Annotated in this window: 53 protein-coding genes (2 of these 53 cut by a window edge); 19 read left to right on the plus strand and 34 right to left on the minus strand. The window is 37.8% G+C overall.

Annotation, left to right across the window (positions count from 1 at the left end):
* The 5 genes from QYB95_RS11080 to QYB95_RS11100 form a co-directional block, all read left to right on the plus strand.
* A protein-coding gene (locus QYB95_RS11080; protein WP_301138391.1) for a M14 family metallopeptidase crosses the window boundary here: on the plus strand, positions 1-864 show its 3' portion. The gene continues 327 nt to the left of window position 1, outside the view; 864 of the gene's 1,191 nt are visible here — the last part of the coding sequence; the start codon falls outside the window, past its left edge; it ends in the stop codon at positions 862-864.
* A gap of 168 nt (positions 865-1,032) precedes the next feature.
* Entirely contained in the window at positions 1,033-1,653 is a 621-nt protein-coding gene (locus QYB95_RS11085; protein WP_301138392.1) for a hypothetical protein, read from the plus strand.
* A gap of 117 nt (positions 1,654-1,770) precedes the next feature.
* Positions 1,771-1,932: a hypothetical protein gene (locus QYB95_RS11090; RefSeq protein ID WP_301138393.1), complete on the plus strand. Its 162-nt coding sequence runs from the start codon at positions 1,771-1,773 to the stop codon at positions 1,930-1,932.
* Positions 1,933-1,945: 13 nt separating this feature from the next.
* On the plus strand, positions 1,946-2,137 hold the full coding sequence (locus tag QYB95_RS11095) for an H-type small acid-soluble spore protein (protein WP_301138394.1): 192 nt from the start codon (positions 1,946-1,948) through the stop codon (positions 2,135-2,137).
* 170 nt (positions 2,138-2,307) lie between these two features.
* Entirely contained in the window at positions 2,308-2,628 is a 321-nt protein-coding gene (locus QYB95_RS11100) for a DUF5658 family protein (protein WP_301138395.1), read from the plus strand.
* On the opposite strand, the gene QYB95_RS11105 is transcribed toward QYB95_RS11100, so the two are convergent.
* From QYB95_RS11105 to QYB95_RS11120, 4 genes are all read right to left on the minus strand, one after another.
* The gene (locus tag QYB95_RS11105) at positions 2,614-3,408 is read right to left on the minus strand and encodes a nucleotidyltransferase domain-containing protein (protein ID WP_301138396.1); all 795 of its coding nucleotides are present in this window, start codon (positions 3,406-3,408) and stop codon (positions 2,614-2,616) included. The two genes, QYB95_RS11100 and QYB95_RS11105, sit on opposite strands and share 15 nt — an antisense overlap.
* A 146-nt stretch (positions 3,409-3,554) precedes the next feature.
* The gene (locus QYB95_RS11110; protein ID WP_301138397.1) at positions 3,555-3,917 is read right to left on the minus strand and encodes a VOC family protein; all 363 of its coding nucleotides are present in this window, start codon (positions 3,915-3,917) and stop codon (positions 3,555-3,557) included.
* A 114-nt stretch (positions 3,918-4,031) separates the two neighbouring features.
* Positions 4,032-6,059 carry a putative bifunctional diguanylate cyclase/phosphodiesterase gene (locus QYB95_RS11115; protein WP_301138398.1) on the minus strand — a complete coding sequence of 676 codons (2,028 nt, stop codon included), beginning with the start codon at positions 6,057-6,059 and terminating at the stop codon, positions 4,032-4,034.
* A gap of 250 nt (positions 6,060-6,309) precedes the next feature.
* A complete protein-coding gene (locus tag QYB95_RS11120; protein WP_301138399.1) occupies positions 6,310-6,534 on the minus strand; it encodes a DUF1540 domain-containing protein in 225 nt (74 codons plus the stop codon).
* Between the two features lie 322 nt (positions 6,535-6,856).
* Between QYB95_RS11120 and QYB95_RS11125 the strand changes: the two genes are divergently transcribed.
* Positions 6,857-7,396, plus strand: coding sequence for an ECF transporter S component (locus QYB95_RS11125; RefSeq protein WP_301138400.1), 540 nt, complete (start codon positions 6,857-6,859; stop codon positions 7,394-7,396).
* A 56-nt stretch (positions 7,397-7,452) separates the two neighbouring features.
* On the opposite strand, the gene QYB95_RS11130 is transcribed toward QYB95_RS11125, so the two are convergent.
* Positions 7,453-8,061: a GNAT family N-acetyltransferase gene (locus QYB95_RS11130; RefSeq protein ID WP_301138401.1), complete on the minus strand. Its 609-nt coding sequence runs from the start codon at positions 8,059-8,061 to the stop codon at positions 7,453-7,455.
* A gap of 256 nt (positions 8,062-8,317) precedes the next feature.
* Between QYB95_RS11130 and QYB95_RS11135 the strand changes: the two genes are divergently transcribed.
* The 3 genes from QYB95_RS11135 (at position 8,318) to QYB95_RS11145 (ending at position 13,686) form a co-directional block, all read left to right on the plus strand.
* Positions 8,318-9,538 (plus strand): ATP-grasp domain-containing protein, encoded by a 1,221-nt coding sequence (locus QYB95_RS11135; protein WP_301138402.1) that lies wholly within the window; start codon positions 8,318-8,320, stop codon positions 9,536-9,538.
* A 15-nt stretch (positions 9,539-9,553) separates the two neighbouring features.
* Positions 9,554-11,596, plus strand: a complete 2,043-nt coding sequence (locus QYB95_RS11140; protein WP_301138403.1) for a hypothetical protein — start codon at positions 9,554-9,556, stop codon at positions 11,594-11,596.
* Between the two features lie 260 nt (positions 11,597-11,856).
* Positions 11,857-13,686: a hypothetical protein gene (locus QYB95_RS11145; RefSeq protein WP_301138404.1), complete on the plus strand. Its 1,830-nt coding sequence runs from the start codon at positions 11,857-11,859 to the stop codon at positions 13,684-13,686.
* A 177-nt stretch (positions 13,687-13,863) separates the two neighbouring features.
* Here the strand turns inward: QYB95_RS11145 and QYB95_RS11150 are convergent, their stop codons facing one another.
* From QYB95_RS11150 to QYB95_RS11160, 3 genes are all read right to left on the minus strand, one after another.
* On the minus strand, positions 13,864-15,465 hold the full coding sequence (locus tag QYB95_RS11150; protein WP_301138405.1) for a gamma-glutamyltransferase family protein: 1,602 nt from the start codon (positions 15,463-15,465) through the stop codon (positions 13,864-13,866).
* Between the two features lie 162 nt (positions 15,466-15,627).
* Positions 15,628-15,906, minus strand: coding sequence for a DUF2564 family protein (locus tag QYB95_RS11155; RefSeq protein ID WP_301138406.1), 279 nt, complete (start codon positions 15,904-15,906; stop codon positions 15,628-15,630).
* A gap of 152 nt (positions 15,907-16,058) precedes the next feature.
* Entirely contained in the window at positions 16,059-16,673 is a 615-nt protein-coding gene (locus QYB95_RS11160) for an NUDIX hydrolase (RefSeq protein WP_301138407.1), read from the minus strand.
* A gap of 408 nt (positions 16,674-17,081) precedes the next feature.
* On the opposite strand from QYB95_RS11160, the gene QYB95_RS11165 reads away from it, so the two are divergent.
* A complete protein-coding gene (locus tag QYB95_RS11165; protein ID WP_425609197.1) occupies positions 17,082-18,518 on the plus strand; it encodes an anion permease in 1,437 nt (478 codons plus the stop codon).
* Between the two features lie 177 nt (positions 18,519-18,695).
* On the opposite strand, the gene QYB95_RS11170 is transcribed toward QYB95_RS11165, so the two are convergent.
* The 3 genes from QYB95_RS11170 to QYB95_RS11180 form a co-directional block, all read right to left on the minus strand.
* Entirely contained in the window at positions 18,696-19,178 is a 483-nt protein-coding gene (locus QYB95_RS11170) for an LURP-one-related/scramblase family protein (protein ID WP_301138409.1), read from the minus strand.
* A gap of 186 nt (positions 19,179-19,364) precedes the next feature.
* The gene (locus QYB95_RS11175) at positions 19,365-19,988 is read right to left on the minus strand and encodes a hypothetical protein (RefSeq protein ID WP_301138410.1); all 624 of its coding nucleotides are present in this window, start codon (positions 19,986-19,988) and stop codon (positions 19,365-19,367) included.
* 12 nt (positions 19,989-20,000) lie between these two features.
* Positions 20,001-21,173, minus strand: coding sequence for a ParM/StbA family protein (locus tag QYB95_RS11180; RefSeq protein ID WP_301138411.1), 1,173 nt, complete (start codon positions 21,171-21,173; stop codon positions 20,001-20,003).
* A 468-nt stretch (positions 21,174-21,641) separates the two neighbouring features.
* Between QYB95_RS11180 and QYB95_RS11185 the strand changes: the two genes are divergently transcribed.
* Together QYB95_RS11185 and uvsE are read left to right on the plus strand one after the other, a co-directional pair.
* Positions 21,642-22,085 (plus strand): GNAT family N-acetyltransferase, encoded by a 444-nt coding sequence (locus QYB95_RS11185; RefSeq protein WP_301138412.1) that lies wholly within the window; start codon positions 21,642-21,644, stop codon positions 22,083-22,085.
* 146 nt (positions 22,086-22,231) lie between these two features.
* Complete coding sequence (gene uvsE / locus QYB95_RS11190) at positions 22,232-23,185, plus strand: UV DNA damage repair endonuclease UvsE (protein ID WP_301138413.1); 954 nt, start codon at positions 22,232-22,234, stop codon at positions 23,183-23,185.
* Positions 23,186-23,315: 130 nt separating this feature from the next.
* On the opposite strand, the gene QYB95_RS11195 is transcribed toward uvsE, so the two are convergent.
* Positions 23,316-23,681 (minus strand): carboxymuconolactone decarboxylase family protein, encoded by a 366-nt coding sequence (locus QYB95_RS11195; RefSeq protein ID WP_301138414.1) that lies wholly within the window; start codon positions 23,679-23,681, stop codon positions 23,316-23,318.
* Positions 23,682-23,839: 158 nt separating this feature from the next.
* On the opposite strand from QYB95_RS11195, the gene QYB95_RS11200 reads away from it, so the two are divergent.
* From QYB95_RS11200 to ahpF, 4 genes are all read left to right on the plus strand, one after another.
* Positions 23,840-24,091, plus strand: coding sequence for a transcriptional regulator SplA domain-containing protein (locus QYB95_RS11200; RefSeq protein ID WP_301138415.1), 252 nt, complete (start codon positions 23,840-23,842; stop codon positions 24,089-24,091).
* Positions 24,088-25,116 carry a spore photoproduct lyase gene (gene splB, locus QYB95_RS11205; RefSeq protein WP_301138416.1) on the plus strand — a complete coding sequence of 343 codons (1,029 nt, stop codon included), beginning with the start codon at positions 24,088-24,090 and terminating at the stop codon, positions 25,114-25,116. The genes QYB95_RS11200 and splB overlap by 4 nt, the downstream gene beginning before the upstream one ends.
* A 316-nt stretch (positions 25,117-25,432) precedes the next feature.
* Complete coding sequence (ahpC, locus tag QYB95_RS11210) at positions 25,433-25,996, plus strand: alkyl hydroperoxide reductase subunit C (protein ID WP_301138417.1); 564 nt, start codon at positions 25,433-25,435, stop codon at positions 25,994-25,996.
* Between the two features lie 15 nt (positions 25,997-26,011).
* On the plus strand, positions 26,012-27,541 hold the full coding sequence (ahpF, locus tag QYB95_RS11215) for an alkyl hydroperoxide reductase subunit F (protein WP_301138418.1): 1,530 nt from the start codon (positions 26,012-26,014) through the stop codon (positions 27,539-27,541).
* Between the two features lie 62 nt (positions 27,542-27,603).
* On the opposite strand, the gene QYB95_RS11220 is transcribed toward ahpF, so the two are convergent.
* Positions 27,604-28,998, minus strand: coding sequence for a right-handed parallel beta-helix repeat-containing protein (locus QYB95_RS11220; protein ID WP_301138419.1), 1,395 nt, complete (start codon positions 28,996-28,998; stop codon positions 27,604-27,606).
* A 194-nt stretch (positions 28,999-29,192) separates the two neighbouring features.
* On the opposite strand from QYB95_RS11220, the gene QYB95_RS11225 reads away from it, so the two are divergent.
* Positions 29,193-30,458 (plus strand): S-adenosylmethionine decarboxylase related protein, encoded by a 1,266-nt coding sequence (locus tag QYB95_RS11225; RefSeq protein WP_301138420.1) that lies wholly within the window; start codon positions 29,193-29,195, stop codon positions 30,456-30,458.
* A gap of 659 nt (positions 30,459-31,117) precedes the next feature.
* Positions 31,118-32,299: a NupC/NupG family nucleoside CNT transporter gene (locus QYB95_RS11230; RefSeq protein ID WP_301138421.1), complete on the plus strand. Its 1,182-nt coding sequence runs from the start codon at positions 31,118-31,120 to the stop codon at positions 32,297-32,299.
* A 106-nt stretch (positions 32,300-32,405) separates the two neighbouring features.
* Here QYB95_RS11230 and QYB95_RS11235 read toward each other — a convergent pair whose 3' ends face one another.
* The 17 genes from QYB95_RS11235 to QYB95_RS11315 form a co-directional block, all read right to left on the minus strand.
* A complete protein-coding gene (locus QYB95_RS11235; protein WP_301138422.1) occupies positions 32,406-33,254 on the minus strand; it encodes an MBL fold metallo-hydrolase in 849 nt (282 codons plus the stop codon).
* 303 nt (positions 33,255-33,557) lie between these two features.
* A complete protein-coding gene (locus QYB95_RS11240; RefSeq protein ID WP_301138423.1) occupies positions 33,558-34,502 on the minus strand; it encodes an ATP-grasp domain-containing protein in 945 nt (314 codons plus the stop codon).
* A 395-nt stretch (positions 34,503-34,897) separates the two neighbouring features.
* Positions 34,898-35,626 carry an amino acid ABC transporter ATP-binding protein gene (locus QYB95_RS11245; RefSeq protein WP_425609201.1) on the minus strand — a complete coding sequence of 243 codons (729 nt, stop codon included), beginning with the start codon at positions 35,624-35,626 and terminating at the stop codon, positions 34,898-34,900.
* Between the two features lie 27 nt (positions 35,627-35,653).
* Positions 35,654-36,319: an amino acid ABC transporter permease gene (locus tag QYB95_RS11250; protein WP_301138425.1), complete on the minus strand. Its 666-nt coding sequence runs from the start codon at positions 36,317-36,319 to the stop codon at positions 35,654-35,656.
* A 32-nt stretch (positions 36,320-36,351) separates the two neighbouring features.
* Entirely contained in the window at positions 36,352-37,134 is a 783-nt protein-coding gene (locus QYB95_RS11255; RefSeq protein ID WP_301138426.1) for a transporter substrate-binding domain-containing protein, read from the minus strand.
* 158 nt (positions 37,135-37,292) lie between these two features.
* Positions 37,293-38,036: a class I SAM-dependent methyltransferase gene (locus QYB95_RS11260; RefSeq protein WP_301138427.1), complete on the minus strand. Its 744-nt coding sequence runs from the start codon at positions 38,034-38,036 to the stop codon at positions 37,293-37,295.
* A 409-nt stretch (positions 38,037-38,445) separates the two neighbouring features.
* Positions 38,446-39,021: a CBO0543 family protein gene (locus QYB95_RS11265; protein ID WP_301138428.1), complete on the minus strand. Its 576-nt coding sequence runs from the start codon at positions 39,019-39,021 to the stop codon at positions 38,446-38,448.
* A gap of 362 nt (positions 39,022-39,383) precedes the next feature.
* Positions 39,384-40,841 (minus strand): D-alanyl-D-alanine carboxypeptidase/D-alanyl-D-alanine endopeptidase, encoded by a 1,458-nt coding sequence (gene dacB, locus QYB95_RS11270; protein WP_301138429.1) that lies wholly within the window; start codon positions 40,839-40,841, stop codon positions 39,384-39,386.
* Between the two features lie 495 nt (positions 40,842-41,336).
* Positions 41,337-41,816, minus strand: a complete 480-nt coding sequence (gene rlmH, locus QYB95_RS11275) for a 23S rRNA (pseudouridine(1915)-N(3))-methyltransferase RlmH (protein ID WP_301138470.1) — start codon at positions 41,814-41,816, stop codon at positions 41,337-41,339.
* Between the two features lie 230 nt (positions 41,817-42,046).
* Positions 42,047-42,211: a CxxH/CxxC protein gene (locus QYB95_RS11280; RefSeq protein ID WP_301138430.1), complete on the minus strand. Its 165-nt coding sequence runs from the start codon at positions 42,209-42,211 to the stop codon at positions 42,047-42,049.
* A 178-nt stretch (positions 42,212-42,389) separates the two neighbouring features.
* A complete protein-coding gene (locus QYB95_RS11285; protein ID WP_301138431.1) occupies positions 42,390-43,676 on the minus strand; it encodes a S1C family serine protease in 1,287 nt (428 codons plus the stop codon).
* Between the two features lie 127 nt (positions 43,677-43,803).
* Positions 43,804-44,592, minus strand: coding sequence for an MBL fold metallo-hydrolase (locus QYB95_RS11290; RefSeq protein WP_301138432.1), 789 nt, complete (start codon positions 44,590-44,592; stop codon positions 43,804-43,806).
* 4 nt (positions 44,593-44,596) lie between these two features.
* The gene (locus QYB95_RS11295) at positions 44,597-45,472 is read right to left on the minus strand and encodes a two-component system regulatory protein YycI (protein ID WP_301138433.1); all 876 of its coding nucleotides are present in this window, start codon (positions 45,470-45,472) and stop codon (positions 44,597-44,599) included.
* On the minus strand, positions 45,459-46,760 hold the full coding sequence (locus QYB95_RS11300) for a YycH family regulatory protein (protein ID WP_301138434.1): 1,302 nt from the start codon (positions 46,758-46,760) through the stop codon (positions 45,459-45,461). The genes QYB95_RS11295 and QYB95_RS11300 overlap by 14 nt, the downstream gene beginning before the upstream one ends.
* Entirely contained in the window at positions 46,757-48,589 is a 1,833-nt protein-coding gene (gene walK, locus QYB95_RS11305; RefSeq protein WP_301138435.1) for a cell wall metabolism sensor histidine kinase WalK, read from the minus strand. The genes QYB95_RS11300 and walK overlap by 4 nt, the downstream gene beginning before the upstream one ends.
* Positions 48,590-48,594: 5 nt before the next feature.
* Positions 48,595-49,308 carry a response regulator YycF gene (gene yycF, locus QYB95_RS11310; RefSeq protein ID WP_301138436.1) on the minus strand — a complete coding sequence of 238 codons (714 nt, stop codon included), beginning with the start codon at positions 49,306-49,308 and terminating at the stop codon, positions 48,595-48,597.
* Positions 49,309-49,748: 440 nt separating this feature from the next.
* Positions 49,749-51,227: a M23 family metallopeptidase gene (locus tag QYB95_RS11315; protein ID WP_301138437.1), complete on the minus strand. Its 1,479-nt coding sequence runs from the start codon at positions 51,225-51,227 to the stop codon at positions 49,749-49,751.
* 531 nt (positions 51,228-51,758) lie between these two features.
* On the opposite strand from QYB95_RS11315, the gene QYB95_RS11320 reads away from it, so the two are divergent.
* Positions 51,759-52,571, plus strand: coding sequence for a YitT family protein (locus tag QYB95_RS11320; protein ID WP_301138471.1), 813 nt, complete (start codon positions 51,759-51,761; stop codon positions 52,569-52,571).
* Positions 52,572-52,627: 56 nt separating this feature from the next.
* On the opposite strand, the gene QYB95_RS11325 is transcribed toward QYB95_RS11320, so the two are convergent.
* From QYB95_RS11325 to QYB95_RS11340, 4 genes are all read right to left on the minus strand, one after another.
* On the minus strand, positions 52,628-53,914 hold the full coding sequence (locus QYB95_RS11325; protein ID WP_301138438.1) for an adenylosuccinate synthase: 1,287 nt from the start codon (positions 53,912-53,914) through the stop codon (positions 52,628-52,630).
* Positions 53,915-54,169: 255 nt separating this feature from the next.
* Complete coding sequence (dnaB, locus tag QYB95_RS11330; protein ID WP_036200941.1) at positions 54,170-55,531, minus strand: replicative DNA helicase; 1,362 nt, start codon at positions 55,529-55,531, stop codon at positions 54,170-54,172.
* A 12-nt stretch (positions 55,532-55,543) separates the two neighbouring features.
* Positions 55,544-55,990, minus strand: coding sequence for a 50S ribosomal protein L9 (gene rplI / locus QYB95_RS11335; RefSeq protein WP_301138439.1), 447 nt, complete (start codon positions 55,988-55,990; stop codon positions 55,544-55,546).
* Positions 55,987-57,671, minus strand: the 3' portion of a protein-coding gene (locus QYB95_RS11340) for a DHH family phosphoesterase (protein ID WP_301138440.1). 289 nt of this gene lie beyond the right edge of the window; the window shows 1,685 of its 1,974 coding nt (coding positions 290-1,974); its start codon lies off the right edge, out of view — the gene reads right to left on this strand; it ends in the stop codon at positions 55,987-55,989. Before QYB95_RS11340 ends, rplI begins: the two co-directional genes overlap by 4 nt.

A 57,671-nucleotide genomic window follows, 5' to 3' on the forward strand; every position in this document is an offset into this window, starting at 1 on the left:
TATGATTATAGTGCAATGATGAATGATTTATGGACATTGATTGCTGTGTATCCCTTTATGCGCATGATGAATATCGGAAACACGGTATTAGGCAAGACCATACCTGAGCTGTTAATTGGGAACGGCTCAAAAAGAGTCCACTATAATGCTGCCTTTCATGCAAATGAATGGATAACTGCACCTATTCTTATGACTTTTCTAAACGATTATCTCCTATCACTTACAAATCAAAGTTCTATACGAGGATTATCTACTTTCCCATACTATCTTCAAACCGTGTTGTCAGTTGTTCCTATGGTCAATCCAGATGGGGTTGATTTAGTGATTAACGGAGCTCCTCAAAATGCACCTTGGCGAGATCAAGTTATAGAATGGAATAATGGGAATACGGATTTTTCTAATTGGAAAGCGAATATAAATGGTGTTGATTTAAATGATCAATTCCCTGCAAACTGGGAAGCTGAAAGAGCACGCAATCCAAAAACACCTGGCCCAAGGGATTATGGTGGAGAAGCTCCATTGACTCAACCCGAAGCAATTGCTTTAGCCGAATTAACAAGAAGAAGAGATTATGCCCGTGTCCTTGCCTTCCACACCCAAGGAGAGGTCATCTATTGGGGCTATGAAAACTTGGAGCCGCCCGAATCGGAAACAATTGTGAATGAATTTGCCAGAGTGAGTGGATACCAACCGGTCAAAACCCTTGAAAGCTACGCTGGCTATAAGGATTGGTTTATCCAGGATTGGCGTAGACCTGGATTTACTGTAGAGCTTGGTTCAGGACAAAATCCACTTCCTTTAAGCCAATTTGATGAAATCTATGAGGAAGCCTTAGGTATTTTCCTAGCTGGTTTGTATATGTAACAGTTATGCCGGAGATGTTTTAAGTCTCTGGCATTTTTACGTCTTCTAAACAGGGTCTTTTAAACAAGAATCACACTTTTTTTGTTTTTGAATATCCTATAAAGAATGCGATTTTTAAAAACAAAATCCAACGTATTTTTCAAATATCTGTTGGAGGATAGGAGAACCATGAAAAAACTGTCGCTTTTTCTTTCACTTGCCGCTTTTGTCTTTTTAGTCGGTTGCAGTGACAATGATTCTAAAAAAGAAGAGACAACACCAGAGGAATCGGTTGTTAAGGAGGAATCTCCTTCAACTGATAAAAAAACAGAAACAAAATCAGAAACTGAAACTATTACTAAAACTGAAACTGATACAACGACTACTGATTCAGGAACAAACTTAGCAGAAGACTTTACACTCTATATAGATGAGATTATCTTATTGGCACCGGAAGAAGACCGAATTATTGGCCTGTACGATGGTGTTACCGGCACTAATTATACAAACGATGAAGTTCTATACAATACACTATTCGATGAAATTGTTCCTAGTTATCGTGAATTTGTTGTAGAGTTGGAGTCCATCATGCCCCAAAATGAACGAATTAGAGAGCTTCATGAATTATATATTGATGCTGCCAATATTCAATACAATAGCTTTACATTAATGCTTTCTGCATTAGAGGAGCAAGATATGGATAAGGTGACAGAGGCAAATCAAGGCCTCGATAAAGCAAGGGCATTACTTCGTGATTGGTTATATGAGGTGGAGGCAATTTCGGTTGAAACAGGCGTAAGCTTGCAATAATAAATGAACAAAAAACTCTGCGATTGCGCTAATTTGGCGAAAATCGCATTTTTTTTGATAAAAAAATCAACCAGAAGCCATATTAAATAAGAATTCTAATGGAAAGGAATGAGCCTTGTGGGAAGAGACGATAGCAAAAGCAAAGGCACTAACAAGCAATCCCTGCCACAAACACCCAAAAATGCAAAAATTGCTCCCGGTGAAATGCGGGAGGAAATTGCTCAAGAATTAAATCATCTTCATCAATTAGCCCAAAAAGCAAAGAATAACCAAAAATAAGGAGGTGCTCTCTTTGGAATACAATCGTGCACAAGAAATCTTTGCCTCACCAAAAGAGTATGAAGTAAGCTATAACGGTGTTTCTATTTGGATCGATAAAGTACATGAGGATGGCAAAACTGCTACAGTACACTTAAGACACGCTCATGAAGAACGTTCCGAAGTGGCTATTTCAGAACTAAAAGAAGAATATCTTACTCAATAATCTAAACCTTCAATCCCACTGGAAATCTTCCATTGGGATTTTTACATACATTGAGTTTTTTATACATACGATTTGTTAAGCACTTACCCAAATAGGTTTCGTCAGAATAAAAATGGGAAAATCCGTTAACAATGTGGAAGAATTTCCTACCAACATCAAAGGGTGATATCATGAATAAAAAGAATATTATATTATTTGGAATTTCCATTGCCTTTTTAAATTTGTTTGATGGAATCGCAACAAATTATGGGTTAATGAAAGAATTTATCGAAGAAATGAATCCAGTAATGGATTTCATCATTTCGTTTAACCCAGCTTTATTTTTAGTTTTAAAAACTGGTCTGTCACTTCTTATTCTTTTTGTATCGTATAGCGTTTACAAGAACAGCAAGGTGCATTTCCAAAAGCTCTATTTAATTTCATTGGTTGGCGTTTTTTGCCTTTATGCCGGCATTTGCAGTATGCATCTCTACTGGCTATCCTTGCTTTAGACACCAGACAACAGATAATGTATCCCTGAATAATTGATCGAGTTGGCTTGTACTATTGTGTAATTCTGCTTTCTGTATGAACAGCGATTGTCGAATAGATAAAAACTTGGCATTTATAAAATCATGAGCATTCTGATAATCGTGAATGCAAACCATATTCTCACCGGAACGTTTCTGTTTTATTAATTGCTCCATTTCCCGCTTAATTTGTTCATCATCCAAAACCAGAAGCAAATCTTGAATGTGTACTGGTGGGAAGCTGCCGTTCCTTTCAACCCATACACATGCCAAAATCGACTTTAGGACATATAAGAAAATTTTTATTTTCACTTCTTTTCCTTGGAAATAATTTTTGTAGTTACCCATGGCTAGATTAAAATAATGATGGATGGTGGGTACAGGATTAAAATTGTCTATTTCAAGTGCATGCAGTCTTTTTGCAAATAGAGGATTTTGGAAATAAATCGGCTTGCTCCTTAGCCATTCCAAGATGGTTGGATTGCTCTTTCTAAAAAGGCGTAAAGCTTTTGTTATTTCCCAGCCATTGATATCTAAGTTTCCCCCAAAGGGATACTCCATCACATCTTTTTTTGAACCTAGACCTTGAGGGTCAATGGAAAGATACCACTCCGGTGAATGAATATAAATAAACCGAACATCATAATCACTGCCGGCTGATTCAAACCCCCATGCTCGACTCCCTGATTCAACCGCAAACAGTATTTTGACATGATTTTGTTTTTCAATTTCCTTAAGTTTTTCTACAATGATTTCTTCCATTCTTTTATCCCACTTACTTAGTTTATTTTTATTATAGGGAATATTTTTTATTTTATCCCGACTACTAAGAAGCCTTCTTGCTAAACCTAAAAAAAGTGTAGGCAAAGTCGATATTCGACTGTGTCTACACCGGATGCTTGTTTGAATTAGCTTTTTAGCAAAAATTCATTTCCATCTTCATCGCTAAACTGAACAAATGTCCCCCACTGCATTTGTTGGGGTTCACCTTTAAAGTTTACTCCATTAGCCTTCAGTTTTTTGTAAGTTTCCAATACATTATCACAATCAAATACGATAGAGGCTTTATGATTTTCCGATCCTTGCATCATCGTCTTGGGATAAAGTACAAGCCGACTTTTTTCGTTTGCAGGGGCAACTTCAAGCCAAGAGGCGTTTGGTCCCATTACGTGCTCCGCTATCACTTCAAATCCAACTTTTTCAGTCCAAAATGCTTTCGCTTTTTGCTGATCTACTACATAAACTGCTACTGTGCCGATATTAGTAATCATAAAATAGTGTCTCCTTTAATTCATTCTTATTATCATTTTAGGATAAATTTAATTTTCAATCAAAAAAGAATATCCACTTTAAGAAGCTGTTTTAAGATTTCATAACTTACTTTCTTATCGTTCGTTTGTCCAACTTACAAATTCCTGTGATGTTAATGGACGTGAGAAATAATAGCCTTGTATAAGAGGTGCTTCCTCCATTGAATAGATAAAGTTATATTGTTCCTCCGTTTCGACACCCTCAATAACAATTTTCAAATTTAATGAGTTCGATAAAGTAATAATTGACTTTAAAACCGCAGAATCTTTTTCCGAATTGGAAATCCCATCTACGAAGGATTTGTCAATTTTAATCGTTGAGATTGGCATTCTCTTTAAATACGACAGTGACGATAATCCTGTGCCAAAGTCGTCCAAGGCAACGGACAAACCAATTTCTCTAAACTTGTTAATGGCGGTAATTGCATGCCTAATATCATGAACGACACTTGTTTCTGTGATTTCCAATTCTATATATTTACTATCGACTTTATAGTTTTCAAGGTTTTTGGTAACCACTTCGTACAACCTGGATGAAGTAATATAGGAACCAGGAATATTTATGGAAACCTGTTCAAATTCAATTTCCTCTTGAAGCCACTGGGAAATTTGTTGACACACATGTTCAATAATCCAGTCGGTTAGGTCGAATATTTTATTACCCGCCGCTTCCACGATCGGAATAAACACACCAGGCGAAATCATTCCGTTTTCCGGGTGCTTCCAACGTATTAATGCCTCTAATCCGGACACTTTTCTTGTATGGGATTGCACTTTTGGTTGGTATACCAAAAATAGCTCGTTGCTGACCATGGCTTTTTCAATATCCTCAACAATCTGCCTATCCATGTTATATGTATGAATTTTAGGATCGTATTCAATTACATTTTGTTCATTATTACTTGCAGGATCATGAAGAACAGCCAGATTATTTGATAATAGCTCCAAGACATTCTCTTTATTCTTTGAAGAAGAGATTGCACAAACTATATCTACTACAACTTCATAATCATCAATTTGGATCGGCTGTTTCAAATCGGAAGAGATGGTTTCCATTAAATCCATTAATTTCTCGGTACGCTGGTCATTAAAAGCATAAATAGCAAATCGATTTCCTTCTATTCGGTAAATTTTATATGAATGCATTTTGTTCTTTTCAATGACTTCCCCCACGGCTTTAATCACCTTATCACCGAATACATATCCATATTGGTTGATCCATTTTTCAAGATCTTGTATTTGAAGAATCGAAAGACTTCCAGTTGTTTTTAAATTATTTGTATCCTTTTCAAATTGCCGCTGGTTCGGTAATAACGTTAGGGCGTCGTAATATTTCAAACGGTAATCTACAAAACGCTCCAGTAGACCCGTCAATCCTACAATAATAAATAAAATACCCACAGCAACCAATACAACAAACGATAGATCCATATGGTAAATATGATTATGGCCAAGAGCCTTTAAAGGTCCTTCTACATAGAAAACCATTGCTGCCATTCCTGTATAATGCATGCTGGAGATTGCAAGACCTAATAGTATCGATGTAATAATTCTGATTAACTGATTGCCCATGTATTTTTGCAATGTTGCAAACACATACATCGCAACCATGGACACAACAATCGCAATGACAACAGATAAGATAAATAGACCCGGTTTATAAAAATATTTCGCTTCGGATTTCATGGCTGCCATTCCTAAATAGTGCATTGAAGCAATCCCTATGCCCATAACAATTCCTATAAAAGAATACGGAAGAGCAGATTGTTGCGACTTATTAGCAAAATCGAATGCTATATAAGAGGCAATAATGGCAGGCAGGATGGAGACGATCGTCAACAAAGGATCATTTTCCATTGGTAAAGGAAGCATAAAAGCACTCATGCCTATGAAGTGCATCGACCATATACCAAGCCCCATAGCTACTGAAGAGAGTAATAGCCAAAACGCTTTTGGAAAAAAGCCATTTTCTTGTATTCTTTGGTTCATAAATAATGCGGTGTAAGATGCACAACATGCAATAAAAACGGATAAGACTACCAATAGAACGGAGTACTCACCATGCAAGATGGAAATGCTCTGGGAATCAGGTATAGAAAACATGATTGAACCTCTGATTTTCTTTAATTTGTTCTTAAATTATAGCTGAATCCAAGGAATTTTTATACATTAAGTTACTTGCCAATAAAAGTAATAATTTTCTGTAAATGAAGTATTTCCCACAAAAAAGAGCAAAAAGATAGGGACTAAAGAGTTCTCTTTAGTCCCTATGGGGTAACAATCGTATGGTTCAAACAGCCCTGCCCTCATGTCTTAGCATTGAATAAATAACTTAATTGAATAGTTAAGTTATTTATTCATCACGTTCGTCTTTAGGTTCGAACGTTTTACAGCATGTATCTCGAGAATTGTTTGCTTCTTCCGAAACTTTCTCGAAATCAAAATCCGAAGCAAACTCTGTATTTTTGTTTTTAGAGTGGTAATCCATATCTATCTGGATTTTATCCGCTCCACAAAGATTTCCTTTTTTATGGAAGACACAGTTCGATACAGCACAGTTTACTTCTACATTTGGCATAGCTATCCTCCTCATGGATTGTCATGAAAAAGTGCTAGTAGGGAAAAAAGGTCCTCAATAGCACTCTTCGGCTTTTATTCTGTCCATATTAGAGATTTTTATTTAAATGGAATTGAAGTTTAATAATTAACCCTAAGAAATTCAGCGTTAAGTTAGCCAAAGCGCACAAATACGACCTGAAGAGATTTATCAGCCGTCTAAACCGCAAAAAATTTCTCCAAAGAACTGACCACTAACATTTTATAAAAAGTGATACTTTCTTAAATACCAGTCCTTTGCTATTGTTATTTTTAAATTCTTATATAGTTAGGAAGGTATTTTCATGCAAAAAACACAAAGTTATTCAAGACCTCGCACTCAAACCTTTGATTTAATAGTATCCGCATTACTTATCGCGCTCGTATTTGTTGCTACGGTCTTTTTAAATATCAAGCTGCCGATTGGCGGAAACGGTGGTTTGGTTCACCTTGGTACCGGTATGCTCTTTATCGCCTCTATTTTGTTTGGACCTAAAAAGGGAGCGATAGCCGGAAGTTTAGGGATGGCATTATTTGATTTAATGTCAGGATGGACAATCTGGGCACCCGGTACATTTATCGCACGTGGTTTACAGGGGTATATCGTAGGGAAAATTGCTTGGTCAAAAGGCAAAAATGGCAATAGCGTAGGGTTAAACATACTGGGAATGGTCGTTTCAATTCCTGTGATGTTAGTGGTCTATTATCTTTATGAATCAATTATTTTCGGAAACTGGATTGTACCCTTGGCTTCAATTCCAGGAAACCTTATCCAGATTGCTGTAGGAATGATCGTAGCCATTCCTGTATGTATTGTCTTGAAGAAAACCCCTTTATTTAAATAAGCAATGAAACGGAGAGAGCTTATAAGACGGCTCTCTCCTTTCTTTCTATCTTTGTTTTAATTTACTTCTTGCAAACTCTTTCTTAACCAAAGTACCTCGGCTGTTGATTGAGGAATCACTCCATATAATTCCAGCGTTTTATATGCATGGACATTAGTGTAGATCTCACTCATTTTCTGCAATACCCACTCTTCTGTTGGCTCCATTTTAGACCAGCAATAAATATCCATTTTATTTAGTTCCTTTGAAACATTGTGAATTCTTTCATAGCCGATGTTCTCCATTTTCGAAAAATCATTCCGCTCATAAAAACGAATCCTTTTTTCCGAGTCAGGGTCCTGGATGGTAACTGGTTCCACTTCAAGGATAATGGCCTTCCCCTTCTCCTTGAACAGGTCCAAAACCTTGCCCCCAATTCCCTTCCCCCGGGCATTGCCTGACACTAAAATATAATCTATAAATATATAATCCAGTTGTTCAAAATAAACAACTACGTAATCATCCGCTTCCATGATTTGATACTTTTCATATTTTTCTTTCAGAAGACATTCAAAATGTTGCTTTGATTTCATTTCTCTTTCTGGAAAATATTCTTTTAATCGTTCGTACCAATCTTTGCCCCCGAATAACTCTCCAACCAGACCTTCTCTTCTCTGAATTAGCAATTTAAATTTCTCCCTTAGCATCGATTTTTTTCTCTACTCCCAGAAGCCTGAAATTTTAGCCATTCACATTTTATCATTAGGGTCATCGACAAATACATAGGATATAATGTAAAAATTGTTAATGTTTTTGAAACATTTAGAATATTTTGTCGAAACGATTTCAATTCCTATTATTTTTAGTAAAATAAAGTTCGCAAAGATTCTTTTGCTTTAGCAAGTTAAAAAATATTTTCAAGAGACGGGAGATTTTTGGAGAATGAATGCAAATCACAACCAAACAACTGCACTACTTGGATGGAGTCTACAAGCAATAGAAGCAATCGATAAAATGGGACGCCCATATGTTGTCGTGGGACCACCTGAATTTCAATCCTTTGCTGACAAAAACGAAATCTTATTTGTACCATGGCAGTTCAATGTCCCAATTGAACAATCATTTGAATTATACGAGAAACTAAAAGAAATGAATGTCAAACTGGCGGTTCCCATTTACGAGGAAACTGTGGAATGGGCAGGCATGATGAATTCTTTACTCTTTGAAAATCCTAAGCTATTTAACAAATCCCTCTTATTGCGGGATAAAGGATTGATGAAGCGACGTGCACACTTGGCAGGCCTTCGAGTAGGGGTATTTGAAGAAGCCTACAATAAAGAAGACATCGCCCGATTTTTCAAAAGGATCAATCAAGCATTAGTAAAACTCGAAGACGACCAGCTTGAGCCAATTCATGTAAAACCTTTTGATAAAGCTGGTACTGTTGGCCATCGAATGATTCGGGAAGAAAAAGATATCGAAGAAATTGATGATGAGGAATTCCCGCTATTAATGGAAAGTCACCTGGAGGGACAAGAATTTTCATGTGAAGCCTTTATCCATAATGGCAAAGTAAAATTCCTAAATATAACAGAATACGTAAAGCTTGGTCATTCCAACTTTGTTCCGGCCTCTCCTGCACTGGAAAAGTGGCGACCTCAAATTCGAGAAGAGATTGAAAAACTTGTTGGTGCTTTTGAGGTAACCCATGGCATTATCCATCCCGAGTTTTTCATAACGTCTAGTGGTGAAATCTATTTCGGGGAAGTAGCGAATCGTATTCCGGGTGGTCATATTTTTGAACACATCGAGAGAGCTTATGGTTTTAGCGCATACCAGGGCCAAATTCTTTGCTGTGATCCGGATACGACAGAAGAAGAGTTAAACGCATTTTTCCCAGAAGAAGTCGTGTCGGCTAAAGGACATTCCGGTAATTTAATGGTCTACCCAAAAGTAAAAGCGATATCAAGGCTTAATATCCCAAAGGAGCTAAAAGACCATCCTTATTTTGTGAAACACAATATGTTTATTCCTGCTTCATCCAAAGTAGCGGAACGCGTAGGTTTTGGTAACCACTATGGTTCCATCAACTTTTTCGGTACTGATGCTCATGAAATGAGAAAGCTTTTAGAAGAATTTGAACAACATAATTTCTACTTATAAGGAGTGTATTAGAGGATGAGTCCTACTGTAACAACGGAAAAAACGACAAATACCAAGGCGAAGCGAAGAACAACAGGTACGTCCAGGACAAGAAAAGCAACGAAGCCAATCGATGTTCTCGAAAGTAAATTTGCAGAGGCACTAAACACTCTGAACCTTGCCAAGCCTTTTGCCAAGAGTCTTTATCAAACCGACGTTTTCCAATTAGCAAATGAATTAGCATGCACTGATGGAGGAATGGTTGTTCTTGATAAATATGCCCATCAATTTGACCAAGCAGGAGTCTTCCTTTCAGGTGATTGGGAAGATCCAACTAAATTACAGCCCCCATTCGTAGGCAATTCTTTAAGATTAAGAGGTATTTATTCGATTCTTGAATTACTAAGCGAGATGCGTATGCTTGCTATAGCAAAGGGAACTTATCCGCATGACAGCATTAGCAAAGAACAAGCTTGCGCTTTTTTAAATGAGGTAGTCGCACTTAATCTTGACCTCTTATCCCCTCAAGAAACAAGCGACGAAGCAGTTCCACCAGAAGAGCATCTGATTCGCGCACACAATTTATTTACTTATCTAGGTCAGGAACTATCATTTAAAGAGGTAGCCGACCAGATGATTATCGAAATTGATCGTCTAGCCGTGCAACGCCCTATTATCACTCGCAGAATTCTGGAAATGATTCATTTATCTCAACAATTAGCAACTAGCGAACTTGATAAGCAGACGTTAGAGGCGCTGGAAAAGTATACACAAGCTGTGGAAGCTCCTACACCATTAAGCAAGGAAACATCTAACCAAAGGGAATATAGGCTAAAACTAGAGCAAGCAACCGATGAAGAACTTATTGCAGAGTCGAAAGTATTCGCTCAATTCATGAATGAGACGGGACTTGTTTCACCTTTCCATGCGGTGCTGCTTCGCTTTTTGAACCGTAGAAATCCCGATGTCCTTCCAACTGCCCTTTCCCTGTCAGACACAGGCGGTGCAAGCTTTGTTGAAAATAAAAAAACGATTCATGATATTATTCAAATTGCGATTTATCCCGAAACAAGACAATCGATTTACGGTCTATCAAGAATGTTGAATCGGGGTGTATTGAAGATTGATGCTCTAGTACCTTCAATTCAACAATTATTTGAACTTCCAATTCATGCTGAAGTAAGAAAAGCGCTTTCTACCTTTGCAAATGAACAAAGTGGGATTAGTATAAATGGAATTCTTATTGCTGGGGCGATAAGTGTTCTTGGGCAGCCCCTTGGAGTAGGTCAAGGGCAGAGCCCTATTTGCCAATCAGCGCGGGCAATTTCGCTTTGGGCGCAATTTGAGCCTGTCCATTTGTTGAATTATATTAAGAATGCCGCACGTGATCATAATATTGAAATGACATTTGAAGGTGAGCCGATTCATTCGAGCCTACTGATTGAAGGGACTGTTAATGAGATTCAACAGGACTTGGATGTCGTTTCCATCCTGCTAGTTCCGCATCTTGATAGAATTTATAACGAGATGATCAAACGAACACTTCTTCGTGGTGAGGATGGCCATAAGTGGGTGAACCGCGAATTTTATGGTGAGTGGATCCCAAGTGGTTTCATTAATATCATCGATCAGCTTACATTGAATGTTACAAATTATTCAGCATTTGTAAAACTGTTTTATGCTACACACCATCCGGAGTATAATGAAGGCTCAAAGCTGATTTACCCGAACCCGGTAGGTATTTTCCTTACTAATATTCACGGAGAACTCCTTGGCCTGCACGCTGTGTCGATTCAAAGAATCGAGAATGACCAAAACGGGGATTTCCGAGTTTACTTCTATAATCCCAATAATGATAGTACCCAAAATTGGGGGCAAAACATCAAAGCAAGTGTATCAGGATTTGGTGAATTAGAGGGTGAATCCTCCCTGCCATTCCATGAATTTGTTTCCAGAATGTACGCCTACCATTATAATCCTTATGAACAAGGTGATACTTATATGGTAGAGGATAGTTTGGTGGATAAAATTGAGGCACTTGCCAAGAATAGTTGGGGCAAAAACTACGTCTGGGAATAAATCTTATAATTAATATACCCCCCTTTAAGTAAAAAAATTGAAATATGGCATATTGAAAAGACCCGAAAATCATTTTTCGTGGTCTTTTCCTTTTGAGCACATCGTCTATTGTAATAATTCTAATTTCATGGTACATTTATCAAAATTTTCAATATTCTAATATTAATACAAATCCACACTTTTTTCACCATAAATGTTTAAAAACCTCCATTTATGTAAACTGTAATTTATAGGAAATACGCTGAAAGGAGAATGAAGATATGGGACTTTACCTTTTCTCATCCGAGAATGCGTTTCAAAAAGCCTTTCAACAATTGTTACAAGCACCCCTATTTAGTAAAAAACTCTACCAAGAAACGGTTTTGACGGAAGCCATGGCGCTTCTTAAAGAGCCAAACGGTTTAGACAAAATTTATCATTATGCTCCACTTTTTGATCAGGCCGGTCTATTCATAGGGAAACCTTGGGAAGACGTTCGTAAGCTTGATGCCACTTTAGTTAGAGGGACACTTCAAACAGGGGACATCACAACTGCGGCGGAATCCTTAAGTGATTTAAGGATTCTCTCTATTGCAAAGGGGGATTATGTCCATCCCCATATGACTTCTTATGAAGCAGCCGAGTTTTTAACAAAGGTCCTGGCCTTGAATATTGATTTGCTGATTATGAAGGAAACAGAGGAAAACCGAGTAAAACAGCTTTATAAAGATGAACAGGCATCAAAACTTTTATATTTTATTTCTGAACATTGTTTTTCATCTCGCGTTTTTGAAAACCTCTATCAAGAAATTGATAATCTTGCTGTCCAAAGGCCTATTGTCACGAATAAAATTATGAAACTCATTGCCAGTGCTCAAAAGTTGGCCGGAGGACTAGATGAAGCAAGTTCCAAGTTAAAAGACTATGAGAGGGCTGTCTACTCGCCATCAGAGCTAGCGACAGGTCCACTGGAAAGCTATGAACAGAAATTAAAGACCTGTGATGATGCGAGTTTAGCAAAAGAAGCAGAACAATTCCGTACTACAATGGTACAAACTGGGCTAGTCTCCCCTTATCATGTTATTTTTCTGCACTATCTCAATAATGAAAAGCCACACTTGTTAAAAGAAATGCTTGCTGGTGATGAGATGGCCGCGGTAAATTTACAGTCGAACTTCACTCTAGTTACTTCACTGATTACTTCTAGCATTACCATTAAAACGAGAAGAAGTATTTACGGCTTACTTCGACTTTTACAAAGAGATATTTTTACACCTGAGCTTATTAAGGAATTAGAAAATCTTATGCAAGCTCCTATTCCTGAAAATATTGAAAACAGACTTTCTTCCGTTCATCAATTAGCAGGGAAAGAAGCACTACATGCTCTGTTAATATCCGAGTTGGTCAATATTTTAGGAACACCTTTAGGAATTGGCCAAGGTTTCAATCCGACATGCCAATCGACTAGAGCGATTAGTTATTGGGCACAAAAGGAGCCAGTACTGCTCTTGAAGATGTTAAATAGTTTTTTAAGGTCGGGTACGATCAGCTTTACTTTTGAAGGTATAGAGATTTCCACTAGCACAATTTCTCCTGTTCCACTTGAAGATACAACAAATATTGATGCAATCTCTTTATTGTTGGTGCCGCATTTAGATGCAATCTATTTTGAACTGTTGAAATTGGCTGATGGCCGTGGGCAAGATGCACATAAATGGATTAATCCCGCCTTTCATATGACAGGCATATGGGATGGATTTGCAGATATTTATACAGATTTGGAATTCCAGATGAATTTCCGTCGCTACTATCATCCAGTATACAATCCCAACGTCAATGAAGGTCTTCCTCAACCTGCCGGGATTACCATTTATAATCGTTCTGGTCAGGTGCTAGGGGCTCATGCAATTCTCATTCAAAGAATTGCTGTAGATCCATCAGGTATCCTGCGCGTTTACTTTTATAATCCTAATAACGACAGTCTTCAAATCTGGGGGAAAGCGATTCAAACGAGCGTCACAGGAAATGGCGAATCCGAAGGCGAGTCATCCCTTCCTTTTGAGGAGTTCATTACGTTTTTATACGCATTTCATTATCCTGTACAGCTTTAACTTTAGGAGAGAGTGGGATTTATTCGGTTAGAAAAAGGGGTATAGATCCCACTTCATATTTTAAATACCTTGTTTAGATGGATTAATCCTTCCTTAATTCATCTAAACGAGGTATTTCTTTGTTTAAAAAAGAAGGAAATGAAATAAATTTCACTTCCCTCCACTTTTTGGCCTAGGCTACCAAGCTGCCACCATGCCATCTGTTCTTGATTCTGTACCTCCTGCAAGCACACCTGTCTGTGGGTTTCTCCATATAATCTGCCCACGTCCAAAGCTACCACCATCAGGCAGAACTTCAATTTCATGCCCTTTTCTTTGGAGTGCTTGAACCAGGTAATTTGGAAATTCCGGTTCAACATGGATTTTCCTTCCACCAACCCATTGCCACCTTGGAACATCCAATGCAGCTTGAGGGTTCAGTAGATAATCGATTGTATTTGTGACTACCTGGAAATGCCCCTGAGGCTGCATATAGCCGCCCATTACTCCAAATGGACCGACTGCTTCTCCATCCCTCGTCAAAAATCCTGGAATAATTGTATGGTAAGTTCGTTTACCAGGTTTTAAAAAGTTGGGGTGGCTTTCATCCAATGAAAAATCTGCCCCCCGGTTTTGCATACTGATGCCGGTACCCGGAATGACAATTCCCGAACCAAACCCCATATAATTGCTTTGGATATAAGAGACCATGTTCCCTTCATCATCTGCAGTTGCTAAATAGACTGTTCCACCCTTCGGCAGCTCATAAGGAATCGGTTCAATGGCCTTTTCGCCAATCTCTTTTGCACGTTGTGAAGCGTATTCCTTTGACAGTAAATGTTCAACACTGATTGGCATTTCACCCATTTCCGTAATAAATGCCTGTCCATCGGTAAACGCTAATTTCATGGCCTCGATTTGCTGGTGGTATGTATCAGCAGTTTGCCATTTTGGTATGTCCTGCTGCTCGATAATATTTAGAGCCATTAGGGCAACCATCCCTTGACCATTCGGTGGAATTTCCCATACATCGTAGCCACGATAATTCGTCGAAATTGGTTTTACCCATTCCGGTTTATACGAAGCTAAATCACTTTTTCTTAAGAAACCTCCATGCTCGACCATGAAATCTTCTATACTTTGAGCTAATTCACCTTCATAAAAATCACGGGCATTTGTTTTTGCAATTGTTCTTAATGTGTCTGCATGACCTTTTGAGCTCCATATTTCACCAATTTGCGGTGCTCGACCACTCGGTGCAAATGTCTCGAACCAATGCTCGAATTCCTTTCCTTCAAGTCTTTTATAAGCATTGTAGGCTTTTTCCCAATACTTTCCGAGAATCGGGGATAATGGGTAACCTTCTTCTGCGTACGAAATAGCAGGTTGCAATACCTCTTCCAGCGATAATCTGCCAAACTTTCTAGAGAGTTCCGCCCAAGCTGCAGGGGCTCCAGGAACTGTTATTGGTTCAAGTCCCATTTTGGGCATCTTGTCATAACCTAGTGCTTTGACAGCCTCGGCAGTTAATAATTCTGGAGAGGGACCTGAAGCATTAAGTCCGTGGAGTTCTCCTTTTACCCAAACAAGTGCAAAGGCATCGCCGCCTATGCCGTTCGAAGTAGGTTCCAAGACAGTAAGTGCTGCGGCAGTAGCAATAGCAGCATCAATGGCATTGCCGCCTTTTTGCAGTATTCCTAGACCAGCTTGAGCTGCCAGTGGTTGAGAGGTTGCAACCATTCCCTTTTTTGCAAAAACTGTTTGGCGTTTCGATGGAAATGGATGATTTAAATAATCCACCTAGATTCACTCCTTCTATTTCTATCTATATTTTTTATTTCTAATAGAACGCACACAGGCGTACTAGTTACTATTTTTATATATTGAAAATAATATCAGAAAAATCAAACAAAAATAACCCCCCATAGATTTCTTTCATCATACGGGGGGTACTAATTTATATTACTGTTCTTCTACAATTTTTTTGACTTCATTCAATTGTTGCTTTGCTTGCTCCAGGAGCTCTCTATTTTGTTCTACAGTATCCAGATGCTCGTTATGCTCCACTGCATTTAACAGTGCGTTTTCCGCATGTTCTATTGAATTGAAAGCATGCTCAACCGCTATTTCCTGTGGATGGGACATCGCTTGTTTTACTGCTCGATCTGCTCTTTGAACAGAGTTACTAAATAACGTACTTGGATGATCTTGTTTCCAGCTTGTATCTGAGTGTTTAGCCAATTTTGCATCTTCCCTTCATTAGGATTCGATAACACAACGATTATCTAGATTTAGTATTGGAATATGACCAGAAAATATGCACAGGCTAAAGACATGAAAAATATATATTAAGGCGTAATTTTTTTTGGAAACTTTCCAATTTTAATTACATATCATTTCAATCGTTCGATGAAGTACTTTAAAATTCGGGCTGTCAGTCCCCAAATTGTATAATCCCCGTAATCAAAAAACCATTCTTCAATAGAGCGGGATCTCCACTGATACTCTGCACCATTCATAATTTTGTGGTATGGAAAATCTGTTGATGGCTTAGGTTCCACCGAGACCAGATGGCAATAAGGACTATAATTTTCAAGCCATTTAAGCGGAATTGTAAATATACTTTCCACTTCATCCTTATTGAAGGAATGTATTGGATAGGAATGAAGAACAGCAACAAATGGATAAACAACAAATGTAGAGGAAGTGACAAAAGGACTTAGACTTGCAATCACTTCAATATCTTTTGAATCAATTCCCAACTCTTCATGTGTTTCCCTGATTGCAGCTTCAAGCGGGGACGCATCAGTCGGATCGATTTTCCCCCCAGGAAAACTTATATCCCCAGGCTGTTTTCTCATCTTGAGTGAGCGTACTTCAAAAAGCACATGCCACTGTTCTTCCACCCAAACTAATGGAATCAACACCGCTGAACGAAAAGCCGTATCCTCTCCTATAAAAAGAGGCTGATTTTGATTTAGTTGCTCCCTTAATTTGTCTACACCCATAATGTTTCCCCCAACTTTTCTCTTTATCCTTTTATCGTAACACGACTGTTTTATTGTAAGAAGATTTTCGATTATTTTTACTCATCCGATTTATTTTAGTGTAAATCCGTTTGAAATCCATCATTTATGGTATGCCATTTCCCCAAAAAAACTCCAATTATCACATGTGCTTTAGTTTTGATGGAACGTTCTCTATTTCGTCCAGTGATTTCTGCTTCATGTACTTAACATCCATTTTATCCAATCAAATCCCTCGCACAATGAAATAAAAGTTGAAATAATGGGTACTAACAAATGAATAACCGCAAAAACAATCGGGCACCTTATTTTTACATGCTTTGTTTTTGATAACGAAGAGAGTGTTTAATAAGGTGGCGATACATACACGCCACCTATTTTGCGTGTTAAGTGAGGAGGTTCAAGAAATTGAATCAAAAAAGAGAAGTAAAAATCATTCCTTTATTGGTCGTTGTTCTAATAGGAGCAGTTATTTGGTTTATTCCCCCTCCAGGCGATTTACAAATTCAAGCATGGCATTTATTCGCCATCTTTGTTGCAACGATTATTGGACTTATTATAAAGCCTATTCCTATGGGGAGCGTGGCTATTTTAGCTCTAACTGTCATTACCGTGACAAAAACCTTAACACTTGAGGAAGCATTAAGTGGATTTCAAAACTCGACAATCTGGCTAATTGTTATTGCTTTCTTCATTTCCAGAGGTTTTATTAAAACCGGGCTTGGTACACGGGTAGCCTACCTTTTTGTCCGATTGTTCGGGAAAAAAACTTTAGGATTATCCTATTCATTGATTGCCAGTGATTTAATCCTTTCCCCTGCTATGCCATCGAATACAGCGCGTGCCGGAGGAATTTTATTGCCCATTATCCGGTCTTTATCCGAAACTTATGGCTCACGGACTGGCGATGGGACGGAAAGGAAGATTGGGGCATTTTTAACGACAACTTCTTTCCAAGCGAATATGATTACATCCGCTATGTTCTTAACGGCAATGGCAGCCAATCCTCTAGCCGCAAAAATGGCTGAGGAAGTTGCAGGTGCCACAATTTCCTGGGTAGGCTGGATGGTCGCAGCAATCGTACCGGGACTGATCAGCTTAATCGTTATACCATTAGTTATATATAAGCTTTATCCACCCGAGATTAAAGAAACACCTTCCGCCGCAGCGGAAGCAACGAAAAAACTCGAGGAAATGGGTCCTATAAAAAGAGAAGAATGGTACATGATCGGTATTTTCATTCTCTTGGTTGTGTTGTGGATTTTCGGATCACGCATTAATCTTGATACGACTGTTACTGCATTTATCGGTTTAGTGTTGTTACTGCTAACACAGGTGTTGACTTGGTCTGATATTAAGAGAGAAGAAGGGGCATGGGATACTTTAGTATGGTTCTCCGTTTTGGTTATGATGGCCATGTTCCTAAACAGTACTGGCATGATTCCTTGGTTCAGTGAAATGGTACAAGGCATGATTGGCGAAACGTCATGGATGCTTGCGCTTATTGTACTTGCGATTGTTTATTTTTATTCCCATTACTTCTTTGCAAGTAATACCGCACATGTGAGTGCCATGTATGCTGCATTTCTGTCGGTGATGGTGGCAGCTGGTGCACCACCATTGGTATCAGCCCTAATACTTGCCTTTTTCAGCAACTTATTTGGCTGTTTAACAAACTACGGTAGTGGACCTGCGCCTGTTTTCTTCGGGACAGGCTATGTTACCCAAGAGAAATGGTGGGGACTTGGACTTGTGATTTCCATCATTCACATAGTTGTTTGGCTCGTTATTGGTGGAGTTTGGTGGAAAGTCCTAGGCCTCTGGTAAAAAGCATTGACTGCGGGGAGGGAATTTTCCCCTTGGGCCTCCACAGAAATTTAAGCTCTCGTCTCAGAGTATAGAGACGAGGGCTTTTTTTACAGCGGTGAAAACACAGCTTGCAAAGAAGAATGGCCTATTCAGGGAGGATTCATGAATGGCTAATTCACATTAGATACCCGCTGTTCAAGAAGCAGCAGCTTGGTCAGCCTTTACACAATCAATAGCAACAACTAGTGCAATAATGATGGCCTCCATCGCCTCATCCAATATCTGAACCTCGTAGCTATCCCCCCATGTGAACCACTTCTTGCTCACAGTACCGACAACTAACCCGTGCTGTATTATCTGAAAATCCATGTCCCACCAGTTCCCCTGTACCTCAATACCTACTGCATCAATCGTATAGCGTGGTTTAAAAAAAGCTAACTCTTTTTTAATCGTGATTGCTTCCTTGCCATTTACCTCTACAAGAAATATCGGCAAGAAGCTAAAAACCTTTTTCGTAATCAGTGCTACTTCATCCCTTGTTGTATTCATAATGGAGAAAGTCTTTGGGATTTGCATAAAACTGCCTTCCACATAATAAACATCATTTTCCTGCTGATCTTTGACAGTAAACTTCCCACTTAGACTAAAGACCTTTTGTTTTATATAAAGCTGTTTCATAGTGCGCCTCCTTTGATCATCTTATCCATATACCCTCACCAATTATTTCTATTTAGTACTGTATACGAATTTACTAACAAGAAAGTTCTGTTATTATCGGTCTATTTATAAAACTCCATGATTTTAAGATTTACACAACGAAAATCCGCATTGTTGTTTCTAACAATGCGGACTCTAATAATCGAACTACTTATTCATTTTATTAAGAAAATCCCCTAGCAGACTGTCTAAATCCACTTCTTCCTCTTCTTGAGACTGCTGCTCTTTTGAATCGACACTTTGGTTTTGTGTTGCCTTTTCCCAATCAAATGCATCTAAATCATCCAAGCGATCTAAATTATCGCCAGTCGCTGCCTCTTCAAAAGAAGGGACATAGTCATATACTTGAGAAACATCTTCTTCCCTAGGCACAGATTCAGCATTCGAGATGTCTTCTTGTAAATACAAGGCTTCATCTATATCCAAAGAGCTGCTATTTAAGGATGCAAGCAAGGCTGTGGCACGAACCGGATCCACTAACAGTTGATAAAGTATTGTCCCTAGCAGCGCCTCCGAGTGCTCATGCTTTAACCAATCTCGCTGTGATTTACTTAGTTGATGAGGAAGAGGGATGGTAATGGTTTCCCGATTCTTTGAAACAGATTGGCCGACTCCTTGAAGCACAAACTCAGCCATTTTACTCGAAAAATTTCTCTTCTCTGTTTCCTTTAGTTTTTGTAAATGCCTTAAAAGATGGTCAGGAGTATCAGAAGGAATACGAAATGAAATGGCTTGCCCTCTCTTGATCTCATTCTCCCTCGAGCTTTTCATAACATCACCCTATTAATTCTTCACAGGTTCCGGAGACTGCTTAGGCTTTTCCGATTTTCGGATAAAATCGCTAATGAGCTTATAATAAGCATTGGCCATCATCCAGATGCTCTCTTTCTCATCCTCAAAGAAATCAATATTATAGCCATCCAAGTTATTGTTTAATGTTTTGATGTATTCTTTTAAAACGTTGGCTCCTCCACCAACAAAATAGCAGATTTCTGTTTGCGAATTTTTCTGCCATACATTTCGCAATAGGCGATACTGCTTTTTAGCGAGTTCCAGTAAGATGCGATCCGTAATATCATGGACACTTGTCCGACTTCCCTTTACCATAATGTGATTTCGATCATTTTTTCTTGTGATGATTTCAACCACATCACGACGGCTGTCTAGTTCAATGCCATGTCTCGATCTAATTTCTTCTCTTATCGCTTCCAATGATTCCGACACGCCCAGGTTAAATCCTTGAGCCTTATCATCATCCACATTTCGATTCTTAATGACAGCGATATCCGTCGATAAGCCACCAATATCCTGAATAATAATCCGTTTGTCAATTAAATCCTTATTGATGATTTTTAGTTGATTATCCATTACCAGATTAATATAAGCCGCAAAGCCTTCTGGATAAATTTTCACTTCATTAAATTTAATATTCACTTTTAACCCTTGGTATTTCGGTGTTACCAGGAATTCAACCTGATGGACGGAGCCTACCAATTTTGAGCGGTAGCCAGCATCCTTCCCTTCCTTCACTTCGCGTAAAGGAAGTCCCGTGCCAAGTGTGTAATTTGCATCGATTACATTTTTTGTTCGCGGGAAATAACTTGTATTTTTTTCGTTAACCGCATCTAACGCTAAAGTAGCAAAAAGCATAATCAATGTTTGATCTTCCTCGGATTTGGCGCTGCCTGGATCCAATTCAGTTGCATTGCTGCTCTTTGTAGCCAAATTCCCTACTCGATAGATCGCATTATTTTCTTTCAAAGCCGGGGAGTGCACCTTGATATGAATTCCTTCCAGCGGGTTTTTCGTATCTAGTTCTTCTATTCCAATTACCGGGCGATCTTCTGTATCCCTTGCAACAATATTAGGAATATTTAATTCATATTCCATCTCACCAAAAATTGCCTTTATGGAGTCATTACCAACATCTACAGCTGCAGTTCGAGAGCTAATCATGTAATCATCCCTTTTCATTTTATTGTTAGATTGTTAAAGGATAATTTTGTGAATCCCTTATACCTATATAAAGGTTATAGAAGTTTATTTGCTACTTCAATGCGGTTTGCCGAAAAGAAATACAACTGTAAACACCTCGTAAACTGTGGCTATTTGTAGACATTTCCGTAATCTTTAGTAACAAATCCGTATACACCCAATAGCATCAACATGTACACACTTTCGTTTACATGTATACGTAATTGTTTACTGTTCGTTTACTCTTCGTATACTTGTAAACATTTGTGTAAACAAGTTAATTTCTTCCACTTGAATGTCCCCTTATTTCTATTTCTTTAAAAAAGAAAGACACCTTATCAGGGACAATTTATTCGGAATTCTCTTAAAGGGATTTTTATTCGATTTCTAGAACTCTTCTAGAAGGATAATAGATTAAGAATTATTCACGTATTAAGAAAGGAAAAAAGTATGCTACATTTACAAACCATCACAAAAGACAATTGGATAAAGGCCATCTCCCTGCGTGTTCGTGAAGATCAGCTAAAGTTTGTAGCGACAAACGCTGTATCACTAGCCCAGCTCAATTTCCTAGATAACTTTCATGCAAAAGGAATTTACCATGGGGTGGAGATGGTTGGCTTTGCTCTGTATGGGATCGACGATGATGATCATGAATACTGGATTTATCGAATGATGATTGATCAAAACCATCAAGGGAAGGGTTATGGGGTGGAGGCCGTGAGTCTCATTATTGATGATATTAGAAGAATTAAAGAGGACCGCCATCAAACCATCACACTTTCCTATGAACCAACAAATGAACATGCAAAGCGAATCTACGAAAAGGCTGGTTTCCAGGAAGTGGAGGGATTAATCATCTCTGACGAACAGGTATCCCGTTTCACTTTTTAATACGATGCATAAGAGCTAAGAGGATTTCCTCGAGGCTCTTTTTTAATTGATTCATATTTTTAAAGAATTCACTTAATCTGCATACTCTTAACGATAAAGGGGAAAAATAAATTATTATCCTAATTATTGATTAAGGAGAATAGTAGATGAAAATACGGTTTGGATATGTAGCAAATGCACTGGGATTATGGGATGCAAGTCCATCAAAAACTTTAACTTTTTCCAGGTATTCGATGCTTCCAAAGGATGAGCGAATGGAAAAATTGAAGTCGATCACAGCACAAAACCTGCACCATACGAAAAGAATTTTGTACTACAATATCGCGCATGAAATCGAATTATACCGGTTATCGAGCTCTATTGTTCCATTAGCGACCCACCCGGAAGTGATGTGGGATTTTTATACCCCTTTTAAAAACGAATGGAAAGAGCTTGGGGAAATCATCCAACAATTTAAGATGAGAGTAAGCTTTCACCCAAATCAATTTACACTTTTCACAAGCCAAAAAGAAGAAGTAACAATGAATGCTGTAAAAGATATGGAATATCACTACAGCATGCTCAAAGCCATGAATGCTCTCCATACGGGTTTAATCAATATCCATATAGGTGGTGCATATGGGGACAAAAGCAATTCACTAATTCGATTTCATCAAAACCTTAAGCAGTTGCCAGAGGAAATTAAACGGCATATGACACTTGAAAATGATGATAAAACATATGATGTTCCCGAAACACTTGTGACGTGTGAAAAGGAAAACATTCCAATGGTACTCGATTACCACCATCATATGGCGAACAAAGAAGAGGATGATCTTCATCTTTACTTGCAGCGCATTTTCAACACGTGGAATTCAACTAATGTTATACCGAAAGTTCACATTTCTTCGCCAAAATCCGAACAAGCGTATCGTTCACATGCAGATTTTGTTTCTTTAGACTTTGCCCTTCCCTTCCTAAAGATGGCAAAGGAGCTAAATCAAGACTTTGACATAATGATTGAAGCAAAACAGAAGAACCTTGCAATGCAGAAACTTGTAGAAGATATCTCTGCTATCCGGGGAGTCAAACGTATTTCGAGTTCATCAGTAGAATGGTAAATGTTACAAACACCCTTTTGAGCTACAGGGAAATTGTCGGAGCTGGTTCTTCTGCCTTCCTTGCACAAAAATAGATGAAACCTTTTCGATTTCACCTAAAGATGGCTTGCTATGCCTTAGTATGAATACTTTACTGTTTCATGTGATTCATCTCATTCATGCAATCCAGAACAAGCGTAACTCCCTGACTAACGGAAGCACCGCCGCCTAATGCCGCAGAAACACCTATCGCTTCAAGTATTTCCTGCTCTGAACATCCATGGTCAAGACATCCCTTTGTATGGTAGATGATGCAATACTCATCTTGGGCATGAATACTGATTCCCAATGCAATCAAATGTTTTTGTTTTTGATCTAGTGCACCATCTTTAAAGCATTCCTCTGTAAACGCGTTAAATTGGCTTACAAATTCGGGCATTTTTTCGTTAAAAACACCAAGCCCTTTTTTATATTTAATCAGTGCATTTTCAGTTGAATTACCAGCATTTAGTTCCATAATCCCAATCACTCCTTCTTATTTATGACAGCCAATTTATTATGAACCAATTAGTAACCATTTATTTATTGCTGTTTTACACTTTCCATAATTCAGCAATCATAACTGCAGCCATAATAGGGATAATAGTAAGGACTATAAAAATTGAAGGTGATGGAATGGAAATGCAAAATTATCAAGCTGGAGATATTGTCTACGTTTTCTATAGAAATCCTCATACCCAGGATGTAGCGAATGTGCAATCTGCAGCGATTGTTAATAACCCTCAGAAAGAGGATGAATTAGCTTTGTTTCTGTATGAAACATATTACCCGCTATCAAATGAAATGGCTGTCTACTCTACGGAAGAAGAGGCGAACCAGGCCTATGATTACTACTATGGGGATGAATCGGAAGGGCTTATTCAATGAATAACCCATTTACGCCCAGACTCGTCTATTTTGAACCTGCTGCATTAGAGTACCCTTTGGGAATAGAGTTATATGAAAAATTCAAGAAGATGGATATTGAAATTCGTGAAACCACTTCACACAACCAAGTAAGAAACCTTCCCGGGGATAATGACTTTAAAAAATATCGCGTTGCCAAATCAACACTTGTTGTAGGAATTCGAAAAACGCTTAAATTCGATACCTCCAAGCCCTCCGCAGAGTATGCAATCCCTTTTGCAACGGGCTGCATGGGTCACTGCCACTATTGCTATTTGCAGACTACGATGGGAAGTAAACCCTATATCCGTACATATGTCAATGTAGAGGAGATTCTTGAGGCTGCCGACAAGTATATGGAGGAACGCGCACCGGAAATCACAAGATTTGAAGCTTCTTGTACATCCGATATTGTCGGAATCGATCACTTAACGCACACCCTGAAAAGAGCAATCGAACATTTTGGAAAATCTGAGCTTGGCAAACTAAGATTTGTAACAAAATTCCACCATGTTGATCACCTCCTTGATGCTGACCATAACGGAAAAACAAGATTCCGCTTCAGTGTGAACGCCGACTATGTCATAAAAAACTTCGAACCAGGGACTTCCCCATTAGAAAAAAGGATTGAAGCGGCGGGGAAAGTTGCCCGGGCTGGCTATCCACTCGGATTTATAGTAGCACCAATCTATCTTCATGAAGGTTGGAAGGATGGGTACTTTAAAATGTTCGAGCGTTTGGATGCGGAGCTGCCTCCTGATGCCAGGGAAGACCTTACCTTCGAGTTTATTCAGCATCGCTTTACAAAGCCTGCCAAGAGGGTAATAGAGAAAAACTATCCCATGACAAAATTAGAGTTAGACGAAGAAAAAAGAAGATATAAATGGGGGAAATACGGAATCGGAAAATATATCTATCAAAAAGAAGAAGAAGAGGATATAAAGAAACATCTATACACGTATATGGAAAAGTTCTTCCCTAACGCAAAGTTGGAATACTTTACTTAAATATTATAAGGGTGAGTATTTCTCACCTTTTTTCAGTTTAGTTGAATTCTCATTTATACAAGATTTTTAAAAATAGTTGATAATATTAAGAATTGCAAGTTTAAAATATGGGGTTTGGTAGCAAGATTATATAGGAATGTAACGGTTTTTGCGCTAAAATAAGTCATATTTTTTCAATTTAGGACAAAAATTGTAACGTTTTGTGTCATTCCTTGACAAGATAATCATTTGTATATGAAAATATATACATAATTATAATTATTATAATTAATTTACACTTTCAAAAACAAAAATAATTCCTAGGAGGAAATATAGTATGTCTTTAATCGGAAAAGAAGTACAAGCATTCTCAGCAAAAGCATTCCAAAAAGGTGAATTTATCGATGTATCTGAACAAAACTTCAAAGGTCAATGGAGTGTTGTTTGCTTCTACCCTGCAGACTTCACATTCGTATGCCCAACGGAATTAGAAGATCTTCAAAATCAATATGCAACATTAAAAGATTTAGGTGTTGAAGTGTATTCAGTTTCAACTGATACACATTTTACACATAAAGCATGGCATGACAATTCAGAAACAATCGGCAAAATTGAATATATTATGATTGGTGACCCTTCTCAAAAAATCTCTCGTATTTTTGACGTGTTAGACGAAGAAGAAGGTCTTGCAGACCGTGGAACATTCATCATCGATCCAGATGGCGTTATCCAAACTGTTGAAATTAATGCTGGTGGCATCGGCCGTGATGCAAGCACACTTGTAAACAAAATCAAAGCAGCACAATATGTACGCAACAATCCAGGTGAAGTTTGCCCAGCTAAATGGGAAGAAGGGGCTGCTACACTTAAGCCAAGCCTAGATCTTGTTGGTAAGATTTAAGGAGCATGATTTAAAATGTTATTAGATGCAGAAATCAAAGCACAATTGGCTCAATATCTTCAAATGATGGAAGGCGATGTGCTACTTAAAGTAAGTGCGGGGAATGATGATGTTTCCCGCGATATGCTGGCTTTAGTAGATGAATTAGCTACTATGTCGAACCATATCAAAGTAGAAAATGTCCAACTGGATCGAACACCAAGCTTCAGTGTAAATCGCCCTGGGGAAGATACTGGCATAACATTTGCTGGTATTCCTCTTGGCCACGAATTTACATCATTGGTTTTGGCGCTTCTTCAAGTTAGCGGTAGAGCACCAAAAGTAGATCAAAAGGTCATTGATCAGATAAAAGGTATTCAAGGTAATTACCACTTTGACTCTTATATCAGCCTGACTTGCCATAACTGTCCTGATGTTGTTCAAGCACTGAATGTGATGAGCGTTCTTAACCCTAATATCACGCATACCATGATTGATGGTGCAGCGTATAAAGAGGAAGTTGAAAGCAAAGACATCATGGCGGTACCAACTGTATTTCTAGATGGAGAACCTTTCGGCAGCGGCCGTATGACATTGGAGGAAATCCTGGCTAAGGTTGGCAGCACTCCAGATGCATCAGAGTTTGCCAACAAAGAGCCATTTGATGTTCTTGTTGTTGGCGGTGGTCCTGCTGGTGCTAGTGCTGCGGTCTATGCAGCACGTAAAGGAATCCGTACAGGTATTGTGGCAGAACGCTTTGGCGGCCAAATTATGGATACGCTAGGCATCGAAAACTTTATAGGTACGAAATACACGGAAGGTCCTAAACTTGCAGCAAGCTTGGAAGAGCATGTTAAAGAGTATGATATTGATATCATGAACCTTCAACGCGCTAAACGCCTGGAAAAGAAAGATTTGATTGAAATTGAACTGGAGAATGGTGCAGTTCTGAAAAGCAAAACGGTTATTCTTTCAACTGGTGCACGCTGGCGTAATGTAAACGTACCTGGAGAAGCAGAGTTCAAAAACAAAGGGGTCGCTTACTGTCCTCACTGTGACGGTCCTTTATTTGCAGGGAAACGAGTAGCGGTTATCGGTGGCGGAAACTCGGGTGTTGAAGCTGCAATTGACCTTGCTGGAATTGTAAAACATGTAACAGTGCTTGAATTCTCTGATGTCTTAAGAGCGGATTCTGTTTTACAAGATCGTTTATACAGCCTGCCAAATGTAACGGTTATCAAAAATGCTCAAACAACTGAAATTACAGGTAACGACAAAGTAAATGGGATTTCCTACATTGATCGTGAAACAGAACAAACCCATCATATTGAATTAGAAGGGATTTTCGTTCAAATCGGTCTTGTCCCGAATACGGACTGGTTAGGTAGTGAAGTTGAACGTACACGTATGGGTGAAATTATTGTAGACAAGCATGGTTCTACAAGCGTTCCTGGTGTATTTGCTGCTGGTGACTGTACAGATGCTCCATATAAACAAATCATTGTGTCAATGGGATCTGGTGCAACTGCAGCCTTAGGTGCTTTTGATTACCTAATCCGTAATTAATTAAAAATAGCAGTCTCCGTCTAAGCACGGTGGCTGCTATTTTTTAAGCTTTCTTTTTGGAACTAATCCATAATCTCCCTTGCTACTGAATCCTCTTTCAAATTAAAATCATAAGCCTCCGGATTAACATAATTCGGTTCTAGGTAGCTCGATTCTTCATCACTGTTAGAAGCCCATTTGAACTCTGGGAACGATGAATATTCTTCATCTTTCCAAATCCATATACCGTCTTTTCCCTTTTCTCTATGAAAAATGTTATGACTTAGTATTGTATTTTCATTGGTTGTGAAAAAGTTAGCAATAAAGATGCGTGATGGACCTGCAGTTAGGATATTCTTCTCGATTGTATTGTCTTTCACATCATGCTGAAGCATTAGTTGACCTCCATCGAGGTTCAAAGTATCGTTTCGATAAAGTATATTCTGTGCGATATAGGAATTGATTGTACCTCCACGATTTTCATCATATCCACCAATTGAGATGCCTGTTAAGAAGTTTTCATAGATTGTATTGTTAATGATTTGAATGTTTTCCGCGTTTTTTCCACCATGCTCTGATGTGGCTTCAATACCAATATCATTTTGATAAACGGTATTCTCTTCGATTGTTATATCCCGGCCACCGTCAACATAGATTCCAGCTGCACTATATTCTTCCCCATATGCTGGATTTCCGTATGTAGAGATACCGTGAACCGTATTGTTGGAGACCACACCATTTCGGACAAAGTCATTGTCATGATCAGTAGAAACGCCTTCATAACCAATCAAATCAATTCCGATATTATCATTGCTGTGAACATGATTATGTTCGATTTTAAATCCATCAATATTGCCATTGAGAACAAGGGCCTCACTTGCACCCAGCTTGAGTTCTTGTACCGTGTTATTGGTAATGGCTATGTCCTCCATTGTTCCTGTAGCGTATACGGCAATCCCATGGCCATTCCCCTCTTTTGCATGCGTCTCAATTTGTTCTACATGGTTGCTGTCCAATGTGATATGACTGCTGGAACCTGTTACAAAAATCCCCATAACCGTTTCACTTGCTAATTCCGTTGTTAAATCCTGTACCGTGAGACCATGGATGGTTACATGGTTCTTATTGTCGATAATAATGATGGAAGTATCGCCTTCCTCAATCTTTAGTTCCTCCCCACTCAGAACAACTTTTTCATCTTTGTAAGGTTTAAAAACAATCTCTTTTGACTTTTTGCCACTATGCATAATGACAAGCTTTTCCTTATAAACACCTTCTCGGATGTGAACAGTCGTCCCTGCTTCCGCTACTTGTGCAGCTTTCTTCAACGTACGAAATGGCTTAGACTTCGATCCATCGTACTCGTCATTTCCATCGGTAGCTACGTAAATATTTTGTTGGTGATCCTTGTTTTTGTTTATGTTGGTCAAACAAAAGATGATTGCTGCCGCAAGGATCATTAAAATTATTCTTTTCATTATGTGCTCCTAGTTGATACTCGGTATATGATTTAAGTTACTATTTTTCTATTACTTTATTAATCAATCTAGTAAATTATTTCATTTTAAAGTAAGTTTTTCTATTAACTTTCGATCAAGATTAGTAGTTTTACACAAGCAACTCCTTTCTATAGCTCATAAGCTATGTTAACCACACGAAAGGATGTTATGCCATGGAACTGCTAAAGCAATATACAATCACTATTCTTGGAAGTATGGGTGGTGTTGCAAAGTCAATTCTATCAATTCTCAATCATTCCGCTATAGATAAAAATGATCCCATTCACCATGTTATAACAAATACAAAGTTTTATTTAATAGATATTAATCAAGGTAGCATGGATTATTATAATAAACTGTTTCCAAATCTAATTGGCAAATTAACCCTCTTACAGTTTGACCTCAGTGATACAGCAAAATTAACTGAACACCTAAAATCAACAAACACTAAATTAGTTATTGATGTATCATGGGCTGATACAATCAAAATGTTGGAATGTTGTAATAAGCTTGGCGTCCATTATATCAATTCAGCATTAGAAAACACTGAGGTTGACGAGGATGAGAGCTTATTTGGTTTTCCACTAACTGAACGTTATAATCGATTTAATGCTAAAAAGCCGAACTATACTAATACAAGAGCAATTATAGGATCAGGGATGAACCCTGGTGTAGTTCAATGGATGGCAATTAAGCTATTGGGTGACAACCAAGATAATCCTCCTCTAGCTTGCTACATTATTGAGCATGACAGTTCCTTCTATAAAGACAAAAATCTTATACAACCTAAAACGATCTATACTACCTGGTCCGTAGAGTGTTTTCTGGATGAAGCCATTCTAAGCTACCCCATGTTTGTCCGACATCAATTACCACTCTATTTATATGATGATGTCTATGCTACTGAATTTAAAGTCAAGTTAGGAAATAAAGAATTTTATGGCTGTCTTATGCCCCATGAAGAAGTACTAACATTAGGTGAACTTTATGATAGTGAAATTGGATTTATCTATCGAGTTAATGAATATACAACAGACTTAATTCGAAAAAATTTAGGTGATGTAGATACTCTTTGGAATTGGAATCAAAAGCTAATTGATCCCTCTAAGGGAGAGGTAGAAGGAGAGGACCTTGTAGGTGTTCTTTTAGTATACAATGATAAGGAAATTTATATGTACAACACAATGAAAAGCAGTGAGGTATATCAAAAATATAAAACTAGCGCAACATACTTCCAAGTAGCTTGTGGAATATATGCGGGTACTGCGAGTTTAATATTAGATAAAATTCCTTTAGGTGTATATTATGTCGATGAATTATTACTTAATACGCAAAGTGACTATGGTAAATATTTAACTTACTATATGAGAGATTTTGTCTTTGGTGAGAATAATAGTTCAGATGGTTTATTGCATCAAAGAATGAAAAGAATTCTATAATACCAGATGGCTATTTTTACAGATGTTTATCACCATATAAATTGTATAGTATACTTGTAAAATTCTTATTAGGTTTGAGAACTGAAAAAAAAGTGAAATTGCGCAGTCGATTTCACTTTTTTTATTTTGGAATATATGTACACAAAATCTTCCCATCTATTGAAGGCGATGCAAAGGGGTTCCCGTTGAATTTATTCTAGTTTCATTGCTTTTGTCTAAATAACTATTTTTACCTTTCGCTTTTATTTTTAGAGGAAAAAAACTGGATTGGCTATTATTACTCTGCTGAAGATTGGGTATATAAGCTATATCGAATATTTTTTAAAATTCAATACACATGCTAAAAGATATATAGCCAATTCGAAACTTATTGGTACGCAACCTGTCGTAAAATCTGTTTAAGCTTCTAATTTAATCATTTCCTCCCGAGATTGAGATAAAAATTAGTTTTTAATCTTTTTCGTCTTTTAACAACTTTCTAATCACATCTTAGATTTCCAATACCCAACTCAACAAAGCTTTTTTTAATAAAACTATTTACGGTTCTTTTTTATTAAAGATGGACAAAATATTCATACAATCATTGCGAAAGAAGTTACTATCTGAAAATAATTAATTGGAAACACTAAAAAATGTTTTAATTCATCAGGAGGTCTCAAATGCAATATGTTATTTCTATTTTAGGTATTCTCGTTGTATTGTTATTGGCATGGTTGGCAAGTTCCAATCGAAAAGAGATAAAATTCATACCGATTATCATTATGATCGTCATTCAAATTCTTTTATCATTGCTGTTATTGAATACAAAATTTGGCTTAATCATCATTAGAGGAATAGCTGCTGTCTTCAACAAGCTGCTTGAATATGCGAACGAAGGCGTTTCCTTTGTGTTTGGCGGCATAGCGAACGAGGGAGAGGCTCCCTTCTTTTTAACGGTTTTACTGCCAATTGTATTTATTTCTACATTAATTGGTATTCTACAGCATCTTAAGATTCTGCCATTCATCATGAAAGGAATTGGATGGGTTTTAAGTAAAGTGAACGGCATGGGTAAACTTGAATCATATAATGCCGTGGCTTCTTTAATGGTCGGACAATCAGAAGTTTTCATCACATTAAAAAAACAGTTAGGCCTGCTTTCGACCCAGCGTTTATATACTCTATGCGCTTCGGCAATGTCGACTGTATCAATGTCCATAGTAGGTGCTTACATGACCATGCTGGAGCCAAAATATATTGTTACCGCCCTAGTCTTAAACCTATTCGGCGGTTTTATCATAGCAACGATCATTAATCCGTACACGATTGATCCTAAGGAAGATATATTGGAAATCGAGGAGAATGAAAGGCAATCCTTTTTTGAAATGCTCGGCGAGTATATCCTTGATGGTTTCAAGGTTGCCATTATCGTCGGGGCCATGCTGATCGGATTTATTGCATTAATGGCGGGATTCAATAATGTGTTTGAGCTATTACTCGGTATTTCCTTCCAGACCATATTAGGCTATATCTTTGCTCCGGTTGCCTTCATCATGGGGATTCCCATGTCTGAAGCGGTTAGTGCCGGATCCATTATGGCGACTAAACTGGTAACCAATGAATTTGTGGCGATGCTGGATTTATCCGGAGGGGATTATCACTTTAATGAACGAACTATGGGAATCCTTTCTGTATTCCTCGTGTCCTTCGCCAATTTCTCATCCATAGGCATTATTGTCGGAGCAGTCAAAAGTCTGAATGAAAAGCAGGGCAATGCCGTTGCCCGCTTTGGATTGAAACTGTTATATGGCGCCACACTTGTAAGTGTACTTTCAGGGATAATAGTTAGTCTTATTTTATAGTTCAATGGAAGTTGTTGAAAAACAACGGCTAAGAATAGATTAACTAGCATATGTGGGCTCAAATTTAATACTTAAAAAGGCAGTGGCGCGAACCACTGCCTTTAATTTAATAACCATTTACAAAATCAGCTATCGTTTCTTTTTCGTCTTCAGTAAGTTCCCTTTTTACGTGTTTTTCATATCCTTCTATAATTTTCTGTTGATTGCCACCATAACTTTTTGTATATTTTGCAATTGTTCTGAGCATGAATGCTTCCTGATTAAATTCTTCTTTTGATATCGGCTTTTGATGCGAAGGAAGATATGTTTCTGCATCAAATTGCTCTAACTCATCTAATAGCCGCAATGTTTCCTCAATTGTATAGTTTACTTTTGGGGAATAAAGATTTGGATAAATGCAGTCACCAAGAAAGAGAATCTTTTCTTCTTTAATATATACAACCACCGAATCTGAAGCATGGTCCCCTCCAACGTGCTGTAAGATACAGGTTACCCCGCCAAGATCAATTTCCAATCGTTTTTCAAAAGTTACATCCGGCAAGACAATCTTGATATCTCGGTGTTCCTTGAATTCCTCCTTAATAGCTTTTGCACAAAACTCAATTTCAATTCCTTCTTTCACTCGCGCATCTAATGCCTCGTCCGACCATAAAAACGGAATTAGTTTTCCCATTTCTTCTTTTGTTCCTTTGGAAGCGATGGAAACTGTATTGGATAATGCAGAAAGACCAAAGATATGATCCCAATGCCAATGCGTTAGGACAACCATATCAGGGCTTTTGACGCCCCTCTTTAAAAGCTCATTCTGAAAATAATTTGCATGATCTTCCGAGTTGCCTGAATCGATCATTAATGTCTTTTTACTGCCGACCACCATTCCTAGAATAGGACGGTCAGTTTCCGATATCGGTGTAATATACCAAAAACAGCTGCCAATTTTGTTTATTGAGTGCATAAGGGCCGCCTCCTTTTTGTTATTATTTTAATTCAAAAATCGGCATTTTACTTCAATTGGAGGATTTTTTTGATTATAGGCATTTTAAGGTAACCCGCAAAACATTGGATAATTTGTTTTGGAATGAGGAACCTCATAGCAATGGATAATTGGGGAAGGAAAGATTATGAAAGATAATTAAAAAGGCCGATTGTCTTGAAAGCAATCGACCTTAGTTATTAAATTGTATTGCTTATGGTAAGGTTCATCGTAATATCTAAGTTAGTTTTATCCATTTAGAACAATTAGTCGGGAAACTAGCATCTAGTTTTGAACTAGCTCTAACTCTCTGCCTAATAACTTTGCAAGTTCTAACATACCGAATTTTTGAGCTTCCTCTTCAGCGTCTGAGTTATAGTTTGTGTTTGTGTTTACATCATAAGTGTATACAGTACCTTCCTCATTGACGATGAATTCTATACCTGCAACATCAATGCCATTCCCTTTTAAGAACTTTTGGTATTTTCCAATTAGTTCTGTATGAGGGTTTTCAACAATTCTAAATTTCATTTGGTCCTTGGGCTCTTCTCCCACCGGGCAAAATAGATCGCCAATTTGACATGCGTCTGCAGGGCATAATTCAAACCCTTCAGAAGTATCTACTCTCACGGAGTATACATATTCCCCACCAACAAATTCTACACGAGTGATTGATTGGTCTGGAGATGTTATATATTCTTGTACAAGAGTAATACCGTCTACTGACTCCTCAAACGTAGGCTTATCCAAATGCTCTTGCAGCGCTTCCAAAGAATAGAATAATTGAACCCCCAACCCTTTACCAGCACGGTTGTGTTTTGTAATGAAGGGTAGAGTATTTAAAGCTTTCGCCGCTTCCATGATTTGTTCTTTTCCAACAGCCGCAACTGTTTTGGGCACACGAATGCCGTATTTCTCCAATTGTGTATATTGTTTTACTTTGCTTAATTCAAGACGAAGTGCATTTGAGCCGTTTAATACTTTTTTGCCGTAGTATTCCAGCCAATCGATGACTGCACCTGTTAATTCTGGTGCAAAACGATGATTGCGTGTATGGGAGGATGCACTCATACGATTATAGAATACCCCTTCTGGCGGTGCTTCATTTAGATTCACAATCCCCTCATCTAAATGCCAGGTTTCAAAAGGTAAGTTTAATTCATCTAGTCTTTTTATTAAATGGCTTGTCCAATCATTATTTTCATGGAGGACATAGATTTTTTTTGTCATGTTATACACCCTCTGCTTAATCTTTTTCATTTAACTATCTGGATACATTCACTAAGGGAAGAAAATTTATCTTTTTTGATGTGCATCCCCTCCCCGTTATCCGCGCTGTTCACAATAGGAACTCCTAAATCCCGGTAAAGTTTCCGTCAGATCCTCTATTACTTTGGGCAGCATCCAAATCTGAATACAATTTTAACGCTGACTCTTTAATCAATGCAATCAATTTATTCGTATTATCACCTTTGAAGCCAGTTCTTGAATGGAGCACACTTAGAGTAATTCCCTCTTCAAAAAAATAAATATTGTTACAACAAAATAGAGGAAACTACTATAATACTATTGGAACTAAAAAATTACGAGGTCCTGCCTAAATAGATAGACAGGGCCTCGTATTGTCATTTAAGCATTGTCGCATTTAGGAATTCCCTAGTTCTCTCTTCTTTCGGATGGTTGAAAAATTCCTCAGGTGTGCCGCGTTCAACTATTTTTCCGTCGTGCATATACACAATCCAATCCGCTACTTCCCTGGCGAATCCCATTTCATGCGTTACAACAACCATTGTCATTCCTTCTTCAGCCAAGTCTTTCATGGTTGTTAAAACCTCTCCCACAAGCTCGGGGTCGAGTGCCGATGTTGGCTCATCAAATAGCATAATGTCTGGTTCCATTGCAAGTGCTCTAGCAATCGCCACCCGCTGCTTTTGCCCCCCTGATAGTTTACCAGGGTAGACATCCGACTTATCCTCTAAACCTACTTTTTTCAGCAGTTGTTTTGCTTTGATGATGGCCTCCTCTTTGTTAATACCTTTTACCATGATTGGTGCCTCGGTAATATTCTCCAGAACCGTTTTGTGTGGGAAGAGGTTGAAATTTTGAAACACCATACCTACCTTTTCCCTAATCTTGTTAAGGTCATCGGTCCGTGGATTGACTTCATTTCCTTCGATTATAATACTTCCGTTGTCCTTTCTCTCCAAAAAGTTCAAACAGCGTAGGAGGGTGCTTTTCCCGGAACCACTTGATCCTATCAGACAAACAACATCGCTCTCGTAAACTGTCATATTGATATCTTTTAATACATGTAAATCTCCAAATGATTTATTCAATTGATTTATTTTAATCATTTCCTTCGTGTTCACTCGCTTCGTCTCCTATCTGTCGCTTACTGCTAATTTCAGTTCAATTCGGTTCACTACAAATGTCATCAGCGCTACTAGCAATAAATAGTAGACTGCTACGATAAGTAAATAGGTCATTTCGTCAAAATTATTTGACCCTAGTGTTGTCGCCACATTGAACAGCTCATTCATGGAGATAAATGCGGCTAACGAAGAATCTTTTAAACTTATGATAAATTGATTGCCTAGAGGCGGCAGTGCTCGGCGGAATGCCTGTGGAAGAATAATCCTTCTTAATGTCAGCGTCTTTGTCATTCCTAAAGAACGTCCTGCCTCAAATTGACCTTTATCGACTGACTGAATTGCTCCTCTAAGAATTTCGGAAATATAGGCTCCATTATGTAATGCCAGAGCAAGTGAAGCAGCCCAAAAATCAGGAAGAAGGAATATCCCGCTAATCCCGAAGTAGAGGATAAATATTTGAACAATCAACGGTGTTCCGCGGACCAAATAGACATATATATCTGAAATAAGTTCCAAAACTTTTATATTCGAAATTTTTAATAAGGCAAAGACAAGTCCGATGACGATTCCGAGCAAGATCGAAACCACCGTCAACTCCAATGTTAAAAGCATAGCTTTTAAGAATACACCTTTTGTTTCCATTAGTATGTTAAAGAAATGCGAAAAACTTGGCAAAGTACGACTTCCTTTCTGTCCATGGGATTGGTTTATTCCGGTTTCTTGGTAATGTCTTCACCAAAATATTCGATGCTGATCTGGGTCAGTGTTCCATCTTCCCGGAGTTTTTCCAAAGATTCATTTACTCGCTTCAATAGCTTTGGGTTATTCTGGGGCAGCACAATTGCTTGTTCACTGCGATTAATTAGTTGTCCAGGTTTAATCTTAAACCCTTCCTTTTGAGCAGTTTTTCCTGTAACAAAATCCGTAATCACCGCATCGTGCCGACCGCTGCTCAACGCTTTTAAAGCAGTAATATCGCTGTCATATGTTTTTACTTTATCGGTGTACTCAGAAGCAGTATCGGCATATGTCGAACCTTTTGCTACCGCTACTTCCTTTCCCTCTAAATCCTGAACAGTCTTAATTTTACTATCTGTTCTGGTAAAGATTTGCGGGCCGGAATAATAGTAAGGCGTAGAGAAAGAAACATGCTTGCTCCGTTGCGGATTAATCGTGTGGCTGGCAACGGCTGCATCTGCACGTCCAGTTTTGATCCCTTCTACAATCCCTTTGAATTTGATTCTCTTCTGAACAGGCTCAAGGTCCATTTCTTTTGCAATTGCTTCACCAACCTCAATATCAAAGCCTGACATGGTAAGATCATCATTTATATAACTAAATGGCTTAAATTCTCCAGAAGCAGCAAAAACAAATTGATTCTTATTTATCAGTTCAGATCCATCCTCAAGCTTCTCCTTCTCCGCACAAGCAGACAAAAAGCAGACGACGATTATACTAGAAACCAATATGAACTTTTTGTTCCACAACATGTTGGCTATCACTCCTTTTCCCTTTCATTTATCTCTAAATGTCTCTCTTGCTTATGAATGTTAATACCCTGTTTATTTCCAACAAAACAAAAGGTGTCAGGCACTTTTAATAGTACCTGACACCTTTTCCCAGAGTATTTGCATTAAATTTATCTCTTTTAATTCTTACACTTTTTTGCCCTTATAATTAAAAACGAAGGTCGACGAAATTCTTTATGAAGGCTTGGTAAATTACATACAGCTTCTTTAGTTGGTATTGGCTCAAGAATTTTTTCGATTTGCAAACCATTTTCAATAAGCGTATTCAGGATAGTAGACATCGTACGGTGATACATCATAACATGATCAACCAACCAATTTTGAGTGCGTAAGCCTTCATTCTGGTAATTGTCTACTGCAAAATGAAGAAGGTCACCTTCTTCATTCGTAATCCAATTTTCTTTCCCCTTATTTGCTGTTACAATGGGGTGCTCCAGAGAAAACAGTAAAATCCCATCTTCACATAATACCGTACTTATCTTCTTTATAAGTAACTGGAAATCCGCAATATAGTGAAAAACTAATGAACTGCTAACTAAATCAATCGTTCCATTCGGTACTGTCATATCTTCAATTGCAGCCTGCTCAAAAGTTAGCCCTTCATGAATATGACGCTTTTTTGCGTTAGTAATCATGTTTGAAGAAATATCAATACCCGTCACTTGTTTTGCACCTTGGCTAATACAATATGCTGCAAAATCTCCCATTCCACAGCCAATATCCATTATTACTTTATTTTTAAGAGTTGGAATCAGTGCAGAAAAATTGGGCTGTTCAAGTAAATTATTATAATTATTTTCCCGTGCTCGTATTTCTTGATATTTTTCAAAAAACGTATTGTTATCATATATGTTCTGTTTCATTTTACCCTTCATTTCACCATAACGTTATGAAGTATTTGCGCAAATTCATTATCACATGCATACAAAAACAATAATAGACTTATAATTCAGTTTTTGTTAGGATGTAGATAGAGGCATGTCTTCTTTATAAAATACTAGAAGAATGCGATAATTTGCTGAAATGTAAAGGGTAGAAATCATAGAAGTATTACCTTCATTTTGGAACATCTTATTCCAAAGTGCTTCAAAGTAATAGCTTCAGGATTGCCTTCTACAAGATGACATCATCATTTTACCTTATGTTGAACCCCTTAATTGATTTACTACTAACACCACGATTAATGGTTAATTATATGATTTTCCCTCGGAATAGCTGCTGTTCCCTAAACCCTTTGATAAAATTATTTCTGTAGATATACTTTGGGATTAACTAGTGATTATCTCCGTTATTTTCACTTATTTCTTCAAAGGAATTCCTTCGGCTATACCAATGAGCAAGTAAATAGATTGAAGTCAAAATTAGAAATGAGTATGTTAGCGACCAATCAATTTTTTTATACAAATCCATCATAGCCAACAATGGCAGCCCCACATATGCACCAGATGCTCCGAAGAAAATTGCTTTTATAAATGGATTAAATCGGGGCTTAAATTGTAACAACAGCATCGCAAACACAGGCAAGAGGGAAAGTCTGAATGAGAAGCTCACAGTAGCTACAGGTATAACCTTTACTGGATAAGCCCATTTTCCATAACTTACGCCAATCGCATCCAATATTTCGGATAAAACCATTAACAGTAAACCGGCAGAAAATATACGAGCCGAACTTTTGCGGTCCCTTAGTATCAGCCAGATAACCCAGGGAATCACCATCATAGCCAATGCTACCCACCATTGCCAAGTAAATAAAAATACATTCATCACCATATCGGTAGTTAACTGATTTGCGTCTGTAATTTTTTCGGTCGCTTTATCTATTTGATTTAACCCTTCCTGGTAAGTCATCAATCATCCTCCTACTGCATTATGAATTCACTGGTTATTAGTTTTTACCATAACTTCCTGTACTATACTGATTGTATTAGCATTAGCATACAATCCAATTAAACCCTTAAAATTAAAAAGGACCGGGCCTTTTAAATATCGTCCCTAAAAAATAAAAAACCATCAAAAACGTTTTCCATCAACGCTTCTGATGATTTTCTCTAAAAACCACCCCTCTATGAAATTAGAGTTGAACCATGCCGTAGTAACTGCTTTTAATCGGAATTGTGTTGTACCGTTTTTTATTTAATATCTAGTTCAAGTTTAGCAGTTCATTGTTTCTCTTCCCTTGCATACTTAACAGTAGAAATACTAGCTAAACCCTACAACTCGTCCGCTATTTCTTTCACAATTTCATCAATTACTGGGGCTGTACCAGATTTATTTTGTACCAACACACTAAAGATGTACGATTGCCCGCTGCTTGCTACTAAATAGCCACTAAGCGTACTAACACCCGTTAATGAGCCTGTTTTTGCATAGACTTTTCCTGCTGTTAGTGGATCTTTTAATCGATTTCTTAAAGTACCCCCTACCATCCGATCCGCATTTGCAGCTACTGGTAAGCTAGTAAAATAGGTAGCAAACCAATCCTCACTCTGCACTTTAAATAACAATTCGCTCACTAATAGACTCGAAACGCTATTTTCATGAGATATTCCTGAGCCATCTTCAAATTGCCAATCTTCCATATTTAGGTTAATGGAGTTTCCATATTCCTCTATAACTTTCAATCCTGCCTTTGTGCTACCGTGGTGATTCTTCACCTTCCCCATTGTTTTTACTAAAATATCAGCAATGCCGTTATTGCTTAGTTTCATATAAGGAATTAGCAGTTGCTCCAGTGTCATCGATTGCTTCATTGCTACGAGTTGAGCACTATTTGGTGTTTCAGCTTGAAATACTTTTTCTTTTGTATACTCGATTCCGGCTTCTGCTAAAACTGCTTGGAACATTGTCAATGTATGTGTTGTTGGATGTTGGACAGTCACCCATTCTTTTTTCGTTTTATCGATAGGAAGATTCCCACTAATGAAAATCTCATTTGTTTGATATAATCTTTCAATTGTTAGTGTATTGGGTTTTCCACTTTCCACTGTCTGTGCTTCATTTACTATTTGTAAATCTCCAATGTTTGGCGTTACTTTAATGGACGGTAAGTCTCCAACCATAGTGCCGGTTGCTTCTACAATTATCGTTCCCGAATCGTAGTCTGTGTTTGGAGAGGTAGTTAAAGCTGTTATTGGGGCAGCATAATAATATGGCTCATCCTCGGCCCAAATTCCAGGTGTTAATAGATCGTTATCAAACCATTTGTCATCACCGACAATCCGTCCATCAATTTTATGAATCCCATGTGCTTTTAACTCTTCTGCAAACTGTTGTAAGTCTTCTAGGGATAGAGTTGGATCGCCTTGCCCCTTTAAATAGACATCCCCATTTAAAACACCACCTGACAACTTCCCAGTTGTATATAGACTAGTATTAAAACGGTAATCCTTTCCCAGTACTTCCAATGCAACTGCAGTGGTTAACAGCTTCATATTGGATGCTGGTTTTACAGTTGTTTGACCATGATAGTCATATACCATTTCTCCAGAATTTTGTTCTCTTACGGTAATACTCACATCTGCTCCAGCTAATTTTTCTTCTACAATTCTATTAATAGAATCGCTTAATGTAGGCTCTACTAGTCTCTCTGCTTGAGCAACATTTTGAAAACTTAACATGCTCACTACCAACATACCGGCCATTATCATGGACGACCATTTTTTCCTCATAAACTACCTCCATTTTTTGAATATTCAATCATCTATAGATAGATTCATCATAAATAACTTTTTTCCTTTAAAGTTATTAAAAATAGGCTTATCGATGGAGGTTAAAAGAATTAACCTCCATCAATAAACCTATACTTTTTCCGATAATCCATGAGGAATCAGCGGAATTACAATAAAGACGATGTATATGAAGTTACTTCCCAATGGGGAATTGAAATGTATAATGATGCATCTCGATGCAAGGAGGATTATATAACCTTCAACTAGTCAAATTTCATATACGTAAAATATTTAAATCCTGGTGACTGTTTCAAATTGTATAGCTGTTGGATTGGCGAAGAAACTGAAAATAGAAATGCTAACATTAACATTCATATCGATGAATTAAATTGGGGCGCAATTGAAATACTAAGAAACTTTAGTTAACTTTTCAATTTTAAAACCACCTATACGTTTTTTTATCAACGTCTTAGGTGGTCTTTATAAAAACCGCACTTACTTATGATACGGTTCTCCCTTAATAATCCTAAAACTCCTGTAAATCTGCTCGACCAACACGAGCTTCATGAGCTGGTGGGGAAGAGTCATTTTACCGAAGCTTAGTTTTTCGTCGGCACGTCGTAGTACATCGTCATGCAGGCCAAGGGAGCCACCGATGACAAAAGCAACTTTGCTTGTTCCGTATGTCATGAGAGATTCGAGCTCCTTTGCCATATCTTCCGAGGATTTCATTTTCCCGTCGATTGCGAGGGCGATGACATGCATGCCGTCATTGATTTTCGCCAGTATCCGTTCGCCCTCTTTTCTCTTGACGATTTCCATTTCCGCATCACTTAGTTGTTCGGGAGCTTTTTCATCCGGTACTTCCACTAGTTCCACTTTGGCATATCCACCCAAACGTTTCACATACTCGTCTATGCCCATCTTCAAGTATTTTTCTTTTAACTTTCCGACCGAAATGATCGTGATATTCACAGATTTTCCACCTTTACATTGCATTCATAATTTACATTCCCAACAATTGATTCCTCATCCATTTAACTTGGGAAAAGCATCACAACGCCCATTATTATGAGTTTCATTTTTCATTTTAGTTAGAAAATTTAAATACAAACAATTTATCCACCTTAATATTTCATTTACAAACAACTTATCCACAAAAGTTATACACATATCCACAATACCCACCTATATATTGTGTAAAGTTATTTACTTGATACAATATATGTTGCAAGCTCTTCGCAATAAGAACATTTTGTGGATAACTTTTCATCATCCGATAGTTTGTCCATAATAGGGAACTCTTTTGTTTTCGCTACGAACATGTCTAAAGCGTGATCTATATGGGTTTCACAGCTATAATCCTTCATATTTTGGTGCCTCCTTTTTTTCAGAAATTTTAACAAACTTATTCACAGTTTATTCTATGTTATCCACAATCTATTGTAACAAACAAAAAAAGAGTAGGAAAGAAAAGGACTTTCTTCCACTACTCTTTGTGCATATTTTGATAAAAGTTATCCACAATTTTAATATTTACCTATACTTTTACACAGAAGTTCCTTCAGTTAATGTTAAATCTAACTCCACTAATTTACCTTGGCGATATACTTTAATTTTTATAGTATCCCCGATATCTGTTTTATTGTATAAGTACTGGCGAAGATCAATGGCGTTTTCTACTTTTTGTCCGCCCATCTCAACAATCACATCATATTGTTCTAAACCTGCATTACCAGCTGCTGAACCTCCCACAACTTCTGATACGACAACGCCTGTTGTTACTTCCTCAGGCAATTGTAACTGTTGTTGCTGGTAGAATGCCGGTACATCTGTTAAATCCAATAAACCGATTCCCATTGTTGGGCGTTTTACTTCACCATTCTTTTCTAGCTCTTCAATAATTGGAATAACTGTATTGATCGGAATTGAGAAGCCTAATCCTTCTACTGTATCTTGAGCAATTTTCATGGAGTTAATTCCGATTAATTCACCAGCAATGTTAATTAATGCTCCACCGCTGTTCCCTGGGTTAATGGCAGCGTCTGTTTGCAGCACTTCCGTTTCCCAGTCCTCTGTTCCATCCGCATTTAAGTCAACCGGTACAGAGCGGTCAGTACCTGAAATAACCCCTGTTGTCACGGAACCATAGAAATCTAGACCAAGTGGATTCCCAATGGCAATCACAGTTTCGCCTTGTTTTAATACCTCGGAATCCCCAAACTTAGCAACAGTTTTAACTTTTTCACTGCTAATCGAAACAACCGCTAAATCTGTCCAAATATCACTGCCAACTAATTTAGCTTCTTCCTTTGTCCCATCCGCTAACGTAACTTCAAGTTGTTTCGCACCTTCAACTACATGATAGTTTGTAATTACATAGGCAAGATCGTTGTCGACTTTATAAATCACACCAGACCCACTACCTGCTTCAGCGGTCGCTGCTTGTTGATTCCAGAAGTCACTTACCTCCTGCATATTTGTTATCCCAACCACAGCATCGGATACAGATTCGACAGCTGTTGTAATATCTGTTGTTACTTCTGTCGCGGTTTGTGTAACGGATGATTCTGTTTTGCTTGTAGTTGTCGAGTGATTAGAAGCAGGCAGCTGATTCGACATAGATGGCACTAGCAGCCATATTAATAATGCACCAATAATCACACCCGCAAGTCCACTAAAAAAGTAACCCGCCTTACTGCCGCCACTTTTTTTGGAGCGTCGTCTATTGTCTTCCTCCTGCTCACGCTTTAAACGTTCTTGAAGAGGTGAGTATGAGTTTACTGATTCGTTCTGTTCTTGCTGTTTATTTTCATCTTCATTAAAATAACTCATCGTATTCATCCTTTCGTTCTCTTGTTGTCATTATGATACAATTCGAACATTAAAATTACATGAAAATGAAATAAAACAAAAATAAAAAAGATATAACAAATGGCATCTTTGTTATATCTTCATAAAGTTAAACTGTTACCAGCAAAGTTGGTTCTTCTGCGTCCGTATCATGGATATTCACATACTCGCCAGCAATAATACCGCAAGATTGCAGGGTTTGTGTGACACTCATTCGAGCTAAATCTTTCATATTATTATCCTTGCTTAAATGAGATAGATAAATTTGAGTTGGTTTTTCAAAAACAACTTCACTCATCGCCACGGCAGCATCTTCATTTGAAACATGTCCAACATCACTCAAGATTCGTCGTTTGATGGACCAAGGATAACGTCCCATTTGAAGCATACCGATATCATGGTTACTTTCAAAGACAAAGGAATCCGCACCGCGTATAATGCCTTTCATCCGGTCACTAACATAGCCAGTGTCCGTAATTAATACGAGCTTACGTCCATTCTCATGGAATACATAAAACATCGGATCCACTGCATCATGAGAAACTGCAAAAGATTCAATACTTAAGGAGCCAAAGGATTGGACGGTCTCCATATTAAAGGTAAATCGCTGGTCCAAAGGAATGTTTCCAATATGCCCTTCCATTGCTTGCCAAGTTTTTTCGTTTGCATAAATCGGGACATTATATTTTCGAGCCACAACACCCAGTCCTTTAATATGGTCGCTGTGTTCATGTGTTACTAAAATTCCTGATAATTTTTTCATATCACGATCAATTTTAGCAAACAGTTGCTCCATTTTTTTGCCACTTAAACCGGCATCCACTAGAAATGCATGTTCATCGTTTTCAACATAGATGGCATTTCCAGTAGATCCACTTGCTAAAACACTAAATCGCATACGATTACTCCCTACTTTTTTCTAATTCTGTTTCTAGATCTATTTCGTCATCGGTTGTCAAAGAATCTTCTTCATCTTCTTCAACTGCTGTATCCAACGTCAAATTCAGTACTCCACCTTCGACAGCATTGACAAAGTATTCTTTTTCTTCATCTTCAGTTTGAACTCGAATTTCCCATGTCGGGACAAAGACCTGCATTTCTGTAATCTGCACTAATGTTGAATATCCTAAATCCACTTTGGTAATCTTCGAATTTGGTGCTAAAAGCCCTTTATTATAAACCGCTTGGATTGCATTTAAAGGAGATGTCAATACTTTTTCTTCCTCGTAAGCTTCCAGATTTTCTAATAAAGTTTGCTCGTATCGGATGATTTCGTTCCGATCATTCCAATAAACTGTGACAAGACCATTCTTGATATAATAGAGGGTCCTTGAATTCGCTTTCTGGAAGAAGGTTGCACTTCTATTTTCCTTATCAATTTGCCACAAAGTATAGGAAGCACCATTATAAACATTTAAATTCAAAAAGTCATTATAGGATGATGCCTCATCTAGATTTTTAATTTCATATGGTTCTTTTAAAGTGACAACTAATTTATTTTTATCGATTCTATAATTCTCTGCATTTTCAATATCAAGATCTTCTTCTTCAAAGCTCTTTACTTTTCCTGATATATAAGCTGCTTTTCCGGTATTTGTAGGTAATATCTCATACGTAATATTATCCTCCTTTAGCCGAACTTCAATATTTTTTTCTCCTATTGATTCTTCTTGAACTTGCTGTGCTTCTGTATGACGGTTTAAATACAGCGAGTATAAAAAAACATCCAAAATTAAAAAGACGACGATGAATATAGATTTTGATTTACTCCAATCCATATTGGGCTCCTCCTACTGGTTTATCCGATAAGGGTATCGGATTACCATCTTGAATGACAAACCAACTAGGTTCAAGAGAATAGACTTTTGGCTCATTCGGAATTGGTGTTAAATAATAACCCAAAACCAACTCTTCAATATCGTCTAAATTTTCAAGTGTGGCAATTATTTCTGGGCCAGAAGCTAATTGCCGATTGCTCGATAATACATATGTCCCAAGGGAATAATATGGTCTTGTATATTTGAAAACTCGATTTTCCCCCCAAGTGACAGCTATTTTAGTTGAGGTATTATCGCTGAATACAGGTAATCCTTGCTTGAATAATTGATATTCGACAATACGATTTCCTACATTACTATAACTATATCTATAATCTTCTGCTGTTAAGCCACCGTGTTGGTTTATATAGTCAAAGCTATCTTGTACAAGCTCTGCTACATCGATCAACCTGTCGGATTGAGGGGGATATACATAACTTATCGTTTTTGTCCCCGAATCGGAAGTCATTGATGCCATTCCATCCGTATAACTGTTGCTCTCAAAAGTCTTTCGAACTAAATTTATATCTTTAAACAAAACATTTTTAAATGTTTCTGTGGATATTTCATCGATATAGTAAGTGTATTGTTCCAAATCCACTCGATTGGATGGTACGTATAAAGAATACTTGTTAGGTCTCTCTATTTCTTTATAAGGTATGAATTTTTTAATTGCCTTCCTAAAGGTAGAATTAAATTGTTCCTCACTAATAGTTACAAATGTTGTGTATAGTTTTTGCTGTTCTTTGCTGATAAAGGACAATTCCAGCGTTTTCACCTGATTCTGCTTTAAGCTGCTCCAATCAATCAAAATATTACTGAATGTAAAATCATCTATGTCACTTTGATTAAATTGGAGCACGGAACGAAATGTATCAATCGGGATTTCCGCAGAAAAGAAAAGTGTCATTTGATTTTCTGAGTGAATCTTGCTATTCATCTCTTCTACAGATAAATTTTGCCTATCCATTATTTCCGTTGCATTCAATCCCTGAAAGGCATCCATTACACTTTTAATAGCTGATGTGGAGACAGTTCCTGAAAAGCTTTCATTTTGGTGAGAGACAATACGGTATGGTTTTAACACTTCTTGTATTGCCTTTTCCTCTGCAAGCTTCTCTTGCTGAACAGTTGAATCCTCTATGTTTTCATAATTTGGCGTATATGTCCATATTGAAAATGTTAGTATAAGACTTAAAATAACGAGAAGAAACAAGACAAATGATTTAATTTGTTCGACATGTTTCACTCCCAATCACCTGCCTCATCTAACTCATATGGTAATGTGAAGAAAATCGTTGTCCCTACCCCTTCCTCACTTTCTGCCCAAATTTTCCCGCCATGTGCTTCTATCATTTCTTTGGCAATAGCTAGTCCTAATCCTGTTCCGCCCATCGCACGCGACCTAGCTCGGTCCACGCGATAGAATCGGTCAAATATTTTTGTTACATTTTCCTTTGGAATCCCCATACCATCGTCTGAAACCATTACTTTTAACATGTTTTCTGATACAGTAAAGCCAAACCGGATATTCCCCCCATCTGGAGAATATTTCAATGCATTTGAAATAATATTATCAATCACCTGTGTCAGCTTATCTGTATCGACCTCGACAAAATAAGATGTATCCGGAATATACCGATCAAACTTAACATTCTGTGATTTAGACATTTCAAACCGATCAATAATTCGATTAAAGAATTTATTAAACTCAACAAATTCCCTATTTAACTTATAATCCCGACTATCCATTTTCGATAGATTCAGTAAATCATTCACAAGACGAATCATGCGCTCTGTTTCAGTTTGTGTAACATTTAAAAATGTAGGCGCAATATTTTCATCTCTCCATGCCCCATCTGCAAGTGCTTCCAAATAACTTCTCATTGTCGTTAATGGCGTACGCAATTCATGGGAGACATTTGCAACAAATTCTCTTCTCTCCATATCAATCTTCTCTTGCTCTGTAATATCATGTATAACAGTAATCAACCCGTTAACAAAACCAGTCTCCTTTTGAATAACGGAAAAATTTGCTCTTAATATAAATGGCTTATCTTGTGTACTGTAATCTAAGTTAATAGATTCCTTCATATGAATTAAATCTTCAAAACTATATTCTTGATCTAATCCTAATACCGAAGCTATGGGCCGACTTAAAGTGGTTTCACGTGTAACCTCTAAAAAGTTAAGCGCAGGATCGTTGATAAGAATGACTTTTCCCTTTCGGTCAGTCGCAATTACACCGTCCGTCATATTACTTAACACCGAAGCGAGTTTTCTTCTCTCTGCTTCCGTAGTAGATTGTGCCTCTTGCAGGCGATTTGTTAGATGGTTAAAGGAGAGAGCAAGTTGACCAATTTCATCGTCCCCATATACTCGAACTTTTCTTGAATAATTTCCTCTCGACATAGCCTGTGCTTGTCTGCGCATATCCAAAATAGGTCTGGTAATAGTTTTTGCAAATAATATACCGAGAAGAACTGTAACAGTAAGAGACATACCGATACCAATAGCAAATATTTGGTTAATATCCTCCATTTGTTCGAAAACACTTTCAATATCGGATTTGATATAGAGTGCGCCAATTACTTTGCTATCAGGACCTACACTATCTTTAATAGGAGCAGCAAGAACCCATACCCGTCTTCCGGATTCCAGTGCAATATTCTCTTGATAGACCTCGGATACAATGGCTCTTGTGACCGTATCATTATTAATTTGCTGTCCTACAATGGATTTGTTATCTGGATCGGCAGTCGCTTGAACTCTTCCATTATGGTCAACAATTAAGATTTCGTTGATATCTTCATTAGCAAATTCCAATAAAATAATACTTAAGCTATCCTGTAGTGAAGGTGGTGTATTATCATCACGTTTCTTGTTCCACTCTTCTCGAATACTATATTGTACCAAGTCGATTCGTTGCGTAATGGATTGTTTGAAGTTCTCTTTCAAATTCTCCTCCATTTTGGAGGAGAAGTAGATTCCGATAATTTGCAATGCAATGATAATCAGCAATACATAGATTAGAACAATTTTTACGTGAATGGACTTAAAAAAGCTCACTTTGTGCATTTAGATTACTCCTGTTCAGGATTTCGCAAATAATAACCTACACCACGACGCGTTACAATCCAGTTTGGATGACTTGGATTGTCTTCAATTTTTTCACGTAAACGACGGATTGTAACGTCCACTGTTCGAACATCTCCAAAATAATCATAACCCCACACCGTTTGAAGTAAATGCTCACGCGTCATTACTTGACCGATATGCTTCGCTAAATAATGTAATAATTCAAATTCACGGTGTGTCAATTCAATCGTTTCTCCACGCTTTAAAACTAGATAAGCATCCGGTTGGATAATTAAAGTACCTACTGTAATGTCATTTGTTTCTTCTTTTACTTCTTCCGGCTGAGCAGATACTTTTAAACGACGCATATTTGCTTTTACGCGCGCAATCAGCTCACGTGTACTGAATGGTTTCGTTACATAATCATCTGCACCCATTTCCAGCCCTAAAACTTTATCTATTTCAGAACCTTTTGCCGTCAGCATAATAATCGGGAAATCATATTTTTTGCGAATCTCTCGGCAAACTTCCATTCCGTCTCTTTTTGGAAGCATAATATCCAACAACATTAAATCCGGCTGAGATTCCTCAACTTTTTCTAGTGCTTCATCACCATCATAGGCACAGATTACCTGGTACCCTTCTTTTACTAAGTTAAATTGCAGAATATCTGCAATCGGCTTTTCATCATCACAAACTAATATTGTCTTTGTTGTCATTCGTCTTCTCTCCTCTTCTTTACCAATCTATCTATTGTTCGTTTCAGTAAAGTCCATTTATTTATCATATATAAATGAGCAATAAGCTTAGGCTCATTGTGATTTCTTCAAGTTATTTTAATAGGTCACACATAAAAATATCTAAATGGGTCTTCTATAACTTTTATTTAGATTTTATGCATAAAGCTATTATACCAAATAAACTGCTTAAATAAGTATTAGAAACCGTTAATCTATTAATCAGTATTATCTAAATTGGCTATTTTTTTCACATTGGCTTCCACATATTTTCTGGGAAATATTTCGACAAATTTAGTCATTCCATTTTAAAGAAAAAGGCAAATGTTAAATCAGGGTACTAAGCAAACTTGTATTCGTCATTTTTACCTGGCTTTAAATAAAAAAGACAGCCCTTGTAAACTTGGACTGTCATACTTACTTTAGTAGTTTAAATAAGATAATGGGTTAACTAGTGCTCCATTCTTATGCATTTCAAAGTGTAAGTGGGTACCTGTAGAACGACCTGTTGATCCCATAATTCCAATAACCGCACCCTGAGGAACTACTTGTCCTACACTTACATCTATTTCCGAAAGATGGGCATAGATTGTTTGATAGCCATTATTATGGTCAATGATAATCCTTTGACCATATGTTCCATCCCAACCAGTGGCTGTAACAACACCATTATCAGAGGCTTTGATATCATAGTTGGACGGACGGGCGATATCGATGCCCCTATGGTAGCTTCCCCAACGTGATCCCATTTGACTTGAAATATAACCACCTACTGCTGGCCATGCGAAGCTGCCTGTTCCGCGTGATGAAATGACTTTAATTCCTACGACAGTAACACTATCAACTGGTTCAGCTAAAACCGTTTCTTTTGTAACAGTTTTTTCAACAACCGCTCCATTTACTTGGGAAATTAAATAAGAAACTTCTTTCTTGCCTTTAGATCCTTCTTGTTTAACAACGGTTTCGCCTTTGAACATCGAGTCATCTTCTTCAACAATTTTTTCAAAAGGAATTTCTGTTATTGCATTTTTTTCTTTCACTACTTCAACATTTACTAATGGCTTTTCAACCGTAACATTGATTTCTTGATCGATTTGCAATAATGAATCTTCGGTTAAACCCGGGTTTAACTCTAGAATTTGCGCTGTCGATAGATTATGCGCACTTGCAATTGTACCTAGTACATCACCTGATTGTACGGCATATGTCTCTTTTTCAAGAGAACCTGTTTTTAAATATTCTACAGCCTCGGCAGGTGTCACGATTTGGTCTGGATTAACCTTTGTTTCTTGGCCAGAAACCGCTTCTACTACTTTAATTTCTTTTATGCGGGTTTCCTTTGCTTCTAAAGCGGGTAGTTTTTCAAGAGAAGCATTAGCCTCATATTTTTGCAGCTCTGCTTCCGTTACGTATTGAAGCTTTAATAAGCGCATTGTCTTATTGAAGTCAGCCTGATCCTTTAAGTAAACAACGGGTTTTCCATCAATCTGAATTGCATAGCTATCTGCTTCTACAATATTTTCTTCTTTTAACTTGGATAATGTAGCAGCATCATCTGTTTCATAAGAGAAAACTTGTTCCGGAATTAGAGTAACATTAGAGCCACCATCCAGATTGTAATCTTGGTAAAGCTTTTGCACTTCTTGTTCTTTTGTTTGAATAATTTCAGTAACAGCTTCTTCGTTTGAGACTGCTCCTATATATGTATCTCCAACATAAACATGGTATATTTTTTCGATGCCACTTGCACTTGTTTCATCGGCAAATGCATTAGTCGAACTCATTGCTGTGAATAATAAAGTAGCCATAGCTGCTTTTCTAAATATATGTGATGGTTTAAAATTAAGACTTATCGATTGTTTCTTTGTAAAGTCTCCGCTGATGTTCCATTTCGAACTCATAATAAAGCCCCTTCCAAAGACTACCCATTCTATGGGTTATTTTCCATGCAAAAATTTGCACTTTTTTAATGTACCATAATCTTTTTTTCTATTAAACCATTTGAGTCTTTTGTAACGAAAATGTATTATTTGAATATTCGCTGTTACAAATTAGGAAAATTAAACTAGATTGATGTATCGCTTTTATGACAAGTGGATATATCTATTAATTTTTTTTTATATTCTCTGAGTTAACCCCTATTATCCTTAATAATTTGCGTTCCATTTATATAATTCGGAAATTTTAGTATAATTAATTTGTTCTAGTCTTTCGCACTTCTTTGTTATTCCTCGACAAAGCATACCTTTCCCTACCTGTAATTATTAGGAAAATATTCTCACCTATTTTCGAGTCTTTCATTCTAATTTTATGTATTGAAGATTAATACAATTATAAGAAGAGATTGGAGGAAATTAATGAATCAAAGTAAAGCCATCCACGCTTCTGAAATAAATAAAGCGAGTACTGGAACAAAGGTACTGCGAATTCTGATGGCCGTTATTGGGGCCTTGATCTTTGCTGTTGGACTTGAGTTATTTTTAGTGCCGAATACAGTAATGGATGGGGGGATTGTCGGGATTTCCATTATTCTATCTCATCTAACTGGAATTCCTACTGGAGTGTTCATCTTCATTATCAATATACCTTTTATTTACATAGGCTATAAACAAATCGGAAAAACCTTTGCTCTCATGTCTTTCTTCGCTATTACAATCCTTTCCGGAGCAACCGTAACCATGCACCATATCCAGCCGTTTACATCTGATTTATTATTAGCTACTGTATTTGGCGGGATTTTATTGGGCGTGGGCGTTGGACTGGTTATCCGCTACGGGGGTTGTTTGGATGGAACAGAAGTAATGGCCATTTTATCCAATAAAAAATTGCCTTTCTCTGTTGGGGAGATTATCTTGATTATTAATCTTGCCATCTTTACCATAGCTGGGTTTGTTTTCACATGGGAACAGGCCATGTATTCCGTTATCGCATACTTTATTGCCTCAAAGGTCATTGATATTGTCGTTTTAGGAATGGAAGAATCTAAATCTGTCTATATCATTAGCGACGAAATTGAGGAAATCGGCCAGGCAATTATGGCTCGGTTAGGCCGGGGAGTAACCTATCTTCATGGGGAAGGTGCCTATACAGGGAATAACAAAAAGGTTATTTTTTGTGTTATTACTCGACTTGAGGAATCAAAAATGAAAGAAATCGTACGCACAATCGATACGCAGGCTTTCCTAGCTATTGGAAACATCAGTGAGGTAAAGGGTGGCCGCTTTAAGAAGAAGGCCATTCACTAGAAAAGAAAACCTACTAATGGATTTTAAAAATCCATTAGTAGGTTTTTGTTTGCGTGTTAATCCCAGATTGGATTAACAATGTTAGTCTGTTCGCGTGCTGGGCCTACTGAGAATGTCATTAGGCTGATGCCAGTTAGTTCTACTACGCGTTCTACGTATTTACGAGCATTTTCTGGTAGTTCTTCTAATGTACGCATTGCTGTAATATCTTCAGACCAGCCTGGTAGTTCTTCATAAACTGGTTTACAAGCTTCTAGGACATGTAAGCTTGCTGGATATTCAGTGATTACTTCACCATTGTATTCGTAAGCCGTACAGATTTTTACTGTTTCAAGTCCAGATAATACATCGATTGAGTTTAATGCTAGGTCAGTAATTCCACTTACACGACGAGAGTGGCGAACTACAACAGCGTCAAACCAACCTACACGGCGAGGGCGGCCAGTTGTTGTACCATATTCACGGCCAACTTCACGAATGTGATGACCAATTTCATCGAATAATTCGGTTGGGAATGGCCCGTCACCTACACGAGATGTATATGCCTTACTTACACCAACTACACGAGAAACATGGGATGGCCCGATACCTGTACCAGTTGTTACTCCACCTGCAACAGGGTTTGAAGATGTAACATATGGATAAGTTCCGTGGTCCACGTCTAACATAACACCTTGTGCACCTTCAAATAACACACGGCCACCTTCGTCTAATACGTCATTCAACACTTTAGAAGTATCTGTTACGTATTTCGCAAGTTCTTGGCCATATCCGTAGAATTCTTCGAAGATATCTTCAAATTTTAAGCCTTCTACTTCGTAGAATTTTTCGAAAAGACGGTTTTTCTTCTCTAAATTCTCACGCAGCTTTTGTTCAAACACATCACGCTCAAGTAAGTCCGCAATACGAATTCCCATACGTGCGATCTTATCTTGATAACATGGACCAATCCCTTTACAAGTCGTCCCGATTTTATTGTCCCCACGAGAAGCCTCATCCACTTTATCTTGATAGATATGATATGGAAGAATGACTTGTGCACGGTTTGAGATACGTAAATTTGAAGTATCAATCCCACGTTCCTGTAATCCTTTTAATTCAGTTACTAGAGATTTTGGATTGATTACCATCCCATTTCCCATTACCGATGATTTTTCTTTATAAAAAATACCTGATGGAATTAAATGCAATTTATAAGTTTCTTGGCCAATTTTGATTGTATGACCTGCGTTATCGCCACCTGAAAAACGAGCAATTATATCTGCTTTCTTAGATAGGAAGTCAGTAATTTTCCCTTTACCTTCGTCTCCCCATTGTGTTCCTACAACTACAACTGATGTCATATCAGCACCTCCGCTAGACTCAAGTACGTTTATTATTCTCATTAATAAGTAAAACATCCCATTAATTAAATATGAACAATTTCTATTATTGTGATCTAAATTACTTATTAGTTTTTTTTGCTCATACATGGTTCACCATATCAAACAGCTTTAATTGTAACAGTGATTAGCGGTAGAAGTCAATCCAGAATAAGAAAAAACACGAACAAACGATTAATGTATTTTAATCATTGTTCGTGTTCTGAAATAATATCACTAGCCTGCATTTGCCGGCATCGGATGCTGTGACCAATCAATATTAATAAACTTATTGAACTCTTTTTTGAATGCCAATGTTACGGTACCAGTCGGGCCATTACGCTGTTTTGCAATAATGATTTCAATCATGTTTTTGCTTTCACTTTCTTTATCATAATAATCGTCACGATATAAGAAAGCGACAATATCAGCATCTTGCTCGATACTTCCAGATTCACGAATGTCACTCATCATCGGGCGTTTATCTTGACGTTGCTCAACGCCACGGGATAACTGAGATAAAGCAATAACGGGAACTTTCAATTCACGGGCCAGAGCTTTTAACGAACGCGAGATTTCAGATACCTCTTGTTGGCGATTTTCACCACTTCGTCCGCTCCCTTGAATTAATTGCAAGTAATCGATCAAAATCATGCCTAGTCCGTGTTCTTGTGCAAGGCGACGGCATTTCGCACGTATTTCATTGATGCGAAGACCAGGTGTATCATCTATAAAAATACCTGAATTTGATAGACTTCCCATTGCCATCGTTAATTTGCTCCAGTCATCCGAAGTCAGGGCACCGGTACGCAAAGCTTGTGCATCAATATTTCCTTCCGCACATAATAGACGCATAACAAGCTGCTCTGCACCCATCTCCAGCGAGAAGATAGCTACATTTTCACGCGCTTTAATGGCCACATTTTGTGCAATGTTCAAGGCAAAGGCTGTTTTCCCTACAGATGGACGAGCTGCTACAATAATTAGGTCATTGCGCTGGAATCCAGCCGTCATATGATCTAGATCATTGAATCCTGTAGGGATGCCGGTCACATCGCCATCTCTAAACTGAAGCTGTTCAATATTGTCATAGGTTTGAACAAGTACTTCTTTTACGTGCTTAAAGTCGCCGGCATTTTTGCGGTTCGCGACTTCCATCATTTTCTTTTCCGCTTCCGATAAAAGTGCTTCAACTTCGTCTTCCCGTGTATAGCCATCTTCTGCGATTTTGGTTGCTACACGGATTAATCTGCGTAGGAGTGCTTTTTCTTCAACGATTTTAGCGTAATAGGCAATATTAGCAGCTGTTGGAACAGCATTAGCAAGCTCTGTTAAGTAAGAAAGTCCACCAACGTCCTCAAGTTCCTTTCTTACCGAAAGTTCTTCTGTAACAGTGACAACATCTATCGCATTTCCTTGATCGCTTAGATCCAGCATCGTTTGGAAGATTTTCTTATGGGCGATCCGATAAAAATCATCCGGTATTAAAATTTCAGATGCTGTAATCAAGCTTTGTGGTTCAAGAAATATCGCACCAATAACCGATTGTTCTGCTTCATGGTTATGCGGTGGAACGCGGTCCATAACGGAATCGTTCATAGACATCTCTCCTTAAGCCTCTTCAACCACATGTACTTTTAGAGTTGCTTTTACATCATGATGTAATTTAACAGGAACATTTGTATAACCTAGAGAACGGATACCATCGCAATCCATTTTACGTTTATCGATTTTAATGCCATGCGCTTTTTCCAGGCTGGAAGCAATTTGCTTTGTTGAAATTGAGCCAAATAGTCGACCGCCTTCACCTGATTTTGCCTTAATTTCAACTTCCAGTTTTTCAATATGTTCCTTTAGATCTTTTGCTGCTTGCAATTCAGCTGCTGCGTTTTTTTCTTCAAGTTTCTTTTGCCCTTGTAATTGGCTCATTGCTTGGTTTGATGCTTCCACTGCATAGCCATTTTTAATAAGGAAGTTTTGTGCATAGCCATCTGCAACATTTTTAACTTCGCCTTTTTTCCCTTTACCTTTTACATCTTTTAGAAATACTACTTTCATTCTTCATTACTCCCTTCAAGTGTTTCCCTAATTGCTTTTGTTAAAAGACTCATTGCTTCTTCTATAGTCTGTGCATCAATCTGACAAGCCGCATTTGTTAAATGCCCCCCGCCTCCGAGGCTCTCCATGATTACCTGGACATTAATGTCACCCAATGATCGTGCACTAATGCCGATTAAGCCGTCCGGACGATGGGCAACCACAAAGGAAGCTGTTACATCCTTCATCGTCAGTAAAATATCAGCTGTTTGAGCGATTAAAACGGAGTCGTAATTTTTTTCTTCTTCCCCTCTGGCAACTGCAATGCCGGGGTAAACAAAATCAACGGTTTGAATTATTTTTGAACGTACAATATACGTATCGATATCCTCTTTTAATAATTGTTGGACAAGAATTGTATCTGCTCCATACGTTCTTAAGTAAGATGCCGCTTCAAAAGTACGTGCTCCCGTTCTTAATGTAAAACTTTTCGTATCTACTATTATTCCGGATAACAGAGAAGTTGCTTCCAGTTTGTTTAGCTTTTCCTCTTCCGGTTGATACTCTAGAATTTCCGTGACTAACTCTGCTGTAGAAGATGCGTATGGCTCCATATACACAAGTGTTGGATTTTGAATAAATTCTTCACCACGCCTGTGATGGTCAATCACAACGACCTTATCTGAACGCTTCAATAGCCGTGGATCCATTACAAGACTTGGTTTATGCGTATCTACCACAATGATTAATGATTTTTCAGTCATCATAGAAAGAGCTTCTTCCGGTGAGATAAAGTAACGATAGAGATCTGTATTTTCTTCAATCTCATTCATTAGTCGGCTGACACTGCCATTCAGCTCGTCAAAGTTGACCACAACAAAGCCATTAACTTTATTTTTTTGGGCCATTTTGCGAACACCGATCGCCGCCCCGATTGCATCCATATCAGGGTGTTTGTGCCCCATAATAAATACCTGGTCGCTTTCGATAATCAGATCTTGCAACGCATGGGAAATAACACGGGCTCTGACCCTCGTACGTTTTTCGACCGGGTTTGTTTTCCCGCCATAGAACTTTAACTTACCGCTTGGCTGCTTGATGGCCACTTGGTCCCCGCCCCGCCCCAGCACTAAATCGAGACTGGATTGCGCTAATTCACCTAGTTTAATAAGAGAAGAGGAGCCTGCACCAACCCCAATACTTAAAGTAAGCGATAGATTTCTTTGAGCCGTTTTTTCGCGGATATCGTCTAAAATAGAGAATTTTTTCTTCTCTAACTCTTCTAGAATCGACTCATTTAAAACAGCTAAAAAACGATCTGATGATATGCGTTTGGCATAGATTCCATGTTCAAATGCCCATTCATTGATAATGGATGTAACTACTGTATTCGTTAAACTTCTTGATTGGTCATCCAATCCTTGAGTAAGTTCATCATAATTATCTATAAATAATATTGCGAGTACAGTACGATCCGCAAAATATTTAGATTCGATATTTACCTGCTCTGTTACGTCAAAAAAGTATAAGAGCTTTTCTTCCTGCTTATAGACCACTTTATATTTACGATCATTAATCGAAACGTTTTGCTCACGCTTTTCTTCTGATTTGATCAAGCTGTAGAGCTCATCCGAAAGATCGAACATTTCCTGACCGATTAAAGAATCTTCCCCTAAAATTTCGGACATATAGGGGTTTGCCC

This window comes from Ureibacillus aquaedulcis (genome assembly GCF_030418165.1).
In the GTDB taxonomy this organism is placed as follows: Bacteria; Bacillota; Bacilli; order Bacillales_A; family Planococcaceae; genus Ureibacillus; species Ureibacillus aquaedulcis.

Excerpts from the sequence above, each read along its gene's own strand:
- dacB (WP_301138429.1), bottom strand. The coding sequence starts at position 40,841 with ATGAGGAAAAAATGGTCGTCCATGATAATGGCCGGTATGTTGGTAGTG.
- QYB95_RS11085 (WP_301138392.1), top strand. The coding sequence starts at position 1,033 with ATGAAAAAACTGTCGCTTTTTCTTTCACTTGCCGCTTTTGTCTTTTTA.
- QYB95_RS11160 (WP_301138407.1), bottom strand. The coding sequence starts at position 16,673 with ATGGGTGTAGACAAATTAAGGGAGCAACTAAATCAAAATCAGCCTCTT.
- yycF (WP_301138436.1), bottom strand. The coding sequence starts at position 49,308 with ATGACAACAAAGACAATATTAGTTTGTGATGATGAAAAGCCGATTGCA.
- QYB95_RS11325 (WP_301138438.1), bottom strand. The coding sequence starts at position 53,914 with ATGACATCAGTTGTAGTTGTAGGAACACAATGGGGAGACGAAGGTAAA.
- QYB95_RS11105 (WP_301138396.1), bottom strand. The coding sequence starts at position 3,408 with ATGGAAGAAATCATTGTAGAAAAACTTAAGGAAATTGAAAAACAAAAT.
- uvsE (WP_301138413.1), top strand. The coding sequence starts at position 22,232 with ATGAAAATACGGTTTGGATATGTAGCAAATGCACTGGGATTATGGGAT.
- QYB95_RS11290 (WP_301138432.1), bottom strand. The coding sequence starts at position 44,592 with ATGCGATTTAGTGTTTTAGCAAGTGGATCTACTGGAAATGCCATCTAT.
- QYB95_RS11140 (WP_301138403.1), top strand. The coding sequence starts at position 9,554 with ATGAGTCCTACTGTAACAACGGAAAAAACGACAAATACCAAGGCGAAG.
- QYB95_RS11285 (WP_301138431.1), bottom strand. The coding sequence starts at position 43,676 with ATGAGTTATTTTAATGAAGATGAAAATAAACAGCAAGAACAGAACGAA.
- dnaB (WP_036200941.1), bottom strand. The coding sequence starts at position 55,531 with ATGAACGATTCCGTTATGGACCGCGTTCCACCGCATAACCATGAAGCA.
- rplI (WP_301138439.1), bottom strand. The coding sequence starts at position 55,990 with ATGAAAGTAGTATTTCTAAAAGATGTAAAAGGTAAAGGGAAAAAAGGC.
- QYB95_RS11260 (WP_301138427.1), bottom strand. The coding sequence starts at position 38,036 with ATGAAACAGAACATATATGATAACAATACGTTTTTTGAAAAATATCAA.
- QYB95_RS11225 (WP_301138420.1), top strand. The coding sequence starts at position 29,193 with ATGGAACTGCTAAAGCAATATACAATCACTATTCTTGGAAGTATGGGT.
- ahpC (WP_301138417.1), top strand. The coding sequence starts at position 25,433 with ATGTCTTTAATCGGAAAAGAAGTACAAGCATTCTCAGCAAAAGCATTC.
- QYB95_RS11240 (WP_301138423.1), bottom strand. The coding sequence starts at position 34,502 with ATGACAAAAAAAATCTATGTCCTCCATGAAAATAATGATTGGACAAGC.
- QYB95_RS11145 (WP_301138404.1), top strand. The coding sequence starts at position 11,857 with ATGGGACTTTACCTTTTCTCATCCGAGAATGCGTTTCAAAAAGCCTTT.
- QYB95_RS11255 (WP_301138426.1), bottom strand. The coding sequence starts at position 37,134 with ATGTTGTGGAACAAAAAGTTCATATTGGTTTCTAGTATAATCGTCGTC.
- ahpF (WP_301138418.1), top strand. The coding sequence starts at position 26,012 with ATGTTATTAGATGCAGAAATCAAAGCACAATTGGCTCAATATCTTCAA.
- QYB95_RS11135 (WP_301138402.1), top strand. The coding sequence starts at position 8,318 with ATGAATGCAAATCACAACCAAACAACTGCACTACTTGGATGGAGTCTA.
- QYB95_RS11315 (WP_301138437.1), bottom strand. The coding sequence starts at position 51,227 with ATGAGTTCGAAATGGAACATCAGCGGAGACTTTACAAAGAAACAATCG.
- QYB95_RS11320 (WP_301138471.1), top strand. The coding sequence starts at position 51,759 with ATGGCCGTTATTGGGGCCTTGATCTTTGCTGTTGGACTTGAGTTATTT.
- QYB95_RS11245 (WP_425609201.1), bottom strand. The coding sequence starts at position 35,626 with ATGATTAAAATAAATCAATTGAATAAATCATTTGGAGATTTACATGTA.
- QYB95_RS11195 (WP_301138414.1), bottom strand. The coding sequence starts at position 23,681 with ATGGAACTAAATGCTGGTAATTCAACTGAAAATGCACTGATTAAATAT.
- QYB95_RS11200 (WP_301138415.1), top strand. The coding sequence starts at position 23,840 with ATGGAAATGCAAAATTATCAAGCTGGAGATATTGTCTACGTTTTCTAT.
- QYB95_RS11175 (WP_301138410.1), bottom strand. The coding sequence starts at position 19,988 with ATGAAAAGCTCGAGGGAGAATGAGATCAAGAGAGGGCAAGCCATTTCA.
- QYB95_RS11125 (WP_301138400.1), top strand. The coding sequence starts at position 6,857 with ATGCAAAAAACACAAAGTTATTCAAGACCTCGCACTCAAACCTTTGAT.
- QYB95_RS11100 (WP_301138395.1), top strand. The coding sequence starts at position 2,308 with ATGAATAAAAAGAATATTATATTATTTGGAATTTCCATTGCCTTTTTA.
- QYB95_RS11265 (WP_301138428.1), bottom strand. The coding sequence starts at position 39,021 with ATGACTTACCAGGAAGGGTTAAATCAAATAGATAAAGCGACCGAAAAA.
- QYB95_RS11180 (WP_301138411.1), bottom strand. The coding sequence starts at position 21,173 with ATGATTAGCTCTCGAACTGCAGCTGTAGATGTTGGTAATGACTCCATA.
- QYB95_RS11220 (WP_301138419.1), bottom strand. The coding sequence starts at position 28,998 with ATGAAAAGAATAATTTTAATGATCCTTGCGGCAGCAATCATCTTTTGT.
- splB (WP_301138416.1), top strand. The coding sequence starts at position 24,088 with ATGAATAACCCATTTACGCCCAGACTCGTCTATTTTGAACCTGCTGCA.
- QYB95_RS11230 (WP_301138421.1), top strand. The coding sequence starts at position 31,118 with ATGCAATATGTTATTTCTATTTTAGGTATTCTCGTTGTATTGTTATTG.
- QYB95_RS11235 (WP_301138422.1), bottom strand. The coding sequence starts at position 33,254 with ATGCACTCAATAAACAAAATTGGCAGCTGTTTTTGGTATATTACACCG.
- QYB95_RS11185 (WP_301138412.1), top strand. The coding sequence starts at position 21,642 with ATGCTACATTTACAAACCATCACAAAAGACAATTGGATAAAGGCCATC.
- QYB95_RS11280 (WP_301138430.1), bottom strand. The coding sequence starts at position 42,211 with ATGAAGGATTATAGCTGTGAAACCCATATAGATCACGCTTTAGACATG.
- QYB95_RS11295 (WP_301138433.1), bottom strand. The coding sequence starts at position 45,472 with ATGGATTGGAGTAAATCAAAATCTATATTCATCGTCGTCTTTTTAATT.
- walK (WP_301138435.1), bottom strand. The coding sequence starts at position 48,589 with ATGCACAAAGTGAGCTTTTTTAAGTCCATTCACGTAAAAATTGTTCTA.
- QYB95_RS11170 (WP_301138409.1), bottom strand. The coding sequence starts at position 19,178 with ATGAAACAGCTTTATATAAAACAAAAGGTCTTTAGTCTAAGTGGGAAG.
- QYB95_RS11110 (WP_301138397.1), bottom strand. The coding sequence starts at position 3,917 with ATGATTACTAATATCGGCACAGTAGCAGTTTATGTAGTAGATCAGCAA.
- QYB95_RS11115 (WP_301138398.1), bottom strand. The coding sequence starts at position 6,059 with ATGTTTTCTATACCTGATTCCCAGAGCATTTCCATCTTGCATGGTGAG.
- QYB95_RS11120 (WP_301138399.1), bottom strand. The coding sequence starts at position 6,534 with ATGCCAAATGTAGAAGTAAACTGTGCTGTATCGAACTGTGTCTTCCAT.